This window comes from Streptomyces sp. NPDC052107 (assembly GCF_040680215.1).
In the GTDB taxonomy this organism is placed as follows: Bacteria; Actinomycetota; Actinomycetes; order Streptomycetales; family Streptomycetaceae; genus Streptomyces.
In genome coordinates, this window is sequence record NZ_JBFAWG010000026.1 from 1 (window position 1) to 49,984 (window position 49,984).

The following is a 49,984-nucleotide window of genomic DNA, read 5'->3' on the forward strand; positions in this document are numbered from 1 at the left end:
CTGCACGCCACCCGCCGCGTCAGCTCCGGGATCTCCCCACCCGACCACGACTCCAACGACACTGAACATCACCGCCAACGAACTCGATCCTCCGCCCACCATCCCGCTTCGGCACCAAGCACGAGGGCAGATTTGAGAGATCAGCAACGGGGTCCTTCAGGAAGGAGAGCAAGCTAATCGGGAGTGCTCTTCGGCTCGCTGATCCGGCGGGCGGCCTCGACGACCGCCGCGCGGTGCTGGGCCAGCCGCTGCGGTGACCAGCGCTGGTCACCCTCCTCCGCTTCGGCGCCTTCGGCGGCCCAGAACCATGCCTGGGCCGCGGCGAGCACCATGGTCAGGAGATCGTCAGGCTCCATTTCCCGGGCGACGTCGCCACGTTGTTGCGCGTCGGCCACTTCGGCGGTCTTGAGCCGGAAGGCCTCCCGTTCGGGTCCGGTGGCGGTGGGGCGTTCCAGCAGTTTCCACAAACGCAGGCGCATGAGGTCCGGCCGGGCGACGAGGTGGTCGAAGATCGCGCCCGCATATCCGGGCAGGTCCTCGGCGTCGAACGGCACGGACTCGGCACCCGCCATCAGTGCCCGTCGCAACACCTCGTCGAACAACTGCTCCTTGTTGCCGAAGTAGGCGTAGATCAGCCGTTTGTTCGCCCCCGCGGCCTCGGCGATCCGGTCCACTCGGGCCCCGGCGATGCCGTAGGCGGCGAATTCGTTGAAGGCGGCGTCGAGCAGCCGGGCCTTGGTGGCGCTGGAGTCCCGTGGCATGTCCGCCACCCTAGCAAGTAACTATCTAGTTATTGACACTCGCGGCCGAGAGGGCTACGGTTCATGTATCTATCCAGTTAGTTACAGAATGGGAATCCCTTCATGGAACACCGAACACTGGGAAGCCAGGGGCTCGTCGTCGGCGCCCAGGGCCTCGGCTGCATGGGTATGAGCGCCTTCTACGGCGCCACCGACGAGGCCGAGTCGCTGGCCACCATCGACCGTGCGCTGGAGCTGGGCGTCACCCTGCTGGACACCGCCGAGAGCTACGGCCCGTTCGTCAACGAGCAGCTCCTCGGCAAGGCGCTGGCCGGGCGCCGGGATGTGGCCGTCGTCGCCACCAAGACCGGTGTCGAGATCACCGACGACGGCACGGTGCTCGGCCTCAACGGCAGGCCCGAGTACCTACGCCGGGCACTCGAACGCTCGCTGCGGCACCTGGGCACCGACCACGTCGACCTTTACTACCTGCATCGCATCGACCCGAACGTGCCGATCGAGGAAACCGTCGGCGCGCTGGCCGAGCTGGTCGCCGAGGGCAAGGTCCGTCACCTCGGCGTGTGCGAGGCGTCGGCCCCGACGATCCGGCGTGCCCACGCCGTGCACCCGCTCACCGCCGTCCAGACCGAGTACTCGCTCTTCGAGCGCGAAATCGAGCACAACGGGGTGCTCGACACCCTGCGCGAACTGGGCATCGGCCTGGTGGCCTACTCCCCGCTCGGGCGCGGCTTCCTGTCCGGCGCCATCACCGGCCCCGACGACTTCGCCGAGGACGACTGGCGCCGTACCGACCCCCGCTTCCAGGGCGAGAACTTCGACCGCAACCTCGACGTCGTCCGCGAGGTCCGCCGCATCGCCGCCGCCAAGGGCGTCACGCCGTCCCAGCTGGCGCTCGCCTGGGTCCAGCACCAGGGCGCGGTCGCCATCCCCGGCACCAAGCGCCGCCGCTACCTGGAGGAGAACGTCGCCGCGACCGAAGTGACCCTCACCGCCGAGGACATCGCCGCGATCGAGGCGGTCGCCCCCCATGGGGTGGTCACCGGCGACCGCTACGCACCCGAGTTCATGGCGACGCTCAACGGCTGAGAACCGTCGACACCCCCACACCATCCCCACGCGCAGCCGAAGAGCCCGCACATACCCCCCGCTCCCCAGCGTCCCGGAAGGGCGTCCCTATGCCTCAGCCGGCCAAACGGTCCCGGATCACCATCGTCGCAACGACGATCACCTATCTCCCCGAGGGTTTCGGCGCACACGATTCGGACGTCCTGTTCCCCGGAGTGGACTGGACGACGCACCCCGGCCACCTCCAGGACGAGCAGCTCATCCTGTCGTTCGGATCCTTCCTGATACATGCCGGGGACCAGAGGATCCTCGTGGATCTGGCCGTAGGGAAGATCGACGTGGACGTACCGGGCATCGCTCATCTCAAGGGCTGTGCGCTGCTCCAGAACCTCGCCGGGGAAGGACTGTCCCCCGACGACATCGACACGGTGGTGTACACCCGCCTGCACCTCGATCACGTCGGCTGGACGAGCGATGTCGCGCCGCTCCCGCGCAGAACGCGCCCACCGGCCTCACCTTCGCCCGGGCACGCCATCTCCTGTCGGAAACCGAGTGGCAGGACTGGTCGGCGAGGACGGCGGCCATGGGCGGACCGGACGCAGAGGCAGTGCTCAAGCCACTCCACGGTGTCGTCGAGTTCGTCAGGAGCGGTGACACGATCGCGCCCGGCGTCACCGTCGAGGCCACGCCCGGTCACACCCCCGGACACCTGGCGATCGTCGTGCGCGACCCGTCGGGCGGCAGCACCGAATCGGCCTGCATCGTGGGAGACATCCTTCGCTCTCCGGCGCAGATCACCGCCCCCACTCTGACGTTCTCCTCCGACATCGATCCGGACCAGGCTCGAACGGAGCGCGACCGCGTGCTGAAGCGGCCGGACACCGTGATCGCGGCGGGGCACTTCACGGACGACGTGTCCGGTCGTGTCGCCCAGGCGGGCGATGCGTACACGTGGACTCCCGTCGGCGGCTCGCCGTCTCCCCGCTAACCCCCAGTTCTCACATCAGGAGATTCACCTCATGTCCGTTCCTCAGACACACCACACGTTCGGGGCGAGCACCACCGCCGCCGAAGTGATCGACGGCGTCGACCTGCACGGCCGCCGGGCCGTCGTGACCGGAGCCAGTTCCGGAATCGGGGTGGAGACGGCTCGGGCTCTCGCCGCGGCCGGCGCCGACGTCACCCTGGCCGTGCGGGACACCGGCGCGGGCGTCCGCGTGGCCGCACGCTTGGAGGCCGAACTGCCGCCCGCATCGGGGCAGTTGACGGTCGGGCGGCTCGACCTGGCGGACCGGTCGACGGTCGCTGCGTTCGTGGCCGCCTGGCACGGCCCTTTGCACATCCTGGTCAACAATGCCGGTGTGATGGCCCCGCCGGAACTCATGCGCACCCCGGACGGCCAGGAACTGCAGTTCGCCGTCAATCACCTGGGCCACTTCGCCCTCGCCGTCGGCCTGCACCCGGCGCTCGCGGCAGCGGACGGCGCACGGATCGTCTCGGTGAGTTCCATCGGCCACCTCTTCTCACCGGTCGTCTTCGACGACCTGGACTACCGCTTCCGCCCGTATGACCCATGGACCTCCTACGGGCAGTCGAAGACCGCCAACGCCCTGTTCGCCGTCGGTGCCGCCGAGCGATGGGCCGTCGACGGCATCACCGCCAACGCGCTGATGCCGGGCAACATCGCCGACACGTCCCTGGCCCGGCACATGGACATGCAACAGGTGGCCGCCTTCATCGCCTCGGGCGAACTCGCACTGCCGCCACAGAAGACCGTGGAGCAGGGCGCCGCCACCTCGGTGCTGTTGGCCGCCTCACCGACGGTGGAGGGCATCACCGGCCGCTACTTCGAGGACTGTGCGCAGGCCGAGCCGGTCACCGGACGAGCCGGTGCCGTCGCCGGCGTCGCACCGTACGCCCTGGACCGGCAGAACGCCGCCCGGCTGTGGGCCGTGTCCGAGGCCCTCGTCCGCTGACGCCTGGGCTGCCGGCATGACCGCGCGACACGAACAGTGGGCCCGGCTGCGCAGCCGGTTGTGGCAGCCGCCACGCCCCCATGGCGAGCCGCCGCGCGAGCGGGTGGTCGGCCCGCTCGAACTCTTCTACGACCTGGTGGTGGTCGTCCTCGTCGCCCAGGCCGCCCACCACTTGGCCGGGCAGCTGACCTGGCGCGGGCTGGGGGAGTTCGCCGTGGTGTTCGCACTGGTGTGGATCGCCTGGTTCAACGGCAGCCTCCACCACGAACTGCACGGCTACGAGGATGCCCGCGGCCGGAGCATGTTCCTGCTGCAGATCCTGGTGCTCGTCCCGCTGGGCGCGTTCATTCCCGAGGCGGGCGGCGCCCGCGGAGTCGCGTTCGCGGTGGACGCCGGGGTGCTGTTCGCGGTGCTGGCAGTGCTGTGGCTGCTTGCCTCACGCGGTGACAGCCCCGAATTCCGCCGTCCCAGCAGGCTGTTCGTCATGGGGACGGCCGTCTGCGCGGTGGTCCTGGTCGTGAGCGCCGTCCTGCCCGCAGGCGTCCGCATGCCGGCGTGGGGCCTCCTGGGCGGCGCCTATCTGGCGGGGTTCGTGGTCATGCTCGGTACGGCCTTCCCGGCACAGGCGGTCGCGCTCAGCGTGACCGACGCGCTCACCGAACGGTTCGGGCTGTTCATCATCATCGTGCTCGGCGAGACCGTGACCGGAGTCGTCGACGGACTGGCCCACGAGTCGACCAACGCGCTCACCCTCGCCGTCGGGCTCGTCGCCGTCGTGGTCGGCTTCGGCGCCTGGTGGACGTACTTCGACTTCGCCGGACACCGGCGGCCGCGGCCGGCACGCGCGAGCACCGTGCAATGGATGCTGGTGCATCTGCCGCTCACGGCCGCGATAGCAGCCATGGGCGCCGCCATGGTCGGCCTCGTCGAGCACGCCCATGACAGCCGGACCCCCGCTGCCACGGCCTGGGTGCTCTGCGGGGGCGCGGCCGTCGTGCTCTGTACGACGACGGTGCTGGCGACCTCCCTGCGCGTCTCGCGCCTGGAGGGCGGGCTCTACCGGCCACTGGCCCGCACCTGCGTGGCCGTGGCCGCCGTGTGTGTGGGCGTCGGTGCCGTACGCCCGGCACCACTCGTTCTCGGCTTGGCCCTCGTCGTCCTCCTCGGTGTCCCCTGGGTACTCGCCGTGGCATACCGATTTGCCCATGAGGAGGAATCCGCCGCGCCGCCGTGAACGACACGGATCCGTTGATCGTTCGGTGTCCGGTCTGTGCGATGTGCCGGTTGCCACACTACCCATTTGGTTCAAAATTAAATTATACTGAGGTGTTGCCGAGACGACCTCGCCCCCATGGGCGCCGGGCAGGCACGGAATTACCAACCGGCTGACCCTGTCACGGCATTGGGCGACCACTGCGAGCTGCGGACGCAGAGCGGTGCGGCATCGCAGAATTCAAGGAGTCGTTGTGGAGAGAGATCAATCGGCCGCCCTCGACGCGCAGCAACCGGTGCGTGCCTTCAGCAGTGCGGCACGTTGGCTCACGGAACAGGTCGGGCACGAATTCCGACGTGAGAGCGGCATGTGGCAGATCCACTATGAAATGCTCTCGTGGCTGGCGGAAGCTCCCGAGGGCCAACTGGGCCTGACCCGGTTGGCTCGGCGGATGGGGATATCGACAAGCAGGCTCTCCCATCTGGTGGACCGCACACGGGAGCACGGCTGGGTGGAGCGTGTACCCGATCCGGTCGACCGCCGTATCGTCCTGGCCAGGCTGACCGGAGCGGGAAGAGCTGCCTTGCAAGCGGCGGCTCCCCTCCAACTCGCCTGCGTGCGCTCTCACTTCCTCGACCGTCTCACGCCTGCCCAGGTGGAGCAGCTGCGCGAGATCAGCGACGCACTTGTCGGGCCCGTCGACCCGCAGGACGACGGCGGCAGTGCGGAGTCGGAATGAGAACACGCGCGGGCCGGCGGAGATGCGCTGAAGGGCGTCGACGGGAAGCGGCGCGACGCTTCCGAAACCGAGGACGCCGCATGGCGGTCCCGGCTCCCGCCGGGGATGCGCCTGCCGTCGTACCGCGACCGCCCGAGTGCGCGGCAGTCACTTCCCGGGATTCTCGTCGGCGTCGCGCAGTGCGCGCATGGCATCCGCGACCTTGCCCAAGCCGTCGCGCCCGAGAGAGGTGAGGGCTCGGGCGCGCAGGACCCGCGTCACCGCCTGAGACACGGCCCGGGCTGTGTCCTTGCCCCGGTCGGTCAGTTCCAGGTAGACGAGGCGTCGGTCGTCCTCGCAGGTCACACGCCGGGTCAGACCGGCCGCGCAGAGCCGGTCGGCAAGCTTGGTGAACCCGCCGCTGGACATCCGTGTTTCCTGCGCCAGGCGAGTCATCGGCATGCGGTGCCTGGGGGCACCGAGCAAGCGCACCAGCACCTCGGCCGAGCCTGGGCCGAGGTTGAAGTGCTCGGCCAGCTCGGTCGCGAGAGAGTCCTGTGTGGCGTAGAAGCCCTGCATCACCAGCATCCACCAGTCGAGCAGTTCACGATCGATGCTCTCGCCGGTGCCGCGGCCGTCGCCACTGTCGGCGGGGGACGGTGACACCGTCCTCCGCCGCCCCCTCGTTTCTCTCTCCATATCAGTCTCAACGCCCTGGCGGCACAGATGTTCCTGATCGCTCAGTGATGACGGTCCGGCCGGTGGAGGACGGCGCGGGTCGTCAGCCCGCTCACCACGCCGAGGCCGACGGCCGCGGCTGTCCACCAGGGGGCCCAGGGAAGCAGCCCGAGGGCTTGGTCGACCGACCAGCGGCCGGGTCCGGTGAGTGTCAGCACGGCAGGCAGGATGATCAGGACGAGCGGGTACTCGTAGCCGTCGTGTTGCACCCAGAGCCCGTTGCGCCACTTCACCGTGGCCGCGACCGTCATGACTCCCGCCGCAATGGTGGCCGCCAGGGGGGTGAGCGCTCCTGCGCAGAGCAGCAGACCCGCGGTGATCTGGCCGAGGCCCGCGGCGGCGGCGGTGAGCCGACCGCCGCGGAACCCGTCTGCCCGGAACTCCGCCGCTCCACCCTCGATCCCGCGCCCGCCGAGGCGGTGGCTGACCTTCTGGATCCCGTGCCCGACGAACAGCAGGCCAACGGTCAGCCTCAGGATGAGCAGTCCGGTGTTCATCTCACTCTCCTCATGCGTGGGTGGATGGTGTGGTAGCGGTCAGTTGTGGGTGTGTCACAGCACGAAGCAGGCGTCGAAGATCTCGGGTGCGCTTTCGGGGGTGAAACCGCGGGCTGTGCGCCACTGGCGGTGCTGTTCGGACTCGGCGACGGCCTGGCCGAGGAGTTCGGCCTGGCGGGCGCCCGAGATGCTGGGCTTGACGGTGGCCTGGTAGCCGCCGAAGTGCGCCACCGGGCTCCAGGCCGGGCTGATCGCCGGTATCGCCTCGTCCAGGCCCTCGTACTCGGCCGTGGCGTACACGATGCGGCCGCCGGTGACGGTCAGGAGGGACTCGATGTGCGCGATGTCCTGCTCGGGGACGGTGAAGAAGTCGTCGGACAGGACAGCCAGGTCGCCGTAGTAGCCGGGGGCGAGGACGCCCTTGACGTCCTGCTCTCCGGTGAGCTTGGCGCCGGCCTGGGTGTACATCTCCAGAGCGGTCTCGCGGCTGACGCGGTTCTCCGGCGGGTAGATCGTCAGATCGCCGACGGTGCGTCCGGAGACCAGCCAGTGCAGCGCGACCCAGGGGTTGTAGGAGGACACCCGGGTGGCGTCCGTGCCGGCGCCGACGGTCAGGCCGCGCTCCAGCATGGCGCGGATCGGCGGTGCCTCGGCTGCGGCGCTGGCGCCGTAGCGGCGGACGAATGCCTCGCCCTGGAAGGACATGCGGTTCTGCACGGACACGGCGCCGCCGAGGGCGGCGATGCGGTCCAGGCTGTCGCGGGAGACGGTCTCGGCGTGGTCGAACAGCCAGCGGTTGCCGGCAGGGAAGAGGCCGTCGGCGGCGAGCTTCTCGAAGACGGCGAGGTCGCGGCGGATGGTCTCGTCGTAGGTGGCGTGCAGGCGGAAGCCCCAGCCGTTCTCCATCAGCAGCCGTACGGCCTGCTCGAACTCTGCTTCGTAGGGGCCGAGTTCGGGTCGGGGCTGGGTGAAGTTCTCGAAGTCGGCGGCGGCCCAGGTCAGGTTCTCGCCCGCGCCGTTGAGGCGCAGCCATTCGTCGCCGTCGCCGGGGCGGACCATCTCGATCCAGCGCTTGAGGTCGGCGATTTCCTGTCCGCCGGTCTGGGGGAAGAGGTGGTAGGCGATGCGCAGGGACAGCTGGCCTTCATTGGCCAGGTCGATGACGGTGCCGTAGTTGTCGGGGAAGTTCTGGAAGCCGCCAGCCGCGTCGATGGCGGAGGTCAGACCGAAGCGGTTGAGCTCGCGCAGGTAGTGACGGGTGGAGGTCTTGAGGTCCTCGCCCATAAGGGTGGGGGCCTTCGCCAACGTCGAGTACAGGATCAGGGCGCCGGGGGCGGCCAGCAGCATGCCGGTGGGCTCACCGCCTGGGCCGCGGACGATCTGCCCGCCGCGGGGGTCGGGGGTGTCCTTGGTGAAGCCGGCCGCCTGGACCGCGGCCCGGTTCATGATCGCCGACTGGTAGAGGTTCAGCACGAACACGGGGGTGTCGGGGGCCGCGGCGTTGAGTTCGGAGACGGTCGGCAGTCGCTTCTCGGCGAACTGGTCGGCGGAGAAGCCGCCGACGACGCGGACCCACTGGCCCTTGGGGGTACGGGCGGCCTGCTCACGGAGCATGGCCAGGCCCTGGCGCAACGTGGGGACACCGTCCCAGCGCAGTTCCAGGACGTAGTTCAACCCGCCGCGGATGACGTGCAGGTGGGAGTCGTTCAGGCCGGGGATGACCCGGCGGCCCAGTGCGTCGACCACCCGGGTCCGGGCGCTGATCAGCGGGGCGACGTCGGAGTCGTCACCGACCACGGTGACCTTGCCGTCCTTGATGGCGACGGCGCTGGCCTGGGGGTGTACCGGGTCGCCGGTGTAGAGCTTGGCGTTGCGGACCACGAGGTCGGCGACGTGGTCGTCGCTGACCGGGGGGAGGCCAGCCACAGGCATAGTGGCCATGGAAATCATCTCCTGTGAGCAAGTTAGGGGTGTGGGGGGTGAAGCGGCCGGTCGGGCCGCAGTGAGGTGGGACTGACCGGTGGGCCCGAGTCAGCCGGCGGATGAGGCGCGCGGCACGGCCAGGACGGCGGCAGCGGTACCGAATGTGCTCGCCAGCAGAGGCCAGCCGAGCCCCGTGTGCTGCACGAGCAGGGCACCGCCGAACGCGCCTGCCAGCATCGCCAGCACCGAGGCCAGCCGACGGCCGGCACGCGGATTGGTACCGCCTGCCGGAGTCGAGTCGGATGCCAGTCCGGTCAGAGTCAGGGTCAGCACCGTCGTGGTCACATCCGGAACGGCGAGTTTGCGGACCGTCCCGTTGCGCAGGCCCATGGCCAGAGCGATCAGGGCGATCAGGGCATGGACCGCATGGCTCGAGACGAAGGCGACCGTGGTGGCCGTGGCCAGCAGCACTGTTTCCAGCAGCAGGACGCAGCGCAGCCGGCTCGCCGAAGTGCGGTGGCCCAGCACGGTTCCCAGACGGCCGGCCGCCCCGGCTCCGAGAAGGAAGGCGGCAAGCGACACCAGCGAGCCGAGCACCGTGAAGCCGGGGACGCCGGCGGCGGCGAAGCCGATGATGACCACGTTGCCGGTCATGTTCGCGGTGAAGACATGGCCCAGGCCCAGATAGCTGACCGCGTCGATGAGGCCGCTCACCGCCGTCACGGTCATCAGGGCCGGCAGCAGCGGCTCACGACCGCCCGACGCGCCGGGCGCCGAGGAATGATTGAGGTTCACTGTCGTTTCCTTGGGTCACGGCCCATGCCGGGTTCGGATTGCTCGCGCACGTGGTCGTGACCCTCTATGGGGCCGGCCGCTCGGTGGCAGGCCCGCTGCTCCTGGGGCGCGAGATGACCTCTGCGCCGCCGAATCCCCGGACGGCGTGTACTTCGAGGTCTTGGACTGCGGGGCCGGCGCCGGCCCAGGGGTAGGGTGCCCTCGGGCCGGCGGGCCGGTGAATCAGCCTGCGGCGTGGGCGCCGATGACGGACTGGGCGTAGACGACGCCGAGGCCGTAGGCGCCGCCGTGCTCCTTGACGATGTCCATCACGGGGAGGTACGTCTCGCCACGGGCCCAGTCGCGCTGCAGCTCCAGCAGGACCTGGATCCAGGTCACCGGCACCGCGCCGGCATTGACCATCCGCTGCACGGCGTGCTCGTGAGCCTCCGGGGTGACACCGCCGGACGCGTCGGCCACCACGTACACCTCATAGCCCTGGCCCAGCGCGGACAGGACCGGAAGGACGATGCAGACCTCGGTCCACAGCCCGGAGATGATGATCTTCCTGCGGCCGGTGGCCTTGATCGCCTCGACGACCGCGTTGTCCTCCCAGGCGTTCATCGTGGTGCGGTCGATGACCTCCTGACCGGGGAAGACCTCGGCCAGCTGGGGCAGGAGCGGGCCGGAGAAGGACTCGGCGGCCACGGTGGTCAGCACCGTCGGCACGTTGAACGCCTTGGCCGCCTTCGCGAGGCCCACGGTGGCATTGATGATCGCAGTGCGGTCGCCGCTGCCGGTCCCGAAGAACATCTGCGGCTGGTGGTCGACGAACAGCATCACCGAGTTGTCGGGAGTCAGCAGGTCCGGGCTGGGAGCGGCCTTGACATTGGCGATGTTGAACATGATGGGTTCCTCTTGTTCTGAAAGGAGCAGGGACACGCGTCCTGCGTGCCTGCCGGAGGGCCGGCCGAAGAGGCGGCCGACCCGCGCGAGCAGTCCCTGCTGTCGGTTCTTGGATGCCGGCATTGCGGCCTCCTCGGGTGTCTCGTGAGGACGGGGTCCGTCCCCGGGTGGGACGCCCATATCAATCAATCTTCCAACTCAGATATTTCTGCGCAAGAGGTTGAACAATAAACTACATGGGTGAGGTGTATCACGGCGCCCATGTGCGCTCCCGGGCGTCTGGCTGCCTTATACGCGCGAGCACCTCGACCGCGGGGGCGCTCGGGGTGCTCGGGATCTTTTTGGACGGATCCTCGGAACGGTTTCCGCTTCTGCCCTTGGTTTCGAGCAGGGTGCGGCATCCGGGCACGTTCCTCGCCGCCCGGCACATCCGCGATGAGCCCGTCACCTGGCAGCCGCCCAAGGCCCTTCTGGGCGATCTTGCCCTCCCGGGCCCTGACCCGGACCAGGTCGACATCTCACATCTGCAGCGCCTCGCCCGTCAGCGCGAGCGACCCGTCCAGCACGCAGCCCGAGTCCTTGGCACTTCTGTCGATGTCATCCGGCACGTCCTGTGTCAACGACCACCTGTGATTCCCCGCCGGCGTCCAGTGGCGGGGAGATATGGGCACCTCAGGGCTTCCCGCGCGCGGCAGCTGGACGGGCTCGCCGGGCACGGCCACGCACGCCCCCGAGCCACTTCTCCGTTCGTCCATGTACCGACCTCTGCCGCGGCCCGAGCGGATCGTGTCGATCCGCTCGGGCCGACGACCGACTCCACTGCCAACTCCACGTAACCGCTGCCTTCTTGGGGCCGTGGTCCGCGTGCCTATCCTCGCCAAGCGCGGAGGGGACCCGACAGACAGCAATGGCCGACCTCAAAGGACAACATCGCGAGACAAATGTGCCGGGTCCCCCGAGTGGAGACAGCCAGGAAGGTCCAGCAGCAATGGCACCCCCGCTCAGCGTCCGCCGGACACCAGCGGTGGCGACCCGCCCCCGGCGGCAGGGGCCGCCGTACGGTCCAGCAGGCCGCGTGCCGACAACTCCGGGATGACGCCCTCTCCGAGCCCGTACGCCTCCTCCAGATGCGGGTATCCGGAGAGCGCGAAGTGCTCGACGCCGAGGGCGTGGTACTCCTCGATGCGGTCGGCGACCTCGGAGTGACTGCCGCCCAGCGCGGTGCCCGCGCCACCCCGGACCAGACCGACGACCGCCCACAGGGTGGGGTGGATCTCCAGCCGGTCCTGGGAACCGACGTGCAGTTCCAGCATCCGCCGCTGCCCCACCGACTCGCTGCGCCCGAGCGCGGCCTGCGCGGCGGCGATCGTGCCGGCATCGCGGTCGTCGAGCAGCCGGTCCGCCGTCGCCCAGGCCTCGGCCGAGGTGTCCCGGGAGATCGTGTGCAGCCGGATCCCGAAGCGGATTGTGTGGCCCTCGCGCTCGGCCAGCGACCGGATCCAGTCGATCTACTCCTGCACCTGGGCCGGTGGTTCGCCCCAGGTCAGATACACATCCGCATGCCGAGGCGTTTTCAGGCGGCTTCGGCGGCGGTGCTGACGCCGAGTCGTTGCCGCAGGCCGGCGCGGAGCTCGGCGAAGCGGGGATCGGTGATCTCGCGCGGCCGGTCGAGGCCGATACGCTGCTCGTGGGCGATGCGGCCGTCGCCCATCACCAGGACGCGGTCGGCCAGCAGCACCGCCTCCTCGACGTCCTGCGTGACCAGAAGCACGGCGCAGCCACGGCCCTGCCACACCTCCCCGACCAGACGCTGCGCCTTGATCCGGGTCAGCGCGTCCAGCGCGCCGAACGGCTCATCGAGCAGCAGCAGATCGGGTTCGCGAACCAAGGCACGGGCGAGGGCGGCGCGCTGCGCCTCGCCACCGGAGAGGGTCTTCGGCCAGGCGTCGATCCGGTGGCCGAGACCGACCTCGTCCAACGCGCGCTCGGCCACGGCCCGTTCGGGCTTGTCGCGCAGGCCGAGCAGAACGTTGCGCCAGACCCTCTTCCAGGGCATGAGCCGGGGCGCCTGGAAGGCGACGACCCTGCGGCGCGGGACCAGCGCGGTGCCCTGGATGTCGCGGTCGAGCCCCGCGAGGATGCGCAGCAGCGTCGACTTGCCGCAGCCACTGCGGCCGAGCAGGGCGACGAACTCGTCGCGAGCGATGTCGAGTCGGAGGTCGCCGATGACGGCATGTCCGTCGAAGGAGCGGATCAGCCCCTCGACGTGCACGGCCGGGGCCGGTTCGGCGGTCACCGGCCGGTGAACGTCGGTCGCCATTGCGGCAGCAGCCTTTCGAGGGAGCGGACGACGAAGTCGGCGAGGAGGCCGAGGAAGGCGTAGACGATCAGGCAGACCACGGTCACGTCGGTCCGCAGGAAGTCCCGCGCCTGCACCATCAGAAAGCCGATGCCGGCGTCGGCGTTGACCTGTTCGGCGAAGACCAGCGCGAGCCAGGCGATGCCGAGCGAGTAGCGCAGCCCGGTGAGTGCGCCGGGCAGTGCGCCCGGCAGCACGACATGGCGCACCAGACCCCACCGGAAGAGCCCCAATGACTCACCGGCCTTGATGAGTGAGGAGTCGACGCCGCGGATCCCGGCGTACACGTTGAGATGGGGGTCACTCCGACCGTGATGATGGCGATCTTCGGGGCCTCGCCGATCCCGAACCAGATGATGAACAGAGGGATGAGACCGACGAACGTCACCGTGCGCAGCATCTGCACCGGCGCGTCCACCAGGTCCTCACCGATCCGGAACAGCCCCGAGACCAGGGTGAGTCCGGTGCCGATCGCGGTCCCGAACACCAGCCCGAACGCGACACGCCGGAGCGAGGTTCCCATGGCCGATGGCGGCGAACCGTCACTGACCAGATCCCAGCCGACCTGCGCGATCCGGCCCGGCGAGGCGAGCACATCGGGAGTCAACGCGCCGGTGGTGCTGAGGAGTTGCCACAGGGCGAGTAGCAGGAGTGGGCCTGCCGTACGGCGCGGCCGGCGGGGGACGCGGAGGTGGCGGGAGGAGACGGGGACGACGGGCTGGAGCTCCGGGGCGGTGCGTTCGGAATGCGTCGCACCGGGACTGGGGAACTTGGATATACCGGAAATATCTGGCCCTGGAGAGCTGGGTGGGGCCTGGCTGATGCTCATGACTGCTCCACGGAGGGGGAGAGCAGGGGGGACATGGGGACTCGGCGCGTACGGCGAATTGTCATGCTCGCCGACTACAGCAGCGCCGGTCACAGGCAGGGCTCGGCAGCGCAGGCTTCAGTGGAGCCCGAGAGCGGAGAGAAAACGGGAAAGGGCGTCAGCGGCCGCGGCGACACGCGGCGGAGGCCACCCGCAGCAGGTCGATGTGACCGCGCGTGGTGAGCAGGGCTGAACGCAACATGCGGCAGAACGTGGCCAGATGGCCGCGTCACGGTCAACGGCGTCTTGTCCTGTGGACGGGCCATCTCGGGGCGTGCCAGTGCCACCCGATGCGAAACCTGGCGTATGGGCCAGGATGGGAGCATGCCAGATGCCTTCACCACCCGAATGCTGCACGTCTCCACCGGCTCCCGGGAACGCGTCGTCGATCTCACCGCCGACTGCGAGGACTTCCTGCGCGAGGCGGCGGCCGGCCGCGACGGCCTGCTCAGCATTTTCGTCCCGCACGCAACGGCCGGAATCGCCGTCATCGAAACGGGCGCCGGCAGCGACGACGACCTCCTCGCCGCCCTCCACACCCTGCTCCCGGCCGACGACCGCTGGCAGCACCGCCACGGCAGCCCCGGCCACGGCCGAGACCATGTCCTCCCGGCCATCGTCCCGCCCCACGCGACCCTCCCGGTGATCGGCGGCCGCCTGGAGCTGGGCACCTGGCAGTCGGTCTGCCTGGTCGATACGAACAGGGATAATCCGGAGCGTCAAGTCCGGCTGTCGTTCCTCGGGTAGCGGCGCTGTAGGCGCGATATCCGGCCGTACCTAGCGGCGGTCAGCGCGACAGGAGCAGTGCCGAGCCGATCTCCGCCAGCTGGTCCGCGAGGTCCGGGCGCTGGCCCGGGCGGCCGTTGCGGACCGCGTTGTCGACCACGGTGAGGACCGCGCACACGGTGATCTTGGCCTCGCCGTGTCGAGGCCCGGCCTGACCTCGTCGAGGACGCGGAGCCAGAGGGCGAGGTAGTCGCGCTGTGCCTGCTTCGATGCCTTGCGTTCCTTCTCCGGCAGCTGGTTGAGCTCGCCGATGAGCAGAGCGATCAAGTGGCTGTGCTGGAGGGCGAATCCGATGTACGCGCGCAGCGGGAGGTGCAGGCTCTCGTCAGGGGTGGTGCGGGCGAGCGCCGCCGCGGTGCCGGCGCGGCGCTGTTCGCCGGCACGGGCTACCGCTGAGACGAGGAGGTCCGTCCTGTCCGGATGCCGCGCCCTCGTACAGCGGGCCGGCGCGCTCGACGCCCGTCTGGTGTTCCGGCGCGGGCGGCACCATCGGGCGGCTGCCGGGCCCCTGAGCCTTTGGTCGGACACCCTTGACACACCCGTACCGCCCCGCGAGTCCTTCCGGGCCTGGTGGCGACGCACCCGAGAAGGAGCGGCGAAATGAGCACCCGGGAAGACCCTCCTCGCACGGATCACAGTCGCACTGACCGACGTACCCGCGACCCCGCTATGCCTCCGGGGGGTGTCGGGCGGCACAGTAGGGCGGCCGGGGAGGGGCGGGCGCCGAACCGGGTGGTGAAGGCGATGCCGGCCGCGTACTCGGTGGGCAGGCACTGACACTTGGTGGTTGCGCGCCGCCGGTCGCACCGACCGGGCGCCTTCACATCCTGTCGCCCCGACTCCGCTTTCAGCAGGCCGAAGGCCGGTCTCTCATCCGTGAGAGCGAGGCCCTCCGTGCGTCCGGGGCCGCTGCAGCCGGGCCGCGAGCTCCCCCGGCAGGACGTCCCGGTTTGCCGGAGTGAGCTGGACGACCTCGATGTCGGCGCGCCGCTTGAGGGCGTCGGTGAACGGATCGCGGTGCGTGTGGACCGTGGCGACGACGTCGACCTCTGCGACGAACAGTGCGTCGACCGCGTCCCGGAACGCCGTGCACGCCAGTTCCATCCGCCCCAGCTCGTCGATGAGCACCAGCCGCCCTGTTGCCTCCTCGGTTGCTGCCGGCCGAAGCGACGGCAGCGCCAGTCGTTCCATGACGCTCGGGTCGACGCCGTATTTCCCTACCCGTGGCGGGCCGGGCAGGTCGACATGGGCGAGCACTTCCCGTCGGCCTGCCAGGGTCTCCAGGGCGAAACCGACGCGGGCGCCGGATTGCCGGATCTCCTCCGTGGTGAAGCCGGTGGCCGCGTGGGTGGGCAGCAGCGCGGCGAGCCGACGCAGGGCGGTCGTCTTGCCCGCGCCAGGGCGGGCCTCGAGCAGGATCCTTGTCGGCACACTGCCATCTTCCACCCCCGCTTCCGGAGGCGGCCCGGGTGGGCCCGGCCGAGCGGGGGTTTTGGGTTGTGGACCGGTGCCGGTGCCGTCGTTGCGGGTATGGCGGCGCGGATGAGCGGAATTGAACTCAATAGCACCGCGTTCGACGACAAAACGGTGATCCGCCGTCGGTACAGCGGGGAGGGTGAGAACATCTCACCGCCCCCGACCTGGTCGGGGGTGCTCCACGAGGCCACGGAGCTGGTGCTCCTGTGCGAGGACCCGGACGCACCGGGGACGACCTTCCTGCACTGGCTGGTGACCGGTGCCGGTGAGCGGGGTCCGGTTCCGGGCAGGCGCAGCCCGGGCAGTCGAAGTCCTTGCTCTGGTTGAGGTTGAGCAGTGTCAGCGCCGTACGGCGGACCGTCGTCTGCTCCGGGGAGTACCGCAGCGGTTGGCCCCCGCCGGCACGCCTACCGCCGAGGTCTTGGGCGGGGTGATCGAAACGTCCGTCTCCTCCACGACGCTCCTGCTCCTGTCCATGTGCCCCATCCGCCGCTCATGCGCCGCGCTCCCGCTCCAGCTCAGTGTCGGCATGTTCCGCGCGCGGCGCGATCCGGGGCGGTCGGGCGCAAGGGGCGACCCGCGATCCGGGAGGTGCAGCGCGTCGGCGTCAGGACGGGGTCCCCGGGTCGGTGTACCGCAGCAGGGCGCCCACGCCCTCGTACAGCCTCAGCTCGCTCTCCGGTACGACGACCAGCTCGGCACCGGTGCCGACGAGGGCCCGGACGAGGGCCTCGTCCGCGCGTTCCTCGCGCGGGGCCCGCACGCCGAAGGACATCAGCTCCGCCTCGGTCAGGGCGAGCTGAGTGGGCTGGGAGCCCGCCCAGAGCCGCAGCGAAGACCCTGGCGGTCGGTTCAGCAGCAGTGCCGCGACCTGGCCGCGCTGGAGGGCGGCGACGGTGGCGGCCAGGCCGTCCGTCATGGGTCCGTCCAGAGCACGCCGGCCGATGAAGGTGTCCACGAGTTCCCGGTCGTGCGCGGCCATGCGGCCGCGGAAGACGCCGTCGAGCTGCGGCTCCAACAGGGCGCGTCCGGTGTCGGTGGGGGTCCGGCCGCCCACGCGTACGACCTTGTCCCGCAGGGTGTGCGGCAGGCGGCGGATCAGCACGTTGCACGCCCACTCGTCCCCGCCCACCACGACGGCGTCGGCATGGGCGCGCCGCGCCCGTTCGTCCAGTCGGTGACCGAGCCGGAGGGAGGTGCGGTGCCAGGTCGCCACCGCGACCCTACGGTGCAGCCGCTCACCCGGGGTGACGGTCGACGCGGGCCAGGTGCCGGTCTCCGCCTCCAGAGTTACCCAGCCGTGGGTCTCGGCGGTCGGAAGGCCGCCGTAGTGGACGACTACGGCCATGTAGGGGATCTCCGGAAGGTGCTGGGTGACCAGGGGCATCGCGTCCGGCAGGGTGCTGTAGCGCGCGGAGTCGTGCTCGGGCGGCCTGGGCAGCTCCCCGTCCAGGACGAGCGTGCCGTGGGCGGCGAAGATGGCCTGACCGTGCACCCCCGGCACCTCTGTGTCGGCGCCGACCACCTCCTCCAGTACGTTCAGCAGCGCCCGGTCCGAGCCCTGACGGGTCAGACTCTCGCGCAGCCGCCGCCAGCGCAGCGCGATCGCCCGCTCGGGATGCTCGACGTTTCGGGAGGTGTCCAGGTACACGGAGGCGAACGGGCCCGGCTCCGCGTAGAGGGGTTCAAGGAACGACAGCCTCATCGCCACTCCTCGTCGACGGTCTCCCCTCCCTCTGATGATGCCCGCCCCAGGGGGCGATGGAGCTCGACGAGCGCGAAGCGGTGCGGAACGCGGGGCGGTCAGGCGCCGGCAGCAGCCGGCCCATCGTGAACACGGTGGCGGCGACCAGGCCGTCCAGCACCGCGCCATGGATCACCCATTGGAGCTCCGGCAGGCCTATCTATAGCGTCGGGGTTGTCTTAGCGGAGGTTGGCGGACACCAACATGGACAACCCCGACCGGAAGGTGCGTTTGAGCTTCCTCAGTTGATGCATGTGCCGGAACTGTAACGTCGAATTCCGGCCGCGACGAATGCCGCTCGGCCGGTGCGGGATCGGCCCGTGAGGGGCATGTTCCGGCGCGCGACCGGGTGGCGGGGTTGAACCCGCGGCCTCTTCGTCCCGCAGCAACTTGGGTGAACGCTCTACCTTGGCTGATTGCCCCTCTCAGCTGCGGCGATAGTACGCAGTCGTCCGCGCTTGTCCGCCGCTGTGGGTCGGCCGGCCTCCTGGCTGCTCGGCTTCGCCTGGGTCCAGCCGCGCACTTGGTCTTGCACGCCCGAGGGGGCTTTCCTGGGTGCCGCGTGCGGCCCGCCGTACGGCGGGAGGCGCGGCCCCCCGCCCTTGTGTAACCATATCGACTATCAATAGCATCGACTTTCGATGGTGTGCGGCCCTGCGTACACGCACACGCTCTCGAATGTGAGGATGCCTTGGAGTCGCTTGTGACCGGCGCCGCCGAACCGATCGCCCGTGCGTGGCGGCTCCCCAACAAACTCGCCGTCCTGATGCTCCTCCTGGCGATCGCAGCCCCGCTGTACGGCATGGTCTACGACATCAACGGAGCCACCCAGGCCGGCGCCGACGTCGGCGTGATCGTACAAGTCCGAGCAGTGGACCGCCTCGAGATCTCCCTGCCCGACCACGCCATCACCGCGGCGCAGGCCGAAGGCGTGGCAGGACACGAAACACAGCACGCTCTACGCCAGTACGATCCCGACCCCACCGGCCACTCCCTGCGTCTCGGTGTACCGGGCGCCCGGGGCGCCACGTGGCTGGACGCCGACCTGCCCACAGTCACACTGAGATCCTGGGGCTCCACCGTGCCCGAGCAGATCCTGGCGCGCGGCGGCACCGCGGTAATCACCGTGTGCGTCGGCGTCGGTGCGTTCCTGCTGTACCGGATCCTGCAGTCGATCGCGGCCGGGCGGCCCTTCGAATCCGGCAACCCCAGGCGGATCGCCGGCCTGGCCGGAGCGATCTGGGTGGCCGGAGTGGTCCCCGGGGTCCTGACCTCGGCAGCCGCGAGCCTCGTCCTTCGCCGCGTGGGTCTGGCCGGGCCGCACAGCCCGGTCATGGCCCCACCACTGAATCTCATCGGCTCGATGGTCGGGAATCTCCTGCTGCCACTCCTGGTGCTGGCGTTCGCGGAAGCCTTCCGCCGCGGCGGCGAGCTGGCCCGGGATGTCGAGGGGCTCGTCTGACATGGCACCCGATCCCGCAGAAGAACCGCACCGAGTGGTCTGCCACCTCGACGCGCTGCTCGCCGAACGCGAGATGACCCTGACCGACCTCGCCGCTCGCGTGGGCGTGACGGTCGTGAACCTCTCGATCCTCAAGAACAACCGCGCCAGGGCCATCCGCTTCTCCACTCTCACCCGGATCTGCGAAGCCCTCGACTGCCGGCCCGGCGACCTGTTCACCGTCACCCCCGCGCCGGACCGGTGACACTCGGGCCGCGCACGGCCCCGGCAGGCGAAGACGCTCCGTACTGCGCGTGGCGGTTGTGACTGGGGCCGGGGTCGAACCGGCGACCTTCCGCTTTTCAGGCGAGTTGATCGCACGACCAGCATCACGATCCGGCCCGACAACGACAGACGTCGACACCCCGTGGACACTCCGCGGCGTGCCCTGGCGTCCGTTCGTTGCCGTCAGACTGCTGTCCGGGGCCGTCGGCCCCCCTTGCTCTCCACGACTCGCCGTCCGATCGCGCACGCACGGGGCACGGCCCGGTGACGTACCGCGTGAGCTGCGTCGCTCAAAGTTATAGGCGGATGACGACCAAGGCTATGTCGTCGCTGGCGCCGTTGGCGACCCCCAGGCGGGCCAGCAGCGCGTCGGCCAGCTGGCCAGGGGCAAGGTCGGTGTCCTGAGCCAGGGCTTTGGTCAGGTGGGCCAGGCCGGTGTAGATGTCCTCGTCGCGGCGCTCGATGAGCCCGTCGGTGTAGAGCACGAGCGTGTCCCCCTGGGCGTAGGACATGCTGGCCTGAGGGCGGGGGACATGATGCGGGCGGGCGCCGAGCGGTGGATCGGTGGCTTGGTCCAATAGCTCGCAAGTCCCATCGCGGTGGAGCAGGACGGGCGGTGGGTGCCCGGCGTTGCTGTAGATGATCAGTCTGGTGCGGGGGTCGATGAGTACCTTTACCGCGGTTGCGGCCGTCGCGCCTTCCATGGAGCGGGCGTACAGGCCGAGGATTTCCAGGGCCTGGGCGGGGCTGGGGAGGGCCCGGATGGCTGCGCTCAGGGCGCTGCGGAGCATGCCCATGACGGCCGCGGCGTGCAGGCCATGGCCGACGACGTCTCCCACGGCCACCGAGTAGCGGTCGGGTGGCAGGTCGACGATGTCGTACCAGTCGCCGCATACGTTGAGTGATGTGGCCGCGGGCAGGTACCGCACGGCGATGTTGTCGTAGCGGAGCAGGTCGGGGTCGTCGAGCATGGCTTCCTGCAAGGTGACGGCGACCTGGCGTTCGCGGGCGTGGGCTTGGCGCAGTTCCTGGTTCAGCCGGTGCAGCTCGCGCGCCCTCACGTAGAGCTCGGCTGCTATGCCTTTGTCGCGCTCGGTGACCTGACGTGCCCCGCGTGCGTGGACGAAGGCGGTGACGTCGTCGGCCCGTTGGACGATCCACTTCACGTGGCCGTCCGGCCCGGGAATCGGGGTGTGGACCTCGGACCACCACCGCTCCTCGAACCTGCCCGGCTGGTCGGGGGCGGGTATGTCGTACCGCTGCAGCGTCAGGGTGCCCGACTTCCCGGTGTTCAGGACCTCCAGCAATGATGCCTTTATGCATTTTGCGTCGTCCTCGGAGGCGCCGGGGTTTTCCGGTAGAGCGTCGAAGAAGTACTTCCCGGTCAGCTCTTCCCTGGTTCGCCCGGTGATCTGTAGATATGCCGGGTTGATATAGCGGATCACCAGATCCTTGTCCAGCACCAGGTAAGGGCTCGGCGCGGCGTCACAGAAGGCCATGAAATCGATGTCCAGCGACATACGCGCTCCCCAGGGTCCGCGAGCGCGACCACCTCAAATGTCATTCTATGGGCGATGAGTCCGGTCTGTCCCAGCCAGCGCCTGAGCTGCGCGGCCGGAATCCAGCGTGGACGTCGGTTCACAGCCAGCGCTGAGCGGTTCTCGCGGATGGCGGAACGGCTTTGGGCTGGAGTTTCAACGACCCAGTCAAGCGTCGCCGCACTCGGATCCTGGAGCACTCGTTTGGAAGATCGCGTACGCGGCTTGACCCGGAATCTTGGACACGGGCCATGCGGCTTGGGCCAGGGTCCTCGACGTTGTGTCGCGTGGACAATGCCAACCGCCAGGTGCGGCCAAGCTTCCTCGGCTGGAGAGTTGCTCCGGCGAGACTCTAGCGGCGAAGTCCCGCCGATGACCATGCCCATGGCCCAGACAGCTGGGGGAGCCGTAGTGGGTGGTGAGCTGTCGTCCGTAGACGCCTGTCGGGCCGGTCGACGACGAGGTCGGTGGTCCCGTCGCCGTCGAGCTCATCAGCGGTGAGGCAGAGGGCACCGATACGGACTTCGGCGTTTTGAGGTGGTTGGCTGGTTCATGCGGCTGACTGATGGTCACCTGCACGGTCCGTCGTTGCTCTGCGTTATACGTTATGCGCTATGCGCTATGCGGATCGGGGCGGGCTGACGGCGAAGGGCCGTCTGCGCCGCGAAGCGGTGCGGTTGGAGGCCGCTGGGCTGTTCGCCGAGGGACTCACCTCGCGGGAGGTTGCCCGTCGGCTGCGGGTGAGCCCGAAGTCGGCGTATCAGTGGCAGAAGGCCTGGCGGGCCGGCGGGACCGCGGCGCTGGCGTCGCGCGGACCGGTCGGGCAGCGGTGCAAGCTCTCGGCACGGTGCCTGGAGAAGCCGGCCTCCTACCTGGAGGAGGGGCCGGCCGCGCACGGCTGGGACCAGGACCAGGTCTGGACCGGTGCGCGGGTGGCGGCGCTGATCGGCAGGAAGTTCCACGTCTCGTACAGCGTCTCTGGGGCCACCCGGCTCATGCGCCGCCTCGGGTTCACCCCGCAGGTCCCCGCTCGCAGGGCCGCGGAACGTGACGAGCAGGCCGTCACCGCGTGGAAGGAGACGACCTGGGCGGAGGTAAAAGCGCCCGGGCGGCCTGCAACGGCTTCTTCTGCTTCGAGGACGAAGCCGGGTTCACCCGCAGGCCGCCGAAGGGCCGTACCTGGGGCAGGCGCGGCATCACCCCGGTCGTGAAGGTCTCCGGCCGCCGCTCGGGGAGAGTCCCGGTCGCCGGGCTGATCGCGGTGCGCCCGGGGTCGCGGACCCGGCTGTGTCACAAGGCTGCGGCTGCACACCCGGCGTAAGGGCGAGCGCCGCAGCCTGTCCGAGGACGACTACATCCGCCTCATCGACGGGGTGCATCAGCTGGTCGAGGCGCCGATCGTGCTCGTATGGGACCGGCTGAACACCCACGTGTCCCACGCCATGCGCGACCTGATCGACGCACGTGACTGGCTGACGGTGTTCATCCTGCCCGTCTACGCGACGCCTACGCGCCCGAACAGAACGCGGTCGAGTACCTGTGGGCCCACGTGAAACGCAGCCTCGCGAACCTCTCCAGCGTCGCTCTCGACCGCCTTGCCACACTCGTACGCAACCGACTCAAACGGCTGCAGTACCGCCCCGACGTGCTCGACGGCTTCCTCGCCGGGACCGGACTCTCCCTCGACCTCCCACCACCATCCCCGTGAAGCACCGAAGTCAGTAACGCACCGCCGGCAGCATCGGCCCAGGCCACGGGCGACACAGCCAGCACAAGATCGCTTGCTTCCAGGGCTCGAGCCACGATGTCCCGAGACTGTCTCTGATCGACTTCGCGGAGGCAGGAAGGGAAGAAACTGATGAACAGGATTCCCGTGAGCAAGATGCCCAGGGTTGGCGCATTGTTCTGGGCGATCAAGATCGTGGCAACCACGCTCGGCGAGTCGGTGTCGAACTTCGTGGCGATCACTCCGATGAAGCTCGGCTACGCCGCCGCAGTGATCATTTTCTTGGCGGCATTCGCACTCACGCTGATGATGCAGCTGAGAGCCGACCGGTTCCGGCCGGCGGTCTTCTGGTCGGTGATCTTGATGACCAGCATCGTCGGCACGGCAACTTCGGACTTCATGAACCGCACCGTCGGGCTGGGCTATACCGGCGGCGCGGTCGTGCTGACCAGCCTCCTGGTGATCGTACTGATCAGCTGGCGGGCGACCGGGCAGACCATGGACGTGGAACGGATCGCCACCACCCAAGGTGAGATCCTTTACTGGACCGCGACACTGGTGTCCAACACGCTGGGAACCTCCAGCGGCGATTTCCTGTCCCACAGCGTCGGCCTGGGCTTCCGGGACAGCGCTCTGGTGCTGTCCGCAGCGATGCTACTGATCCTCGCCGCCCACTATCTGACGCCCATCTCCGGCACCGTGCTGTTCTGGACGGCCTACGTACTCACCCGCCCGCTCGGGGCAGTCGCGGAGAACACAGTGGAGAAGCCCGTAGCCCAGGGTGGACTCGGGGTGGGAACCACCATCACCTCCGCCGCTCTGCTTGCCGTACTGATGGTTCTGGTCGGCTATCAGATGCTCACCCACCGCCAGCAAACCCTTACGCTGGACACGTCCTCCCCCGCCAGCAGTTCAAGCGGCCAACGGCCCCCGGGACCGGCAGCCTGAAAATGACGCTGCCAGCGTGACCCGCGTACGTGCAGTTGCACCATCGGCCGAGCGAGCGCCTCGTACTGGCTGGGATCGGGCCGCCCGCATGAGACATAGCCTTCTGTCACTGGTACGCCGACTTCGGGCTCACCCGCAGCCGACGCCTCCGGCGAGGTGAGTCCCTCGGCGAACAGCCCAGCGGCCTCCAACCGCACCGCTTCGCGGCGCGGACGGCCCTTCGCCTCAGCCCGCCCCCATCCGCATAGCGCAGAGCAACGACGCACCGCGCAGGTGACCATCAGTCAGCCGCATGAACCAGCCAACCACCTCAAAACGCCGAAGTCAGTAAGAGTGGTCGCGGCGTCGGGAGAGAGATCGGTGGAGGAACCGGGGACGATGGTGAGTGGCGCCACGTAAGCTACCGACCGCTTTTTTGCCAGGAACCCGGCGTGCAGCCCGACTCGTCTGCCATCGCGGCTTGGCGGCCGTCCTCGATGATCTTCACGATGCTTTCCTTTCCGCCCTGGGCACCGGCGTCTTCGGGATGAAGACAGCGTCTCCGTTCCGAGCGGGCGGGAACACAGGACGTCCGCACCGTTACCGTCTCGCCCTGCCCTCAGTACCGCTCAGGGCGTCAGGCGGACGCGCCGGGGGGGCGGTGCGGGGGCTGCGTCAGTGTGGATCACCGCGTCATGGCACCGATCGCCCGGCACAGCAGCACGTGCCTGGACCTCGTCAGAGCCGTCGGCGCCGGCGCCCGGTGGTCCTGCGGCGGTCGTCGCGTTCTGGCGGGCGACGGCCCCCGGCAAGGTGAGCACGGCCCCACCGGCCGCGGCATTCGCTCACTTTCCGTGTTCACCGCGCGATCCGCCGATGTGCGCGAAGCGACCCCCGGTGTTATTCAATGGGGTGTGCGGTCAGGGATCTCGGGGCCCCGCCGCACGGGTCCGAGTACGGCCTCGGCGCTGCGCCGGGGATTGCTGAGAGAGCCGCATGGACTCTACCCCCTCCCCCTCGTCCTCGTCGCCGTTCGGCCTGGTCAGCAGCGCCCTGGGGCGCTACATCCCGCGCGGCGGAGCGGCAGCGGCCGCCGGTCCTGCCGGCGCGCAGGGCGACCGCACCACCCGCCCTGCTGTACTCGACCCGGCAGCCGGCGGTCAGGAACAGATTCTCGGCGTGGTCAACCTGGACAGCGATCTGAGAATCACCCGCTGCAATCTGTCCGCCCCCGTGTTCGCGGGCCTGGACGCCGTTGCCGGGGGTCCCTTCGTCGATCTCCTCCCCCCCGGGGACGTACCGACGGTCACGCGGCGGTTGCGGCAGGTCCTGGAGACCGGTGAGGCGCACGTCGCCCGGATCCAGCGCCTGCGGCGCGGCGACGGGTCGGAGCTGGTGGTCTCGCTGAGCATCCTGCCCGCCGCGGTGCCTCAGGAGGGCCTGACCGTCTCCCTGATCGCCATGGCCAGGAGGCTGCACCTGTACGCCGCCGAGACCGCGATCGGCACCTCGCTGGACATCGGCGAGACCGCGCAGTCGCTGGCGCAGTCCCTGCTGGCTTGGGGAGACGTGGCCGCCGTCGACCTCGACTTCGCCGTGTGGACGGGCGAGGGAGTCACCGGGCAGGGGCAGGGACAGGGACAGGGGCGCATCCGGCTACGGCGGGCTGCCCTGGTGCCGGACCGGGCGTGGCCCGAGGGCTACGTGACTCCGGGCGACGATCTTCCCGGCGACGCGAGTCGCCTGCTGGCGCAGGCGGTACGGCGGGACGACGCCCCGCAGGCCATCGTCATACCCGACCGGGAGGCGGTCGAGCGGGTACTCGGCGGTCCGCGAGTGATGCGTGCCCTGGTGCCCGGCGACCGGTCGGCGGGTGTGGCGTGCATACCGCTGGTCCTGGACGGCGCACCGCCCGTCGTGCTGGGCGTGGCGGAGGTATGGCGGCGGGCGGACTGCCCCTTCCGCGACAGCGAGCTGTTCGACCTGCAGGAACTGGTTGCCAGGACCGCCCATCACGTCGACCTGGCCCGTCAGCACCAGCGCGAGCACACGCAGGTGCTGGCGTTGCAGCGTCGGCTGCTGCCCCGGACCGGCGGCGACACCATAGAGATCGCCAGCATCTACCAGCCCGCCACGCCCGACAGCGCGGGCGTCGGCGGCGACTGGGTGAACAGCTTTCCGCTGCCGGACGGCCGTACCGCGCTGGTGGTCGGTGACGTCGTCGGGCACGGCCTGGGAGCCGCGGCGACCATGGGCCAGCTGAGCATGGAGGCCCGCGCGCTGCTGTCGGCGGGGCTCGCGCCCGACGAGGTACTGGAGCATCTGGACGAGACCGTGACGTTGCTGGACGACTCGGAGTCCGGGCTGGCGGCCGGCTACAGCGCCCTCGGGTCGACCTGCTGCATCGCCCTCTACGACCCGGTCAGCCACCGCGTGACGCTGTCCAGCGCCGGCCACCTCCCCCCGGTCCTGGTCTCCCCGGACGGGCGCGCGGGCCCGCTCGCGGTCCGCCCTCACCCCGGCCTGGGCGCCGAGTTCGCGCTGCGGGAGCCGTTCGAGGTGCACACGTTCGGCGCACCCCCGGGCTCCCTGCTCGCCCTCTACACCGACGGCCTGGTGGAGGATCCGGCCGTGTCGATCGACGAGGGCATCGGCAGGCTCGCGGACGCCGTGGCCAGGGTGCACCCCTGGGACGCCCTGCAGCAGGCCGCACGGCACGTCGTCTCCGCGCTGGCACCCGTGCGCCAGCGCGACGACGTGACCCTGCTGCTCGCGCGGATGATCGGCTACCGCAAGGGGGACACCGCGACCTGGCGGCTGCCCGCCCGCGACGACGCCCCCGCCCGTGCCCGCGTGCAGGTCTCCGCGCTGCTGCGGCAATGGCGCACCAGGGACGACACCCGGGACAACGTGCTGCTGCTGGTCAGCGAGCTGGTCACGAACGCGGTGCGCTTCGCCACCGGTCCCATCACGGTTCGGCTGATCAGGGCCGGTCACGGCCTGCTGTGCGAGGTGGGCGACACCGGCAACGGCAGGCCACGTCTGCGGCGGGGCCGCCCCCTCGACGACGGCGGTCGTGGCCTGCACATCGTGCACGGGCTCACCACCCGGTGGGGGGTGCGGTGGACGGACACCGGCAAGGTGGTCTGGGCGGAAGTCGCGAGGTGACGCGGCTGGGGGCGGGGGCGCGGCCAGCGTACGGGAGCGCGGCGAGAGGGCACGGGCGGCGCACCCTTCACCCGACGCCACCGACGGTACGGACGGTGCCCTCAGCGGTACCGGTCGTGACCGGTGATGCGGACGGCCCGTTCGCCGGTACGGGTGGCACGGGTTCGCACTACAGCCACTCCCCTTCCAGGGCGGTGGCGGTGAGGCCCGGTGCCGCCGCGTACAGGACGGCGCGACTGCCCGACTTCTGCCCGGCGTCGTGCGCCCGCCGCAGGATGTCGAACACGGCGGCGCCTCCACGGTTGCCGGTGGTGTAGCTGTCCCGGCTGTAGTCCAGCAGCCCCGACGGCCACGCCTCGGGCATCGTCTGCTCCATGTACTCCAGCACCCGGGTCCCGCCGGGGTGCGCCAGCAGCACATCGGGGTGCCAGGAGTCGGGGTCGTCCTGGTAACGGACGCGCAGCCACTCCCACATCGCGGTGACCGTCTCCTGTACGGCGCGCGGCCCGCGCCGGTCCATCACGAAGTGGGTGCCGTCCGCCCTCGTCTCCAGGCGGTGCAGGTCCTGGGTGCCGGGCAGGGTGTGGTGCCAGGCGGAGTCCAGCCGCAGCACCGACTCGCGCCGCGGGCGGCCCGTGACCACCGCGGCGACCGCGGTGTCCGCGAACAGCAACCGGACGATCAGGGACTCGAGAGTGTCGTCCGCGGGCTGGTAGGTCGTGCTCAGCGCCTCCGCGATCACGACCAGGACCACCCGGTCGGGGTCCGCGGCCACGAGATCCGCCGCCAGCGCCAGGGAGCGGGTCCCAGCGATACAGGCCCACTGCGTGGCCGGCAGCAGCATCACGTCGTTGCGGAGCGGAAGCTTGTTGGCCAGGGCGATGTCCAGACCCGGCAGCGCCGGGGTCGTGGAGTTACTGGTGATCAGGCAGTCGATGCCCGCGGCGTCCAGCCCGGCGATCTGCAGGGCCCCGCGCGCCGCACGCTCGCCGTAGGACTGCACGGCCTCCCAGGCCGGCGCGGTGCGCTCCTGGACGGTCTGCGGCCCGGGTATCGCCTCGAGTGCGGCGATCACGCGGTCCACGTCCTGCTGGGTGAACCCGTCGCGCGCCAGCGCCTCTTGGGCCGACCCGATGCCGACAGCCCCCAGGCCGCCGCCGTTGCCGGGCGCGACGGCGGTTTCCAGCGGCAGCATCCACCCGCGGGTCTCGATGCCCGTGCTGGCCGCGATGCCGTCGATCCGCGGCGCCCACGCCGCATGCGGATGCCGGTCACGCACCTCCGCCACGATCTCGCTGGTCTTCACGGCGTGCTCGCCGTGTATCACGGCAGGAGGACAGAGGTAAGCGGCCATGATGGTGCACCTTTCCGGAGGAACAAGCGGGAATATCACGAGTGCTGTGTCATGAGTCACTTTGGGACTTTGTGCCCAAGACGTTGCAGATAGGCTCCACTTAGGGAGTCGGTGTCCGTTTCGAGCATGGACGCCAAATGGACATTTCCGCTGTGATGCAGACAACTTAGGCAGCACTTGGAATGCGTGACACGGAACACACCGCTGAAACAGGGGCAGTCAGAGCGGTTCTGCGGGTCTTACCTGGCTTACCGTCAGCCAGGAGCTCCTGGTCACTGCCGCCGAGCCGGGAGACGCCCGGCGAAGATCCTTCTACGACGAACCGGTCGACGCTTGCGAGGAGTTGACGGCAGACAGGCAGAGCGGCGATGAGAAGGAACGCGCACTGCCTGCAGTCCGCGCACGGTGGAGATGACGGTACGCGCGGCGACGACAAGCGTCCGCTCGGCGGGGAAGGTGCGCCGGCGGTGGGCGTCGGCGCCCATGGGGACGCACGGAAAGCCAGCCCTCAGCCGGCTCCCGGCTCGGCTGATAACCCTTCAGGAAAGCTCGGCTTCGGCGGATCGCTCCACGGTGACGAATCGCACAGGCCGAGCCCAGACTCAGGACGGGCCGGGCGATGGCACCAGGCCGAGTCGCTGGGCTCGCAGCACTGTGCCCAGACGGTCGCGGGTGCCCAGCTTGCGGTAGATGTTCTCGACGTGCTTGTGCACCGTGCGGACGGAGATGCCGAGGCGACGGCCGATGGCATCGGCGGTGAGCGCGTCGGTGAGCAGCAGCAGGATGGTCGTCTCGCGCGGCGTCAGCGCGCAGTCCGCCGCCCGTTCGTCCGGCGCTGCGCCCGGGCCGAGCCCGCGCCGCCACTCCTCCAGCAGCCGCCGCTGCCGCTCCACGGCCGCCAGCAGCGGCTGTGCTCGCTCCGCCACGGCGAGATGGTCGTCGGTGAAGTCCGTACCGGCGCGGTGGACGAGGCACCCGGTGACGGGGGTGGTGCTGTCGGCGAGCGGTACGCCGAGCACTGTGCGGCGGCGAGGCTCTTGGTCTTGCGGCGTTTGGTGGTGAGGGGTTTCTGCCAGTGCATGGCGCCCCACTTGGAGGTGTAGGCCGGGTCCACGGCGACGAGGGGGATGCCGAGTTCGGCCGCCATGGACACGAGGCGGGCCCGCAGCCTGCTGACGGGCATGGCGGAGATGAGCTTGCGGAACTTCTTGCGGCGGCCGTGCTTCTCGCGGGTCTTCTCCGTGGTGAAGTCGAGGTCCTCGACTGCGACCGCGAGGCCGTAGCGCTGAGCCCAGTGCAGCAGACGGATTCAGAGCGTGCCGGACCTGCGCGTCGCGGTGCCGGGCTGTGCCGGTCAGGTCGTAGGAGAAGCGTCGGGGTTCGCCGGTGGGGTTGCCGTGTTCGTCGAGGCGCCAGGCGGCGAGGTGGTCGGCGTTGGTGTCCACGCCGATCAGGCCCATCGCGCGGGCCGCCTCCAGCGGCACGGTCTTGACCGGTGGGATCGTCCACGACGCGGTCAGGTACCAACGGCCCCCGGTTGGCGGTGACACGGTCGCGCCACTGCGCGCCCCGGTGCGGGAAGCTCACGCGGGCGGCGAGCACGTACCGGCCGTGTGGGGCGTTGGCCAGGTGCGCCAGCGGGGCAGGGAGCTTGAGGGAGACCTCGCCGGTCTCGGTGACGCGGATGGTCTCGTTGTCGAACCGCTTGCCGGACTCGCCGTCGGCCTGGAGGAGTCGTTCGGCCTGCCACCGCTGTCGCCACTGTGGCTCGGCGAGCTGGGCGTCCTGAAGGTGGTGGCGGGTGTTCAGCAGCCGTTTGCCGCCGCGCACCACGCGTACCATCCCGGCCTGCCGGTCCGCCCGCACCGCCTCAAGCCGGTCTTCGAGCCGTGCAGGCGGCGGGACTTGGCGAACCATTCCTGCCTGTCGCGGTAGCCGCCCGGCGCCTGTTTGGTGCCCGTCTCGCCCAAGGGCAGGGACAGCCGGTGTGTGATCGTCCCGATGCCGGCTTCGGGACTCCGGACGTGCGCGAGCCGGCTGCGCCGGGCGAGCGCCCACTGATCGTGGGTGGCCTTCGTGATCGACCCGGCCCACCGGGAGGAGGACTCCTGCGTGAGGGCGCGCCTGCGCTCGGCCCACCGCTCACTGTCGTGCTCCAGGCCGGCCGAACACCTCGTCTTCAGGTCACGGGACGCGAGCCTGCCGAGCAGGTCGCCGACGAGGCGGAGCACCTTCTCGTCCTCGGCCGACAGGTGCTTGAGCCGGTCGCGGACCGCGACTGCCGAGGGGCCGGGCACCACGAACGGCGCCGCCAACTCCCGCAGCCCGCCCATCCCCTCACCCCCGTACGCCATGAGCGACGAACCCACTGACCGACTCAACGACCAGCACACAACAAGGTCACCCATTCGACATGGAAACCTCCGTTCCCATCCCGGGTATCCACGCCCGTGCCAGCCCGGACACTCACTCACGCACGCCAGAACGCGCCCGTCCGCAGCCAAACGACAACAGCTCACCACCCCCGCGGCCCCCGGCTGTCGCACACTGCAACCCGGCGGCACCGGCCTGTGCGGACGGACGTCCGGCGGGCCGCCGGCACGGGGGAACGGCGGCCCGTCCGGTGTCGTACCCCTTCGCCCCCCATTCCAGGTCCCCTCACTCCGGCCGGGGCTTCTGGCGCTATTCCGCCCAGGCCGCCAGGCAGAGCGCGCGGTCCATCTCCTCGGTGTAGCGGGCCGCCGCCAGCCAGGCGCGGGCGAAGCGGTCCGGGTCCGCCGGCAGCAGGCGGCCGAACACATCGCGGGAGCGCTCCGCCGCCGCCGCGTGCAGTTCCTCCAGCAGACCGCCCGCGGTGGCCAGCCCGGACCGGCTCAGCCGCCGGGCGTCGGCGGCCGCGTCGCCGGGGAAGGACAGCACCCGCCGACCGCCCGAGACCGCCTGCTGGACGCGGCGGCGCAGCAGATGGACCGGAGCCTCCTCGGCACCCGGCGCCGCCTGCACGGGGGATGCCGGCGCCGAGGGCAGGTCCGCGCGCTGCAGCCGGTCCAGGCCGACGTCGACCCGAGTACCGGACTGCGTCGGATGCTCGGTGGCGAGGAGCCGGGCCCGGGGGTGCGGGGCCGGGGTGAGCCGGGAGACGACGCGGAGCGTGGCGCCCCGGGCGGCGGCCAGCAGCCGCAGGTTGTCCCGGTGCGCAAGCGCGGGATGGTCGTGGGCGGCGGTCAGCCGCAGTACGACGCCCCCGCAACCGGCGAGCAGACAGTCGCCGGCCGCCTCCGCCGCCGTACCGAGCAGGGTGACCTCCAGGAACAGCAGGTCATGGCCGCCGTTCAGCGCGCGGGTGAGCTGCTCGGCCACCGGGACCGCCCAGAGCCGGTCCAGCGGCTCCTCGCGCCAGCCGGCACCGGACGCGCCGACCGCCCGCACGCCGGCGCCCGCCCCGAGCCGGCCGGTGGGGGAGACCGTGGCCCCCGACACCGCGAGGCCCGCACGGGACAGCTCCCGGTGGGTCAGGGCCGTGTCACCGAGCCGGACCGCCCGGTCGGCCGCGCCCACCGCACGCCCGGCACCGCCCGGAGCGACATCGGACACCTGGTACAGCTCGCCCCGGGCGTCCGCGGTCCAGGTGACCGCGCCGGCGTAGCCGCTCGCGGTGAGTACCGGCTCGGAGAACAGGCCGTACAGCCGCAGGGAGCCGTCCGGGCGGTACGGCTGCCGTGCGGTGCCGCGCAGCGCGGCCAGTTCGGCGCCGATGGCGTGGGGGACGCGGTGGGCCACGGAAAGGACGTCACGCAGGCCGTCGACCAGGTCCGCAAGGCGGTATGTCGGGTCGGCCGCGCGGGCCGCGCGCAGCGCGGTGACCACGGAGACGGCCGAGGCGGCGGCCCGGTGCAGGCCCGCGAGCCGCGCCGTGTGCGCGGCCCGCAGCAGCTCCGCCTGGAGCACGGCGCCCGCCCCGTCCGCACCGGCTTCGAGTGCGGCGGCCGCGGCGGCGTGGAGCGCGAGAGCTGCGGAGACCTGCTCGGCGTCGGCCGACTCCGGCTCGGCCGGCACCTCAGCGGCGGCGGTTGTCTCCTGCGAACTCCCCTCAGGTTCTTCGGACTTGGTCTCCTCGGCGACGGGAGCCGCCGACGCGGCCGCCGCACGGTGGAGGCAGTCCGGGGCCAGCAGACAGCCGCAGCGGATGCCGTCCGCGCCGGTGACCGCGCCGTCCGGGGCGTGCAGTTCGAGGTCGGTGTCGTCGTCGAGGGCGATGCGCACCGTGTCGCCGTCGCGGAACGCGGGCCGGTCGGCCAGCTTGGCGATGCCCGCGTCGAGGCGCTTGCGCAGCCGGGGCGACAGCGCCGCGACGAGTTCGGCGGTCACGGACGGTGCGACCGGAGGCAGTTCCTGCCCCATGCCCTGGCTCATGCGATCTTCTCCCCTACCCAGCGGGCGAGTTCGAGCGGACTGAGAGCGGCCACGGGCATGCCTGCGGACACCAACTGCCCGGCCACCCCGGTGGAGTAGCGGGGGCGGCCCGCGTCGTCGAGGCTCGCGCAGCCCAGCACATGGCAGCCGGCTCCGACCAGGGCGCGGACCTCGGCGAGCAGCCCGCCGACCGGGTAGCCCTCCTCGAAGTCGCTGACGACCACGACGAGCGTGCGCGAGGGCACGGTGACCAGCTCCCGTGCGTGCCGCAGTCCGGCGGCGATATGGGTGCCGCCGCCGACCCTGACCTCCAGGAGGAGGGAGAGCGGGTCCTCGACGTGGTCGGTCAGATCGATCACCTCGGTGGAGAAGGCAATGAAGTGCGTGGACAGGGTGGGCACCCCGGCTAGCACCGAGGCGGTGAGCGCCGCCCAGATTGTGGACGCCTCCATGGACCCCGACACGTCGGTGACCAGGATCAGCCGCCAGTCGGCCGACCGACGGGCACGACTGCGGAAGACGGGCCGCTCGGGAACGACCCGGACCGTGCCGTCCGGCATCCGGCGAGCCGTGGCCAGGTTCGCCCGCAGGGTGCGGGGCAGATCCAGTCCGCCGCCGGGGCGCCGGCTGGGGCGGGGCAGGGCGGTGCCGTGCAGCGCGGGGCGCAGCCGGGTCGCCAACTGCCGGGTCAGGGCGTCCACCAGGCGCCGGACCAGCGGACGCAGCGCGGCCAGCCGGGCCTCCGGCAGGCCGCCGGCGTGCCGCAGCACCGAGCGCAGCAGGTCGACGGAGGGCCGTACGCTGTCCGGATCCAGCTCCGCGAACACATCCTGGCGGCCGGCCGCGGCAGCCGCCGCCAGCACCTCCTCCCGGATACCCGGGCCGAACAGCGCCGCCAGTTCCTCGGACCACTCCCGCACCCCCGGATACGGCGCCCCGCGCCCGCCACCAGGCCCGGCGCCGCCCCGGCCCGAGAGATCTCCACGGCTGCCCTCGCCGTGTCCACTGCCGTACAACTCGTCCAGAGCCGTCGCCAGGCGCTGTGCCGGGCCGGACAGCCGGCTGCTCCTGCGGCCCAGCACCAGACGCCATCGGTCGGCCGGGGCGAGCCGGTGGCCCTCGTCGGCGGCGCCGAGGGGGACGGACGTCGCGACGTCCTCGGCCTTCGTCGTGGCGGTGGCCTCGGTGGGCCGCTGAGACGGGAGGAGTCCCAAGGCGGCCAGGGCCTCGCGCGCCGCGAGGTCGGCGCCGGTCCACACGGCGAGGGTCGCGGGATCCACGCCGCCGGTGTCGTCCGGGCGCTCTCCGTCCAGACGCTGCTCGACGGTATCCAGCAGCCGGTCGCGGGCGGCCGGGCTGAGTGTGTCGAAGCCGCCGCGCAGTGCCGGCAGCCGGTCGAGGAAGTCCCGGTCGGACAGCTCCGCGATCCGGCGCAGCAGCGGTTCCAGCGCGGGCGCCGCCGACTCCAGCAGCGGCCCGGCCGCGGTGAGCAGACCGGTCAGGCGGGCGGTGAGCGCCGTACGGGACCCGGCATCGCAGGCACCGTCCACCCAGGAGGCGACCCGGTCGCCGAACGCCAGGGCCTCCTGCTGTCCCAGCAGCACGCGTACGGCTCCGGCGGCGCCCCGCATCAGCGGCGAACCGCCGGCCGCCAGCCGGGCCAGCGCATCCGTGAGCCGGATGCCGCCCAACAGGTCGGCGCGGTGGGTGAGCTCCAGCAGAGCGTGTGCGTCGGCCGGGTCCTCGGAGCCGGTGAGCCCGTCGACCTGGCGCACCGCGGCGGCGGTCAGCAGGTCGGCGACGGCCGCCGCCCGCGCCGTACGGTCCTCGTCGCCGCCGAGTCCGGCGATGTGCCCGGCCCGCAGGCGATCCAACAGGGCGAGTCCCGCCAGGAGTTCGGGCAGTGTGCCGGAGGCCGCCAGCACCTCGGCGGTGTCGGCCAGCCGCTCGTCCGCGAGCCCGGGCAGGCCGCACTGCGCCGCCTGTTCCAGCCCGCTCAGGGTCTGCTCCGCCGTGGGTCCGCCCTCGTCCCGTTCGGCGCGTCGGTCTTCCCTCAGCATGCCCTCGGCGGCCTGCGCCGGCGTGACTCCGCGCATGCCGGCCGCGGTCAGCATGGCCGCGGTGGCCGGTGTCCAGCGCACTTCCCAGCGCGAGGTGAGCGCGTCGGCGCCGCCCGCGCCGACGACCGCCCTCGGCTCGCCGTACGGCACCGCGCACACCGCCAGGCGGCGCAGCAGCAGTTCACGGCGGCGGTCCAGTTCCGAGCGGAGCGGGTCCAGGCGCAGGTCCCGTGCACCCTGACCCGAGTCCGCCGGGCCGGGCAGCCCCAGCTCGGCGAGTTCCGCCTCGACCGCCGGTGCCAGTCCGCAGCGCGGTGTGTCCGGGGCCGGGCGGCCGGTGCGCGTCCCGACGAGCACCCTCCCCATCGCCCGGGCCACGGCCCGCCCCCGCCCGTACGGCTCGCCCTGCGCCAGCACCGTCTGCACCGCCTCGACCAGCTCGCCCCGGCCCGCCGCGGGCAGCCCCCGCAGCCGGGCGAGATCACCGGCCAGCCGCACGATCTCCCGTGCGTCGGCGGGTCCGGACGGATGGCCCAGCGCCCGCAACTCGGCGCACACCCGTACGGCGGCCCGCGTCAACGCGTCCTCCAGCGCGACGGGGTCACCGGCCGCGTCCAGCACCAGGTGCTGCCACTCCGGGTCACGGATGCCGGCCGGGTAGCCCGAACGTTCGTCGAGCAGGGCGTAGCTGTAGTGGATGAGCGAGGTCGTCCACGCCGCGGCAGGGCCCCGCGCCTTCTCGGCAGCGGGAGCCGGCACCGCCGCGACGGTGTCTGCGCCGCCGGGCGGGGCCAGGATCGCCGGGGCGTGGAAGGCACCCACGAGTACGGCGGCGCGCTCGCCCTTCGCGGTGGCCGCGGCGAGGCATGATCGCATCCACCGCTCGCGCCACAGGTCCAGCTCCGGCACCCCGCCCGAGGCCGTCGCCTCCTGCCGCAGCGCCCATCCCGTCAACAGCGCGGCCCGCCGCAGCGCCTCCGGCGGGGAACCGGGGGCGGCGGCCTCGACGAGCCGGTCCCACAGGTCGTCACCGGGGCGGCCGGTGAGCCGAGAACGCAGGGTCGAGGTGAGTCCCGCTGCGGCGGAATCAACGGCGGTCGCGCAGGCCTTCGCCGCCGGGGCGCCGGGGGCGCCCCGCAACTCGGCAGGGCGCGGGGCTGGGGTGGTGGGTGTTTCAGCGGTCTGGTCGGTTTGTGGGGCTGGGGTGCTGGGTCCCCCAGCCTTCCCGTCGGTCTGCGGGGCTGGGGCACTGGGTGCCCCGGCCTTCCCGTCGGCTCCCGTCGCCCCTGCCTCCGCGTCCAACTCCGCCGCTTCCGCGACCCGGTCCGGCCCGGGCACCCCCGCCCAGGCCCGGTCCGCCAGCGGCAGATCGCACGCGATCACCGGTACCCCGTGCCGCGCCGCCCAGCGCACGGCCGCCAGTTCCGGTGAGAAGTCGGCGAAGGGATAGAACGCCGGGCCCCCGGCCCCGTTTCCGGGCGCGGCTGCGAGGGCGACCGGAGCCCTGGTGTCCTCGTGGGCCAGCCAGGGCAGCCAGTCCTGCATCTCGGCGGGGAGCTCGACCAGCAGCACCTCCGGTCGGGCCGCGTCCAGCAGCGCCGGCACGGCGGCGGCGAGGGAGGGCGCGTGGTGCCGTACCCCGATGAGGTAGGGCACCGCCGGGTCGGTCAGGGCGGCTACGGCGGCCTCCGGATCGGCGAAAACCGCTGAGCCGGCGCCGCAGTCGGTGACAGCCGCGGAGCCCGTGTCGGGAGCAGGGTCGGCCACGGCCGACGCGTCGAGCGGAGAGAGTGGGGACACGGCCGTCAGCCCTCCAGGACCGTGCGCAGGTCCCACAGCGTGCGCCAGGTGGCCGAGCCCTGTTCGGCACGGCGCCGCACCGGGCCGTCCCAGTAGCCGCGCAGCCGCGCCGCGTCCGCCGGGTCGTCCTTGCGCACGACACCGAGGAGATGGCCGGGCAGCAGCCCGAGCACGTCCCGGTCGCCCGGGAAATACGCTGCGGCCAGCCCCAACGCGCCCGCCACGGACACCGCCTCCGCGGTGCTCATCACCGTGGACGGCCGTTCCACCTCCCAGCCCTCCGCCGACCGCCCCTCCCGCAGATCACGGAAGACGGTGACCAGGGCCTCCAGGACGGCGTCGTCCACCTGGAACGGCGCGCCCGCCCGTTCCACCGACGCCCGGGCCTGGCCGCGCACCAGCGCCGTCTCGGCGTCGAGGTCCGCAATGGGACCGACGGTCTCGAAGTTGAAGCGACGCTTGAGCGCGGCCGACATCTCCGAGACGCCCTTGTCCCGAAGGTTGGCGGTGGCGATGAGGTTGAAGCCCGGTGCCGCGTGTGCCAACGCGTCCTCGCCACCCGCCAGTTCGGGTACGGCGATGCGTCGCTCCGACAGCAACGACACCAGGGAGTCCTGTACTTCCGGCAGACAGCGGGTGACCTCCTCGACCCGGGCGATCGCACCCCGGGTCATCGCGGTGAGCACCGGTGACGGAACGAGCGCCTGCCGGCTGGGCCCCTGTGCCAGCAGCAGGGCGTAGTTCCAGCCGTACTTGAGCTGGTCCTCGGTCGTACCGGCCGTTCCCTGCACCACCAGCCCGCTGGTGCCGCACACGGCGGCCGACAGCAGCTCCGACAGCATGGACTTGGCGGTGCCTGGCTCGCCGACGAGCAGCAGGCCCCGCTCGCCGGCCAGCGTGACGACACACCGCTCGACCAGCGCGCGGTCGCCGACGAACTTTTCGGTGATCTCCAGCCGGCGCGGCACGCCCTCCGGCGCCTCCGCGTCCTCGGGCAGCCGCAGCGCCCGGCCGCCGCTGCCCATGACGAAGGTGACGACGGCCCGGGGCGTCAGCCGCCAGGCGGGCGGCCGCGGCCCGGAGTCGTGTGCGGTGAGGAAGGCCAGTTCGACGGCGTACCGGTCCTCGGGCGGGACGATCTGACGGGTCGCGTCGGGCACGAGGGCGGTGGTCATCGGCGGGATTCCTTCGAGGTGCTGCGGGAAGGGGTCGGAGTGAAGACGCGGCCGGACGGCGCGGCGAGAACGCGGCACCCGGCGGCCGGGGAATGGGGGGCGGACACCGACGCGACGGACCCCGATCCGGTGGAGATCGGCGCGGTGGAGCCCGGCGCGGTCCAGCCCGGTGTGGTGTGGCCCGGCGCGGCAGAGCCGGTCAGGCCCGAGCCCATCAGGGCGGAGCCCGACACGGCGGAATCCGTCGCACTGGACGTCATCGCCGCCGCCCCCGCCCGTTCGCGCGGGTGGTCAGCTGTTCGTACGCCGGGGCGTCGCCCGCGCGGACGCGGGTCCAGGCGCGCGTGAACAGCTCCGGCACCGGGACCGGCGGTATCGCGCGCTGATGGCCCGGAATCGGGTACAGACCCTCCTTCCAGGTCTCCACCGGCAGCGCGGGCGACTTCAGGTCGCGCCAGCCGCCCGGCAGGAACAGGGTCCGCCCGGCGCGCGGCCGTTTGGCCTCCACCACCAGGTCCGTCGCGGCCAGTTCGGCACGGGCCTTCTTCAGGCGTGCGGGCTTCCAGCCGGTCCAGCGGGCGCAGTTGCGGTCCGTCGGATCGGGCAGGGCCAGCAACTGGAGATAGAGCGCGGCCGCGTCCTCGCCCAGCCCGTGCGCGGCGGCAACCTCGGTGACGAGCGCGGGCACGCTGACCGTCGGGTCCTGGGCGTAACCCGCGGGGCCCTCGGCGCCCGCCGCGACCGCGCGACCCAGCTCCTCGCCGAGAAGCGTGCGGAGCATGCGCAGGCCGTGGCCGCGCTGCGCACCCACCAGGCCTTCCAGCAGCCCGAACACGGCGTCGTCGGGCCCGGTCAGCCCGGCCGGCCGGACGAGGACGGTCTCGGTGTCGCGGTACGAGGGGCGCAGTGCGAGCGCTTCCCCGACCCGGGTGGTGCCGTAGGCATCCGCACCGCCCGTGGCGGGCAGTCCGTACACCTTGCGCAGCTCCACGGCGGTGGAGCCGCCCTTCTCCGTGAACTCCACGTCCAGGCCGAGCATCAGCTCCGGGTCCAACATCCGGCGCCGCACCGCCGCGAGGCCCTCCGGCAGGGCGGCACGCAACGGGTGGCCGTACGGCAGGACGTACGCCAGTGCGGAGAGGGCGCCGACGGCACCCGTCAGGGCGTAGCTGCTCGGCATCGCCTGGGGGTCCTCCGGGACGAGGGTGCCGTCCTTGTCCGGACGCAGGACCGTGGTGCGCCTCAGCCACGGTGTGAGGGACGGGTTGAGTACGTCCCCGGCGCCTCCGGCGCCCATGCCGGCCAGTTCGGCGCTGAGGTCCTCCGGCAACCGGACCAGCGAGCCGAACCGGTCGGCCCACATCCGTCCCGCGGCCTGCGTGTCGGGGCCGGTCGTCCACAGGGCGGCCGGGTCGTCCGGCAGCAGCGCGCCGATCAGCGCCGACCGCCGTTCCATGCCCAGCCCGTGCAGCAGTGCGGCGCCGAAATCCCGCTGCCGGGGCTTGAGTCCGATGGCGGCGAGGGCCTCGGTGCGGGGCTGCTGCGGCAGCCCGGCGAGGAGCACGGTGGACTGCAGCGGGCCCAGCGCGCCGCCGGTCGCCGCCTCCAGCGCCTCGGGCGCGATGCTCTGCCAGGGTGCGGCGCCCTTGTCGCGGATCAGGCGGGTGACGGCGGTCAGGTCCTCGGCGGGGATCGTCGGGGCGTACCGCGTCTCCTGCTCCAGCGTGAAGTGCGCGACCGCGCCGAACGCCCCGGACGGATCGTGGTCCAGCGCCAGCCACTTGACCCGTTCCCGCTGCATGTCGACACCGTGGGAGCCGAGGATCACCACCGTGCGGCCGGCCCGGCGCAGCACCTGGCCGGAGCGCTGCTGCTGCTCCTGCGGTTCGCTGAGCACGACCTCCCGCAGTGTGCCGCCGGCCTCGACGAGCGGACCCTCGGCCAGGGTCTCGGCCAGCAACAGCAGCGGTTCTCGCTGGGCGTCGGTAAGTACGGGCGAGGCGGCCCGGTACAGCAGCGCCCGCAGCGCACCCAGGACCGGCGGCCACACCATGCCGATCGCCGGGACGGTGTGCTCCTCGCTGGTCCAGCCGTCCGTGAGGGCGCCGATGCGGGCCAGGCCGGGCAGCGGCTTGCCGTCGGCGGGCTTGCCGGACAGCACGTGGTTCACCGCGCGGATCTGGCGGAGCACGCTCCACCGCTCGCCGTACCACCAGCCGTGCAGCCCGACGACTCCGGACAGGGCGTCGTACAGGGTGCGGTCGTCGCCGTGCACGGGGCTGTGGTCGGCGAACATGCCCTCGGTCCGGTTGCGTGCCTGCACCGGCCTTTCCTTCGGCGGAGTCGCGAAGGTGGTGGCCGAGTCGGCGATGCGCAGCGCCGACCTGACGAGCGTGGCGACCCCGATGCGCAGCCGTTCGTCCGTCAGGTCCGGCAGGACCTGCTCGACGGCCTTCAGGGCAACGGCGTCCGCGGTCGGCACGGCGGCCTTGGCCGTCTCGTCCGAACCGGCCGCCTTCAGCGCCTCCTGGCGGAGCTTCAGCGCCTCGGCCGTGAGCCGCAGCAGCTCCGCGGCCTGCTCGTCGGCCAGGGCGCGCAGCACCGCCGAGCCCTGTTCGTCGCGCGGACGCAGCGCGTGCCAGAAGGGCAGCGGGGGCACGAACCGGGTGCCGGCGGCGTACTCACCGCCGCGGTCGTTCGGCGTCAGCCGGCCCAGCAGGCCGGTGAGCGAGGTGTCGTCGCCCGCGTACAGGCCGATGGTTCCACCCAACTGCGCCCTGTAACCGCCGAGTTGGGCGACGACCGGCTCGGCGCCGCCGGGCAGCCGCAGCGCACCGAAGGGAACGCCCACCGGGCCGTCGTGGTCCACCGCGACCGACACGGTCCGCCCGTCCGGCGTCCCGGCCGCACGGCGCTTCTCGGCGCCCTCGCCCTCCTTGCGCACCCAGCGCCCGAGCACCGTGCCGTCGGTGCCGAACGGGCTGTGCTCCAGGCCTGGTTGCAGCGGCAGGACCTCGCACACGCCGGGCAGCAGTTCGGCGTCCTCGCGGACGGCCGAGCGCAGCAGCGCGGGCAGCGACGCGCGGCCGTGCGTCCCGGTGACCGGGTCGTACTCCAGCCAAACCGTCTGCCTGCCCTGCCGGCCCTGGCGCCACAGGGTGGTGCCGTCGCCGATGATCGCGCGGCACGGCGGCAGATCCGTGTCACCCGCGTGCAGGGTGCGGCCACCGGTGGCCCGTCCGCCGCCGGCCAGCGGAATCGACGGCACGACGGCCTCCTGGCCGGACCACCAGGTGGGCAGCTGCTCGCCACCGAGTTCGAACACGTCGGCGGGCCGCGCCGACCAGTAGCCGTACTGCTTGCCGCCGTGCCGCCACATCACGAGCAGCTCCCCGTCCACGTACCGGAAGCGGGGGCGCTGCCAGCGGTCCAGGTCATGGGGCAGACGCAGGTCGTGGTCGAGCAGGATCCGCTCCGGTCCGACGACGACCGCCTTCCGCCCGTGGCAGAGGATCAGTGCGGGCCAGGCCTCGTGCACGGTCAGCGAGTGGTCCTCACCCTTCCTGCTCTGGCCGTCGAGCAGCGTCAGCGCCTCGTCGAGGGCGGGCCAGCCCAGCTCGTCGAGGATGCCCGCCCGCACGGTACGGCCGAGCAGCGGGGCCACCTCGCGGCCGGCCACCCGGGCCACCGCGTCCGGCGCGACCTCGGAGGCGATCACCCGGAAGGGGCGCAGCCGGTCCAGCGCCGCACGAGCGCCCGGCAGACCCGCCGCGCGCGTGAAGTCGCCGACGGCCTCGTCCAGCCACTGACGCAGCACCTCGGAGAGGACCGGATGGGCGGCGATCGTCTTCAGCATCGCCTCGCTGCGCTGATGGCCGCCGACCTTGTCCACGGCCTGGTGCAGCAGGCGCCGCAGCCGTGGGTCGCCGGCGACGGCCACCAGGTCACGCCGTCCGGTGCGGGTGTCCAGCAGCCACTCGGGCAGCGGCAGATACACGGGGACGTCCGCGCCCGGCAACGTCAGCGGGACGCGCTCGGCCGCGCACAGGTCCAGCAGGTCGAGATCGGCGCCGGCGTGCCAGCGGCCGGTGCACAGGTCCACCGGACGGCCGGCGGCCCGCAGCAGCGGAGCCATGCGCCCGACCAGCGCGAGCGTGGCCGGGCAGCGGCGGGAGTACGAGCCGCCGTGCTTGCGGAAGGACGCCCAGCGGCTGAGCCAGTCCGCCGGATCGGTGCCGTGCCCGGCCGCCGCCGACTCCTCCGTCAGCAGCCGGTCGGCCCCGGTCTCCGCGAGCAGGGTCAGCCAGAACTCCTCGTCCTCGGCGTCCCGGCCCAGACCTTCGGGCATGATCTCCAGCAACCGGGGCCGGATCTCCGGCCGTTCCTCGGCGAGGACCGGCAGCACGGAGCGGTAGGCGGTCCAGAAGGAGCGCGGCGCGCGGACCGCGGCGGGGGAGGCGATCAGGTCGGCGACCAGCGCGCACTCCTCGGTGACCCGGGGCAGGCCCGCCGCCTTGATCAGCCCCCGCGCGTCCTGCGGCAGCGAGGCGTACGGCGGCATCCCGGCCGCGCAGCGCTCCACGATCAGCTGCCGGAACTGCGCCCAGGCCGCGGCCGGTTCGAGCCGCCCGGCGAGGTCCCGCACATGCTCCTTGAGGGCCTTCACGGTCAGCGCACCGGCGAAGGCGAACTCCAGGAAGACCGCGCGCTGCCGTTCCTCGTCCACCACGAGCGCGTGCACCCGCTCGGCCTCGCGGGCCTTGCCGAAGAACGCGGCGGCGTACGTGGTGTTCTCGTGCTCCAGGAAGACCCGCGCGGCCTGTTCGTAGAACGTCGGCAGGAAGTGAGGCACGGCCCGGCCCAGCCGCTCGCCGAGCGCCTCGAAACCCTCCTTGGCCGCGCCCGGGCGGGACTTGGCCTGCCGGGCCAGCCGCTCGACGTCCTTGACCAGCGCGAGCGCGTGATGCCCGTTGGCCGGGTCGTTGACCAGTGCCCAGGCCGGGAAGCCCAGTGTCTCCCGGCGCACCTGCCCCACCTCGGGCGCCTCGGGCTCACGGGCGAGGCCCAGGAACTCCAGCGCCAGATCCTCCGCCTCGCCCAGCGTGCCCGGCACCAGCCGGACCACCTGCCGGCCGTCGAGGGCGGGATGCGTGTAGGTGCGGGCGGTGAGGCTGTCGGCGTCCTCGCGCGCGGTGCTGCCCGGGGGCAGGACGGCGCCGGCGTCCAGCAGAGCGGCCACCGTGGTCTCGTCGTACGTCATGCCGCCCGCTCCTCGTCCTCGATGTCCCGCCCCGCATACAGCGCGGCCGCCATGCGCATGCCCTCCGACCAGGCGACCGGTCCGACCTGACCGAGCTTCAGCACCCGTCCGGCCGGGTCGGACCAGACCAGCGGGCCGGTCTCGGTCTCCATGTAGCCGTCGTAGTCGCCGACCCACACCCGGGCCTCGACGCCCCGGCCGTCCTCCAGGACGGGACAGACGGCGTACCCTCCGCGCACCCGGTAGCCGAGCTGGGCGGCCCGGCCGTGCAGGAAGCGCAGCTCCTTGAACGAGCCGCCGGCGTACTCCTCGACCTGCGTCCCCTCGGCGTCGAGCGCCGCCGGGCGGTGCCAGACCTCCCGGAAGAGCTGCTGCGCGCCCTGCTCGACACCCAGCTCGACGGCGAACTCCCGCAGCTCCTCCAGGTCTTCGAGGAGGACCGGGTGCGGGATGCGGACGAGGTCGGGCGCGATGCGGACGGTGTCGCCGTCGAGGTCGACCAGGCCGAGGCCGCGCTCGGGATCCGCGTCCCGCAGGAAGCCGGCGACCTGCCCGTCGGCACCGGTGACCACGAGGTCGCGCAGCGCTGCCTGCCACGCCGGGTCGGGCCACACGCGCGTGACGACGGCGAGCGGCACCGGCAGCGAGCGGACCATCCACCGCTCGGCCGTGGCCAGGCACTGCCGTTCGTGCCGCTCCAGCCACTCGACGAGCTGCCTGAGGCCCACGACCGCGGGATCGTCGGCGATCTTCGGCGGCACCGACTTCAGCCGCCGCCCGGACGCGTTGCGGCACACCACCTTCCCGCCGTCGAGGGCGACCTCGTAGTCACCTGCCGACACCCACCCCATACGTGCCTCCCGCACCCGTGTTGATCAAGTGTCGGGAACTGTAGGGCAGGCCACTGACAACGCCCTCCGGGGCCGGAGGGCGTTGTGGAAAAACGGTTCTGGAAGAACGGTGCCGTCAAGGCGACTCCGGGAAAGCCGCTCCGGAGAGGCGGAGAAGGATTCAGCGGCCGGCGGCGCGCTGCTGCTTCTCCTCCTGCAGCTGCTTGATCCGCGCGGCCTCCTTGCGGACCTCGGCCTGAGTGGCGCGCTCCTTCTCCAGCCACTCGGGCCGCTCCTGCTTGAGCGCCTCGATCTGCTCGGTGGTCAGGGGCTCGGTGACCCCGCCGCGCGCGAGGCCGGCGATGGACACGCCGAGCTTCGCGGCGACCACCGGACGCGGGTGGGGACCGTTGCGCCGCAGCTCGCTCAGCCACTCCGGCGGGTTCGCCTGCAGCTCGTTCAGCTCGGCGCGCGTGACGACGCCCTCCTGGAACGAGGCGGGGGTGGCGGGGAGGTACACACCCAGCTTCTTCGCCGCGGTCGCGGGCTTCATCGTCTGGGTGCTCTGCTGCGAACTCATGAGGTCAAGGGTATCGGCCGCGTGCCGGGCCGCCGACCACGGCCGGTGACGGAGGTCAGGCCACGGCCGGTCACGGAGGGCGAGCCACGGCCGGTAACCTGGCCTGGTGACAGGCTCGGAGGAATCACCGTCGTTCCGGCTCGCGTACGTACCCGGAGTGACTCCCGCCAAATGGGTGAGGATCTGGAACGAGCGCCTGCCGGACATCCCGCTCACCCTTGACCAGGTCCCCGCAGCCGAGGCGCCCGAGGTGCTGCGCGCGGGCGAGGCCGACGCGGGTCTCGTACGGCTCCCGGTGGACCGTACGTTCTTCAGCGCGATCCCCCTCTATACCGAGACCACGGTGGTCGTCGTCCCCAAGGACCACCTGATCACGGCCGCGGAGGAGGTGACCCTGGACGACCTCGCCGACGAGGTGCTCCTCCACCCCCTGGACGACGTCTTCGACTGGGACAGTCCGCCCGGCGAACCCGCCTTCGAGCGCCCCGCGACGACGGAGGACGCGATCGAGCTCGTGGCCGCGAACGTCGGCCTCCTGATCGTCCCGCAGTCCCTGGCCCGCCTCCACCACCGCAAGGACCTCACCTACCGCCCGGTCACCGACGCCCCCCAGTCGAGCGTCGCCCTGTCCTGGCCGGAGGAGGCCACCACCGACCTGGTGGAGGACTTCATCGGCATCGTCCGCGGCCGCACCGTCAACAGCACCCGGGGCCGTACGCAGCCTCCGGCCGAGCAGCAACGCAAGCGCTCCGAGCCGACAGGCACCCGACAGAAGCCGGCGCCGAAGCCGACGGGCCGCAACCAGCGCGCCCGCACGGCGGGGGGCAAGCAGACCCCCAAGCGGGGCAAGCCACGCCGGAGGTCGTGAGGGCCGGGTCGGCGGCTTCGAACGCGCCGGTCATCTGCCTCGTGCCACACCACCCGGCGTCGTGCGACCGATACCCGCGGCCACTGTCCTCGACGTCACAGGCCATGCCATACCGCCGACGCAGAACCGCAGCCGCAGCCGCGCTCTGCGACCTGCCCACACAGCCTGTGCCGTGCGGCCCGCGCGGGTCAGCCCCTCCCGGCTGCCCTCACGCCTCCTGCCGCGCCGCTTCCCTCCTCTGCTCCGGCTGGGCATGGACCCGGCGTTCCCGCAGGTCGGCGAAGGCGAGGCAGAGGGCCAGCAGGATGATGGCGACCGAGGTGAGCAGGCCGTACTGGAGTGCGGTGGCGGGGTTGGCGTGGTTGGCCAGGTGGGCGAAGTACACCGAGCCCACCACGGCGACGCCGGCCGCCGCGCCGATGCGCTGGGCGGTCTGGAGTACCCCGCCCGCTGCTCCGCCCCGCCGTACGGGTACGAGGGACAGGGTGAGCGTGGTGTTGGGGGAGATGGTCAGGCCGGAGCCGATGCCGGCGACGAGCAGCGGGAGCGCGGCGGCCCAGGCCACGCCCCGCCCCGGTACCCAGTGCACGGCCGCGACGGCCCCGAGCATCCCCGCCGTCACCGTGCACAGCCCGGCGATGACCAGTTTGCGTCCGAAGCGCACCACCAGGCGGCCGCCCGCGGCGGCACCGGCCGCCGAGCCCACCGCGAACGGCATGGACGACAGGCCCGCCGCCAGCGCGCCGTAGCCCAGGCCGTTCTGCAGGAACAGCGTGTAGACGAAGAACAACGTAGTGAAGCCGCCGAAGTAGACCAGACTCAGCAGCGCGCCCAGCGTGAACGAGCGCAGCGAGAAGAGCCGCAGGTCGACCAGGGGTGCCCGGTCCCGCCGCCCCTGGCGCCGCTCCCACGCCCAGAACGCGGCCAGCAGCCCGGCACTGACGGGGAGCAGGGCCCACTTCAGCCGTCCGTGCCACTGCTGTTCCTGCACCAGCGGCAGCATCAGGGCGAGTACACCGGAGCCGAGGAGCAGGACGCCCGGTACGTCGAAGCACTCGCGCTTGCCCGGTGCGCCGGTGGAGTGGGGCAGCAGCCGCAGCGCCGCGCAGAAGACGGCCACGCCGATGGGCAGGTTGACGTAGAACACCCAGCGCCAGCCGTCGGGGCCGCCGGCCGTCTGGATCAGCAGGCCGCCCGCGAGCGGGCCGACCGCCGTGGAGATGCCGATGGTGCTGCCCATCATGCCGAACGCGCGGGCCCGCTCCGCGCCCTGGAACATCTGCTGGATCAGCGCCGAGGTCTGGGGCGCGATCAGGCCCGCCGACGCTCCCTGGACCAGCCGGAACAGCACCAGCCAGGCGGCGCCGGAGGACAGCCCGCAGGCCGCCGAGGCCAGCGTGAACAGCGCGAGCCCGGCCAGGAAGGTCTGGCGCCGTCCGCGCAGGTCACCGAGCCGCCCTGCCGGGACCAGGGCCAGACCGAGGGTGAGGGCGTATCCGGACATCACCCACGACAGCTCGGCCGTGCTGGCGCGCAGTCCGTGTTCGACCGAGGGCAGCGCCACGTTCACGATCGAGGTGTCCAGCAAGGTCATGAAGGCCGCGGTCAGACAGACGGCGAGCGCCTTCCACCGTCGGTCGTGCGGGGCCGGTCCGCCCCGGTCTGTGGTCATGGGATCACGCTAGGCAGCCATCGCCTCCCGCGCACGGCGGGAACGCCCAAAGCAGGACGGGGCCGACCGGTGCCGGTGGTGCTCAGTGGGACCCGGCCGTGGCCCGGAGCCACGCGTACGCCGACTGCGCCGTGAACTCCGTCTGGCCGCCGCGCAGCAGAAGGGTCGCCGTGGCGAATTCGGGCATGTCGGCCTGGGCGGCCACGTACGGGACGGCGACGCAGCGCATGCCGACCGCGTGGGCGGCGGCCGCGCCCGGTGCCGCGTCCTCCAGGACCACGCAGTCACCGGGGTCCGCGCCGAGCCGCCGGGCCGCCTCCAGCAACACATCGGGGGCGGGCTTGCCGCGCGGCACCTCCTCGGCGGACACCACGGTGCGCAGGTAGGTGCCCAGGCCCGTGCCTGCGAGGATCGCCTCGATCGCCTCCGGTGAGGACCCCGACGCGACGGCCATCGGTACCCCGTCGGCGGCCAGGAGCTCCACGAACTTGCGCATCTCCGGGTAGACCGGCGTACGGGTGCGGGCGATCTCCAGGTAGCGCCGGTTCAGCTCGGCGAGCAGGTCCTTGGCCGGCGCGCTCAGGCCGTAGCGCTCCTTCCAGAGCCGTGTCGCGTCCTGGTTGCCGATGCCGACGTACGCCTCGTTGTCCGTCCAGGTGAAGTCCAAGCGTCAGGCGCGCGCCGCCCGGCCGATCGACTCCACCAGGGGCAACAGCCGGTGCGGGACGCGCTCGCGCAGCGCCACCTCGGTCCGCGTGCGCACCACGCCCGGCAGGCTGATCAGTTTCTGGATGACGTCCTCCAGATGGGCGTTGTCCCGGCCCACCACCCGGGCGAGCAGATCGCCGCCGCCCGTGATCGAGAACGCCTCCACGATCTCCGGTACGGCGGCCAGCGCGTCCCCGACGTCGTCCAGGTGGCCCTGGGTGACCTCGATGTGCACGAACGCCAGCACCGGATGGCCCAGGGCGGCGGGGGAGAGGGAGGGGCCGGCGGGGGTGATCACGCCGTCCCGCTCCAGCCGGTCCAGCCGGGCCTGGAGCGTGCCGCGGGCGACGCCGAGGATACGGGCGTACTCGCGCACGCTGGTGCGCGGCTGTTCCAGGAGCAGTCGCAGGATGCGGGTGTCGAGTTCGTCCACGGCCATGATGGACGACTGTACCAATGGCTCAGCGGGCCCACCTCCACTCATGCCGTCCGACCTGGTCCATTGGCCCTCCGCCCGGCTGGACTAGCTGCGCGCTGCTGATCCGATGGCCCAGCGATTCCGGTCTCACTTGAGCCAGTGACCTCGGTGATGCTCTCATGGAGACGTCGATGGCGCTGCGGACCCCGCGGCGCCTTTTCTGTGCCGTGTTCCGTCCGGTTTCCCTGGGGAGGGCAGCAAGTGCTGAAGAGGATGTTCGTGGCTCCGGACCCGGGGCGGGCGCGGTTGCGCTTCGCCGCGCGGGCCGTCCTCGGCATCGGCCTCGCGGTCGTCGTCTGCTTCCTCGCCGGACACTCCCTCGTCGGCGCGGTCACCGGTGGCCTCGGCGCGCTGCTCGCCCTGTTCACCGTCGCCGACCCGACCGTGCGCGGGCAGGCCGTCACCACCGCGCTGCTGCCCGCCGTGGGCGTGCCGGTGCTCGCCGCCGCCGCCGAGCTGCACGCCGTGCCCGTCGCCCGCGACCTCGTCTTCCTGGCCGTCGTCGGCGCCGGCGTGTACGCGCGCCGCTGGGGACCGCGCGGGCACAGCCTCGGTGTGTTCGCCTTCATGACCTTCTTCGTGGCCCAGTTCCTGCACGCCACCCCGGGCCAGCTGCCCGAGCTGTACGCCGCCGTCCTGCTGTCCGTGCTCAGCGCGGCCGCGGTGCGGTTCGGCGTGTGGTGCTACGAGCGCCGGCTGCCCCCGGCCGTCGTACCGGCCCCGCCCGCCGGCCGTGGCCTCGCCCGGGTGACCACGCGGCAGGCCGTCCAGGCGACCGCCGGTGCGGGCTTCGCGCTCGTCGTCGGGCAGCTGGTGTCCGGACAGCGCTGGTACTGGGCCGTCGGCGCCACCTGGTGGATCTTCGTCAACACCGCCTCGCGCGGCGAGACACTGGTACGCGGCTTCCGGCGGGTCCTCGGCACGGTGATCGGCATCTGCCTGGGCTTCCTCGCCGCCGTCCCCGTGGGGGGCGCGCCCGTCCCGACGGCGGTCCTGGTCGCCGTCGCCGTCTTCGGCCTCTTCTACACGGCCGCCGTCTCCTACACCTGGATGATGCTCTGGGTGACGCTGCTCGCCGAACTGCTCTACGGCCTCCTCGGCGTCCTGAACCCCGGTCTGCTCGCGCTGCGTCTCGCCGAGACCGGTGTGGGTGCGCTCGGCGCCGCGCTCGCCGTGCTGTTCGTCCTGCCGGTCACCACCCACGCCATCACGGACGCCTGGATCCAGCGTGCCCTGCGCTGCGTCCACGCCTGCACGGCGGAGGCGGCCGCCCGGCTCGCGGGCTCCGCCACGGCCGACCCGGCGCCCCGCGTCGCCGAACTGGAGCAGCTGCTCGGCCGGGTCCGGCTGGCCGTGGCCCCGCTGGTGCACCCGCTGAACCCGATGCCGGCCCGCAAGCGGCGTGCCCGCCGCGTTCTCGCGCTCCTCGACGACTGCGCCCGTGAGGTGCGTGGCCTGGTGGCGGTCGCCGCCGATCCCGAGGCCTCGCACGACGCCCGCCTGGCCGCGGCCTGCTGGCGCGTGGAGGCGGCCGTCGAGGCGCTCACCGCGGGTCGGCTGGAGCACGTCCGCAGCCCCTCCGAGCAGCCCGCCGAGCCCGCCCTGGCCCACCTGCACGGCCTGGAGCGCGCCCTCGCCGACCTCGCCGAGCCCCTGCGGGCTCCTACGGGGTCGCGGTTGGTGGGGGCCTGAGTCCGGCACGGTTGTGGTGCGGCAGGTGATGAGGCCTGAGTCCGGGAGGGCTGGTTCCCACTGGTGGGGCCGGAACCTGGCGCGTCGTGGGCGCGGCTGACGGGGCCTTCGGGCACGGTTTGGGGGGCGGAGCCGCTGGGTGCTGAGTCGGGCACGGTTTGGGGGGCGGAGCCGCTGGGTGCTGAGTCGGGCACGGTTTGGGGGT

Annotated in this window: 37 protein-coding genes and 7 pseudogenes; 17 read left to right on the plus strand and 27 right to left on the minus strand. The window is 71.8% G+C overall.

Going from position 1 to position 49,984, the window contains the following annotated elements; all coding sequences use genetic code 11:
* Nucleotides 1-173: 173 nt before the first annotated feature.
* Nucleotides 174-761 carry a TetR family transcriptional regulator gene (locus AB0M27_RS25540; RefSeq protein ID WP_365724429.1) on the minus strand — a complete coding sequence of 196 codons (588 nt, stop codon included), beginning with the start codon at nucleotides 759-761 and terminating at the stop codon, nucleotides 174-176.
* A gap of 102 nt (nucleotides 762-863) precedes the next feature.
* On the opposite strand from AB0M27_RS25540, the gene AB0M27_RS25545 reads away from it, so the two are divergent.
* A complete protein-coding gene (locus tag AB0M27_RS25545; protein ID WP_365724431.1) occupies nucleotides 864-1,847 on the plus strand; it encodes an aldo/keto reductase in 984 nt (327 codons plus the stop codon).
* Here the strand turns inward: AB0M27_RS25545 and AB0M27_RS25550 are convergent.
* The gene (locus AB0M27_RS25550; protein WP_365724433.1) at nucleotides 1,811-2,284 is read right to left on the minus strand and encodes a hypothetical protein; all 474 of its coding nucleotides are present in this window, start codon (nucleotides 2,282-2,284) and stop codon (nucleotides 1,811-1,813) included. The two genes, AB0M27_RS25545 and AB0M27_RS25550, sit on opposite strands and share 37 nt — an antisense overlap.
* A gap of 125 nt (nucleotides 2,285-2,409) precedes the next feature.
* Here AB0M27_RS25550 and AB0M27_RS25555 point away from each other — a divergent pair, with 125 nt between their 5' ends.
* The 5 genes and pseudogenes from AB0M27_RS25555 (at nucleotide 2,410) to AB0M27_RS25575 (ending at nucleotide 5,754) form a co-directional block, all read left to right on the plus strand.
* Nucleotides 2,410-2,814 (plus strand): MBL fold metallo-hydrolase, encoded by a 405-nt coding sequence (locus AB0M27_RS25555; RefSeq protein ID WP_365724435.1) that lies wholly within the window; start codon nucleotides 2,410-2,412, stop codon nucleotides 2,812-2,814.
* A gap of 31 nt (nucleotides 2,815-2,845) precedes the next feature.
* On the plus strand, nucleotides 2,846-3,802 hold the full coding sequence (locus tag AB0M27_RS25560) for an SDR family NAD(P)-dependent oxidoreductase (protein ID WP_365724437.1): 957 nt from the start codon (nucleotides 2,846-2,848) through the stop codon (nucleotides 3,800-3,802).
* Nucleotides 3,803-3,818: 16 nt separating this feature from the next.
* Nucleotides 3,819-5,036, plus strand: coding sequence for a low temperature requirement protein A (locus AB0M27_RS25565; protein ID WP_365724439.1), 1,218 nt, complete (start codon nucleotides 3,819-3,821; stop codon nucleotides 5,034-5,036).
* Nucleotides 5,037-5,060: 24 nt separating this feature from the next.
* A pseudogene (locus AB0M27_RS25570) lies at nucleotides 5,061-5,117 on the plus strand (hypothetical protein); the annotation flags it as partial.
* A 151-nt stretch (nucleotides 5,118-5,268) separates the two neighbouring features.
* Nucleotides 5,269-5,754, plus strand: a complete 486-nt coding sequence (locus tag AB0M27_RS25575; RefSeq protein WP_365724441.1) for a MarR family transcriptional regulator — start codon at nucleotides 5,269-5,271, stop codon at nucleotides 5,752-5,754.
* Between the two features lie 147 nt (nucleotides 5,755-5,901).
* Here the strand turns inward: AB0M27_RS25575 and AB0M27_RS25580 are convergent, their stop codons facing one another.
* The 9 genes and pseudogenes from AB0M27_RS25580 to AB0M27_RS25620 all read right to left on the minus strand — a co-directional run bounded on the left by AB0M27_RS25580 (nucleotide 5,902) and on the right by AB0M27_RS25620 (nucleotide 14,000).
* On the minus strand, nucleotides 5,902-6,399 hold the full coding sequence (locus AB0M27_RS25580; protein WP_365724443.1) for a MarR family transcriptional regulator: 498 nt from the start codon (nucleotides 6,397-6,399) through the stop codon (nucleotides 5,902-5,904).
* A gap of 74 nt (nucleotides 6,400-6,473) precedes the next feature.
* Nucleotides 6,474-6,968, minus strand: coding sequence for a DoxX family protein (locus AB0M27_RS25585; RefSeq protein ID WP_365724445.1), 495 nt, complete (start codon nucleotides 6,966-6,968; stop codon nucleotides 6,474-6,476).
* A 54-nt stretch (nucleotides 6,969-7,022) separates the two neighbouring features.
* The gene (locus AB0M27_RS25590) at nucleotides 7,023-8,909 is read right to left on the minus strand and encodes an amidohydrolase (protein ID WP_365724447.1); all 1,887 of its coding nucleotides are present in this window, start codon (nucleotides 8,907-8,909) and stop codon (nucleotides 7,023-7,025) included.
* 90 nt (nucleotides 8,910-8,999) lie between these two features.
* On the minus strand, nucleotides 9,000-9,686 hold the full coding sequence (locus AB0M27_RS25595) for a YoaK family protein (RefSeq protein WP_365724449.1): 687 nt from the start codon (nucleotides 9,684-9,686) through the stop codon (nucleotides 9,000-9,002).
* 222 nt (nucleotides 9,687-9,908) lie between these two features.
* Nucleotides 9,909-10,571, minus strand: a complete 663-nt coding sequence (locus AB0M27_RS25600; protein WP_365724559.1) for a hydrolase — start codon at nucleotides 10,569-10,571, stop codon at nucleotides 9,909-9,911.
* Nucleotides 10,572-11,572: 1,001 nt separating this feature from the next.
* Nucleotides 11,573-12,136, minus strand: a pseudogene (locus tag AB0M27_RS25605) (LLM class flavin-dependent oxidoreductase); the annotation flags it as partial.
* Nucleotides 12,137-12,144: 8 nt separating this feature from the next.
* A complete protein-coding gene (locus AB0M27_RS25610; protein WP_365724451.1) occupies nucleotides 12,145-12,891 on the minus strand; it encodes an ABC transporter ATP-binding protein in 747 nt (248 codons plus the stop codon).
* Nucleotides 12,864-13,759: pseudogene (locus AB0M27_RS25615) on the minus strand (ABC transporter permease). Before AB0M27_RS25615 ends, AB0M27_RS25610 begins: the two are co-directional and overlap by 28 nt.
* Before the next feature lie 157 nt (nucleotides 13,760-13,916).
* Nucleotides 13,917-14,000: a putative leader peptide gene (locus AB0M27_RS25620; RefSeq protein ID WP_313884353.1), complete on the minus strand. Its 84-nt coding sequence runs from the start codon at nucleotides 13,998-14,000 to the stop codon at nucleotides 13,917-13,919.
* A gap of 122 nt (nucleotides 14,001-14,122) precedes the next feature.
* Between AB0M27_RS25620 and AB0M27_RS25625 the strand changes: the two genes are divergently transcribed.
* Both AB0M27_RS25625 and AB0M27_RS25630 read left to right on the plus strand, forming a co-directional pair.
* Nucleotides 14,123-14,545 (plus strand): YjbQ family protein, encoded by a 423-nt coding sequence (locus AB0M27_RS25625; protein ID WP_365724453.1) that lies wholly within the window; start codon nucleotides 14,123-14,125, stop codon nucleotides 14,543-14,545.
* Nucleotides 14,546-14,851: 306 nt separating this feature from the next.
* A complete protein-coding gene (locus AB0M27_RS25630) occupies nucleotides 14,852-14,980 on the plus strand; it encodes a hypothetical protein (RefSeq protein WP_365724455.1) in 129 nt (42 codons plus the stop codon).
* A 474-nt stretch (nucleotides 14,981-15,454) separates the two neighbouring features.
* Here the strand turns inward: AB0M27_RS25630 and AB0M27_RS25635 are convergent, their stop codons facing one another.
* Nucleotides 15,455-16,015, minus strand: a complete 561-nt coding sequence (locus AB0M27_RS25635; RefSeq protein WP_365724457.1) for a nucleoside-triphosphatase — start codon at nucleotides 16,013-16,015, stop codon at nucleotides 15,455-15,457.
* A gap of 111 nt (nucleotides 16,016-16,126) precedes the next feature.
* Between AB0M27_RS25635 and AB0M27_RS25640 the strand changes: the two are divergent.
* Nucleotides 16,127-16,321, plus strand: a pseudogene (locus AB0M27_RS25640) (YbhB/YbcL family Raf kinase inhibitor-like protein); the annotation flags it as partial.
* Here AB0M27_RS25640 and AB0M27_RS25645 read toward each other — a convergent pair.
* Both AB0M27_RS25645 and AB0M27_RS25650 read right to left on the minus strand, forming a co-directional pair.
* A pseudogene (locus AB0M27_RS25645) lies at nucleotides 16,314-16,537 on the minus strand (hypothetical protein); the annotation flags it as partial. The pseudogenes AB0M27_RS25640 and AB0M27_RS25645 overlap by 8 nt on opposite strands.
* Before the next feature lie 130 nt (nucleotides 16,538-16,667).
* Nucleotides 16,668-17,765, minus strand: a complete 1,098-nt coding sequence (locus AB0M27_RS25650; RefSeq protein ID WP_365724459.1) for a hypothetical protein — start codon at nucleotides 17,763-17,765, stop codon at nucleotides 16,668-16,670.
* Nucleotides 17,766-18,495: 730 nt separating this feature from the next.
* Between AB0M27_RS25650 and AB0M27_RS25655 the strand changes: the two genes are divergently transcribed.
* Nucleotides 18,496-19,266 (plus strand): hypothetical protein, encoded by a 771-nt coding sequence (locus tag AB0M27_RS25655; RefSeq protein WP_365724461.1) that lies wholly within the window; start codon nucleotides 18,496-18,498, stop codon nucleotides 19,264-19,266.
* A gap of 1 nt (nucleotide 19,267) precedes the next feature.
* A complete protein-coding gene (locus AB0M27_RS25660) occupies nucleotides 19,268-19,510 on the plus strand; it encodes a helix-turn-helix transcriptional regulator (RefSeq protein ID WP_365724463.1) in 243 nt (80 codons plus the stop codon).
* A 316-nt stretch (nucleotides 19,511-19,826) separates the two neighbouring features.
* Here the strand turns inward: AB0M27_RS25660 and AB0M27_RS25665 are convergent, their stop codons facing one another.
* The gene (locus AB0M27_RS25665) at nucleotides 19,827-21,050 is read right to left on the minus strand and encodes a SpoIIE family protein phosphatase (RefSeq protein ID WP_365724465.1); all 1,224 of its coding nucleotides are present in this window, start codon (nucleotides 21,048-21,050) and stop codon (nucleotides 19,827-19,829) included.
* 632 nt (nucleotides 21,051-21,682) lie between these two features.
* On the opposite strand from AB0M27_RS25665, the gene AB0M27_RS25670 reads away from it, so the two are divergent.
* The 4 genes from AB0M27_RS25670 to AB0M27_RS25685 all read left to right on the plus strand — a co-directional run bounded on the left by AB0M27_RS25670 (nucleotide 21,683) and on the right by AB0M27_RS25685 (nucleotide 26,889).
* Nucleotides 21,683-22,279, plus strand: a complete 597-nt coding sequence (locus AB0M27_RS25670; protein WP_365724467.1) for a winged helix-turn-helix domain-containing protein — start codon at nucleotides 21,683-21,685, stop codon at nucleotides 22,277-22,279.
* A 338-nt stretch (nucleotides 22,280-22,617) separates the two neighbouring features.
* Nucleotides 22,618-22,776 (plus strand): hypothetical protein, encoded by a 159-nt coding sequence (locus AB0M27_RS25675; protein WP_365724469.1) that lies wholly within the window; start codon nucleotides 22,618-22,620, stop codon nucleotides 22,774-22,776.
* Between the two features lie 174 nt (nucleotides 22,777-22,950).
* On the plus strand, nucleotides 22,951-23,742 hold the full coding sequence (locus AB0M27_RS25680; protein WP_365724561.1) for a hypothetical protein: 792 nt from the start codon (nucleotides 22,951-22,953) through the stop codon (nucleotides 23,740-23,742).
* A 975-nt stretch (nucleotides 23,743-24,717) separates the two neighbouring features.
* Nucleotides 24,718-26,889 carry a SpoIIE family protein phosphatase gene (locus AB0M27_RS25685; RefSeq protein ID WP_365724471.1) on the plus strand — a complete coding sequence of 724 codons (2,172 nt, stop codon included), beginning with the start codon at nucleotides 24,718-24,720 and terminating at the stop codon, nucleotides 26,887-26,889.
* Between the two features lie 169 nt (nucleotides 26,890-27,058).
* Here AB0M27_RS25685 and AB0M27_RS25690 read toward each other — a convergent pair whose 3' ends face one another.
* From AB0M27_RS25690 to AB0M27_RS25730, 9 genes and pseudogenes are all read right to left on the minus strand, one after another.
* Nucleotides 27,059-28,243, minus strand: coding sequence for a type III polyketide synthase (locus AB0M27_RS25690; RefSeq protein ID WP_365724473.1), 1,185 nt, complete (start codon nucleotides 28,241-28,243; stop codon nucleotides 27,059-27,061).
* Between the two features lie 602 nt (nucleotides 28,244-28,845).
* Nucleotides 28,846-29,262: pseudogene (locus AB0M27_RS25695) on the minus strand (LuxR C-terminal-related transcriptional regulator); the annotation flags it as partial.
* A 20-nt stretch (nucleotides 29,263-29,282) separates the two neighbouring features.
* Nucleotides 29,283-30,576: pseudogene (locus tag AB0M27_RS25700) on the minus strand (IS200/IS605 family accessory protein TnpB-related protein); the annotation flags it as partial.
* Between the two features lie 349 nt (nucleotides 30,577-30,925).
* On the minus strand, nucleotides 30,926-32,644 hold the full coding sequence (locus AB0M27_RS25705; protein ID WP_365724563.1) for a hypothetical protein: 1,719 nt from the start codon (nucleotides 32,642-32,644) through the stop codon (nucleotides 30,926-30,928).
* Between the two features lie 8 nt (nucleotides 32,645-32,652).
* Nucleotides 32,653-36,360: a DUF5682 family protein gene (locus tag AB0M27_RS25710; protein ID WP_365724565.1), complete on the minus strand. Its 3,708-nt coding sequence runs from the start codon at nucleotides 36,358-36,360 to the stop codon at nucleotides 32,653-32,655.
* A gap of 161 nt (nucleotides 36,361-36,521) precedes the next feature.
* A complete protein-coding gene (locus AB0M27_RS25715) occupies nucleotides 36,522-37,691 on the minus strand; it encodes an AAA family ATPase (protein ID WP_365724475.1) in 1,170 nt (389 codons plus the stop codon).
* Between the two features lie 256 nt (nucleotides 37,692-37,947).
* Nucleotides 37,948-42,951, minus strand: a complete 5,004-nt coding sequence (locus tag AB0M27_RS25720; protein ID WP_365724477.1) for a hypothetical protein — start codon at nucleotides 42,949-42,951, stop codon at nucleotides 37,948-37,950.
* Complete coding sequence (locus AB0M27_RS25725; protein WP_365724479.1) at nucleotides 42,948-43,802, minus strand: DUF4132 domain-containing protein; 855 nt, start codon at nucleotides 43,800-43,802, stop codon at nucleotides 42,948-42,950. Before AB0M27_RS25725 ends, AB0M27_RS25720 begins: the two co-directional genes overlap by 4 nt.
* 160 nt (nucleotides 43,803-43,962) lie before the next feature.
* Nucleotides 43,963-44,361 carry a DUF5997 family protein gene (locus tag AB0M27_RS25730; RefSeq protein ID WP_365724481.1) on the minus strand — a complete coding sequence of 133 codons (399 nt, stop codon included), beginning with the start codon at nucleotides 44,359-44,361 and terminating at the stop codon, nucleotides 43,963-43,965.
* Between the two features lie 106 nt (nucleotides 44,362-44,467).
* Here AB0M27_RS25730 and AB0M27_RS25735 point away from each other — a divergent pair, with 106 nt between their 5' ends.
* The gene (locus AB0M27_RS25735) at nucleotides 44,468-45,229 is read left to right on the plus strand and encodes a LysR family substrate-binding domain-containing protein (protein ID WP_365724483.1); all 762 of its coding nucleotides are present in this window, start codon (nucleotides 44,468-44,470) and stop codon (nucleotides 45,227-45,229) included.
* A 208-nt stretch (nucleotides 45,230-45,437) separates the two neighbouring features.
* Here the strand turns inward: AB0M27_RS25735 and AB0M27_RS25740 are convergent, their stop codons facing one another.
* From AB0M27_RS25740 to AB0M27_RS25750, 3 genes are all read right to left on the minus strand, one after another.
* Nucleotides 45,438-46,901 (minus strand): MFS transporter, encoded by a 1,464-nt coding sequence (locus tag AB0M27_RS25740; protein WP_365724485.1) that lies wholly within the window; start codon nucleotides 46,899-46,901, stop codon nucleotides 45,438-45,440.
* An 82-nt stretch (nucleotides 46,902-46,983) separates the two neighbouring features.
* Nucleotides 46,984-47,568 carry an HAD family phosphatase gene (locus AB0M27_RS25745; RefSeq protein ID WP_365724487.1) on the minus strand — a complete coding sequence of 195 codons (585 nt, stop codon included), beginning with the start codon at nucleotides 47,566-47,568 and terminating at the stop codon, nucleotides 46,984-46,986.
* 3 nt (nucleotides 47,569-47,571) lie between these two features.
* Nucleotides 47,572-48,048, minus strand: a complete 477-nt coding sequence (locus AB0M27_RS25750; protein WP_365724489.1) for an Lrp/AsnC family transcriptional regulator — start codon at nucleotides 48,046-48,048, stop codon at nucleotides 47,572-47,574.
* 240 nt (nucleotides 48,049-48,288) lie between these two features.
* On the opposite strand from AB0M27_RS25750, the gene AB0M27_RS25755 reads away from it, so the two are divergent.
* A complete protein-coding gene (locus AB0M27_RS25755; RefSeq protein WP_365724491.1) occupies nucleotides 48,289-49,779 on the plus strand; it encodes an FUSC family protein in 1,491 nt (496 codons plus the stop codon).
* Nucleotides 49,780-49,984: the final 205 nt, after the last annotated feature.

Coding starts and splice junctions, on each gene's coding strand:
- AB0M27_RS25540 (WP_365724429.1), bottom strand. CDS start 761: ATGCCACGGGACTCCAGCGCCACCAAGGCCCGGCTGCTCGACGCCGCC.
- AB0M27_RS25545 (WP_365724431.1), top strand. CDS start 864: ATGGAACACCGAACACTGGGAAGCCAGGGGCTCGTCGTCGGCGCCCAG.
- AB0M27_RS25555 (WP_365724435.1), top strand. CDS start 2,410: ATGGGCGGACCGGACGCAGAGGCAGTGCTCAAGCCACTCCACGGTGTC.
- AB0M27_RS25560 (WP_365724437.1), top strand. CDS start 2,846: ATGTCCGTTCCTCAGACACACCACACGTTCGGGGCGAGCACCACCGCC.
- AB0M27_RS25565 (WP_365724439.1), top strand. CDS start 3,819: ATGACCGCGCGACACGAACAGTGGGCCCGGCTGCGCAGCCGGTTGTGG.
- AB0M27_RS25585 (WP_365724445.1), bottom strand. CDS start 6,968: ATGAACACCGGACTGCTCATCCTGAGGCTGACCGTTGGCCTGCTGTTC.
- AB0M27_RS25590 (WP_365724447.1), bottom strand. CDS start 8,909: ATGGCCACTATGCCTGTGGCTGGCCTCCCCCCGGTCAGCGACGACCAC.
- AB0M27_RS25600 (WP_365724559.1), bottom strand. CDS start 10,571: ATGTTCAACATCGCCAATGTCAAGGCCGCTCCCAGCCCGGACCTGCTG.
- AB0M27_RS25610 (WP_365724451.1), bottom strand. CDS start 12,891: ATGGCGACCGACGTTCACCGGCCGGTGACCGCCGAACCGGCCCCGGCC.
- AB0M27_RS25620 (WP_313884353.1), bottom strand. CDS start 14,000: ATGTTGCGTTCAGCCCTGCTCACCACGCGCGGTCACATCGACCTGCTG.
- AB0M27_RS25625 (WP_365724453.1), top strand. CDS start 14,123: ATGCCAGATGCCTTCACCACCCGAATGCTGCACGTCTCCACCGGCTCC.
- AB0M27_RS25650 (WP_365724459.1), bottom strand. CDS start 17,765: ATGAGGCTGTCGTTCCTTGAACCCCTCTACGCGGAGCCGGGCCCGTTC.
- AB0M27_RS25660 (WP_365724463.1), top strand. CDS start 19,268: ATGGCACCCGATCCCGCAGAAGAACCGCACCGAGTGGTCTGCCACCTC.
- AB0M27_RS25665 (WP_365724465.1), bottom strand. CDS start 21,050: ATGTCGCTGGACATCGATTTCATGGCCTTCTGTGACGCCGCGCCGAGC.
- AB0M27_RS25670 (WP_365724467.1), top strand. CDS start 21,683: ATGCGCTATGCGGATCGGGGCGGGCTGACGGCGAAGGGCCGTCTGCGC.
- AB0M27_RS25680 (WP_365724561.1), top strand. CDS start 22,951: ATGCCCAGGGTTGGCGCATTGTTCTGGGCGATCAAGATCGTGGCAACC.
- AB0M27_RS25685 (WP_365724471.1), top strand. CDS start 24,718: ATGGACTCTACCCCCTCCCCCTCGTCCTCGTCGCCGTTCGGCCTGGTC.
- AB0M27_RS25690 (WP_365724473.1), bottom strand. CDS start 28,243: ATGGCCGCTTACCTCTGTCCTCCTGCCGTGATACACGGCGAGCACGCC.
- AB0M27_RS25705 (WP_365724563.1), bottom strand. CDS start 32,644: ATGGGGCAGGAACTGCCTCCGGTCGCACCGTCCGTGACCGCCGAACTC.
- AB0M27_RS25715 (WP_365724475.1), bottom strand. CDS start 37,691: ATGACCACCGCCCTCGTGCCCGACGCGACCCGTCAGATCGTCCCGCCC.
- AB0M27_RS25720 (WP_365724477.1), bottom strand. CDS start 42,951: ATGACGTACGACGAGACCACGGTGGCCGCTCTGCTGGACGCCGGCGCC.
- AB0M27_RS25725 (WP_365724479.1), bottom strand. CDS start 43,802: ATGGGGTGGGTGTCGGCAGGTGACTACGAGGTCGCCCTCGACGGCGGG.
- AB0M27_RS25730 (WP_365724481.1), bottom strand. CDS start 44,361: ATGAGTTCGCAGCAGAGCACCCAGACGATGAAGCCCGCGACCGCGGCG.
- AB0M27_RS25740 (WP_365724485.1), bottom strand. CDS start 46,901: ATGACCACAGACCGGGGCGGACCGGCCCCGCACGACCGACGGTGGAAG.
- AB0M27_RS25750 (WP_365724489.1), bottom strand. CDS start 48,048: ATGGCCGTGGACGAACTCGACACCCGCATCCTGCGACTGCTCCTGGAA.